The sequence below is a fragment of the Acinetobacter sp. P1(2025) genome, from assembly GCF_051390655.1.
Taxonomy (GTDB): Bacteria; Pseudomonadota; Gammaproteobacteria; order Pseudomonadales; family Moraxellaceae; genus Acinetobacter; species Acinetobacter junii.
This window is the reverse complement of sequence record NZ_JBPKBJ010000001.1, coordinates 1-57671: the sequence shown is the minus strand read 5'-3', so window position 1 is coordinate 57671 and position 57671 is coordinate 1. Positions and strand designations below refer to the sequence as shown.

At 39.1% G+C, this 57671-nt stretch carries 56 protein-coding genes, 6 tRNA genes, 1 other RNA gene, 2 pseudogenes and 1 riboswitch (1 of these 66 running past the window's edge); of the genes and pseudogenes, 33 read left to right on the top strand and 32 right to left on the bottom strand.

Features of this window, described 5'->3' with window-relative positions; genetic code table 11:
• Window positions 1–545, bottom strand: partial view of an SDR family oxidoreductase gene (locus ACSC97_RS00325; RefSeq protein ID WP_129261994.1) — the 5' portion only. Its footprint begins 511 nt before the window's first position; 545 of the gene's 1056 nt are visible here — the first part of the coding sequence; the start codon lies at window positions 543–545; the stop codon falls past the left edge of the window.
• Between the two features lie 349 nt (window positions 546–894).
• On the opposite strand from ACSC97_RS00325, the gene ftn reads away from it, so the two are divergent.
• A complete protein-coding gene (ftn, locus tag ACSC97_RS00320; RefSeq protein WP_004952576.1) occupies window positions 895–1359 on the top strand; it encodes a heteropolymeric bacterioferritin subunit Ftn in 465 nt (154 codons plus the stop codon).
• A gap of 51 nt (window positions 1360–1410) precedes the next feature.
• On the opposite strand, the gene ACSC97_RS00315 is transcribed toward ftn, so the two are convergent.
• Window positions 1411–1986: a peroxiredoxin gene (locus tag ACSC97_RS00315; protein WP_004952578.1), complete on the bottom strand. Its 576-nt coding sequence runs from the start codon at window positions 1984–1986 to the stop codon at window positions 1411–1413.
• Between the two features lie 90 nt (window positions 1987–2076).
• On the opposite strand from ACSC97_RS00315, the gene ACSC97_RS00310 reads away from it, so the two are divergent.
• From ACSC97_RS00310 to ACSC97_RS00285, 6 genes are all read left to right on the top strand, one after another.
• Window positions 2077–2835, top strand: a complete 759-nt coding sequence (locus ACSC97_RS00310; protein WP_436658588.1) for a hydrolase — start codon at window positions 2077–2079, stop codon at window positions 2833–2835.
• Between the two features lie 319 nt (window positions 2836–3154).
• Window positions 3155–4450 carry an adenosylmethionine--8-amino-7-oxononanoate transaminase gene (bioA, locus tag ACSC97_RS00305; RefSeq protein WP_436658585.1) on the top strand — a complete coding sequence of 432 codons (1296 nt, stop codon included), beginning with the start codon at window positions 3155–3157 and terminating at the stop codon, window positions 4448–4450.
• On the top strand, window positions 4437–5591 hold the full coding sequence (locus ACSC97_RS00300) for an 8-amino-7-oxononanoate synthase (RefSeq protein ID WP_436658583.1): 1155 nt from the start codon (window positions 4437–4439) through the stop codon (window positions 5589–5591). The genes bioA and ACSC97_RS00300 overlap by 14 nt, the downstream gene beginning before the upstream one ends.
• Entirely contained in the window at window positions 5582–6340 is a 759-nt protein-coding gene (gene bioC / locus ACSC97_RS00295; protein WP_436658581.1) for a malonyl-ACP O-methyltransferase BioC, read from the top strand. Before ACSC97_RS00300 ends, bioC begins: the two co-directional genes overlap by 10 nt.
• Window positions 6337–6981: a dethiobiotin synthase gene (gene bioD / locus ACSC97_RS00290; protein ID WP_436658579.1), complete on the top strand. Its 645-nt coding sequence runs from the start codon at window positions 6337–6339 to the stop codon at window positions 6979–6981. The genes bioC and bioD overlap by 4 nt, the downstream gene beginning before the upstream one ends.
• 269 nt (window positions 6982–7250) lie before the next feature.
• Window positions 7251–7922, top strand: coding sequence for a hypothetical protein (locus ACSC97_RS00285; RefSeq protein WP_201898112.1), 672 nt, complete (start codon window positions 7251–7253; stop codon window positions 7920–7922).
• Between the two features lie 75 nt (window positions 7923–7997).
• On the opposite strand, the gene ACSC97_RS00280 is transcribed toward ACSC97_RS00285, so the two are convergent.
• From ACSC97_RS00280 to ACSC97_RS00260, 5 genes are all read right to left on the bottom strand, one after another.
• Window positions 7998–8417 carry an ExbD/TolR family protein gene (locus tag ACSC97_RS00280; RefSeq protein WP_436658577.1) on the bottom strand — a complete coding sequence of 140 codons (420 nt, stop codon included), beginning with the start codon at window positions 8415–8417 and terminating at the stop codon, window positions 7998–8000.
• Window positions 8418–8438: 21 nt separating this feature from the next.
• On the bottom strand, window positions 8439–8864 hold the full coding sequence (locus ACSC97_RS00275) for an ExbD/TolR family protein (RefSeq protein ID WP_004914066.1): 426 nt from the start codon (window positions 8862–8864) through the stop codon (window positions 8439–8441).
• A gap of 11 nt (window positions 8865–8875) precedes the next feature.
• A complete protein-coding gene (locus tag ACSC97_RS00270; RefSeq protein ID WP_039047449.1) occupies window positions 8876–9751 on the bottom strand; it encodes a MotA/TolQ/ExbB proton channel family protein in 876 nt (291 codons plus the stop codon).
• A gap of 41 nt (window positions 9752–9792) precedes the next feature.
• Complete coding sequence (locus ACSC97_RS00265) at window positions 9793–10497, bottom strand: energy transducer TonB (protein ID WP_436658573.1); 705 nt, start codon at window positions 10495–10497, stop codon at window positions 9793–9795.
• A 149-nt stretch (window positions 10498–10646) separates the two neighbouring features.
• Window positions 10647–13331: a TonB-dependent receptor gene (locus tag ACSC97_RS00260; RefSeq protein ID WP_436658571.1), complete on the bottom strand. Its 2685-nt coding sequence runs from the start codon at window positions 13329–13331 to the stop codon at window positions 10647–10649.
• 657 nt (window positions 13332–13988) lie between these two features.
• Here ACSC97_RS00260 and ACSC97_RS00255 point away from each other — a divergent pair.
• Genes ACSC97_RS00255 through ACSC97_RS00230 form a run of 6 tightly spaced genes read left to right on the top strand, consistent with a single transcriptional unit; the run spans window position 13989 to window position 23474 of the window.
• Window positions 13989–15773, top strand: coding sequence for an ABC transporter substrate-binding protein (locus ACSC97_RS00255; RefSeq protein ID WP_436658569.1), 1785 nt, complete (start codon window positions 13989–13991; stop codon window positions 15771–15773).
• Between the two features lie 14 nt (window positions 15774–15787).
• Entirely contained in the window at window positions 15788–17599 is a 1812-nt protein-coding gene (locus tag ACSC97_RS00250; protein ID WP_436658567.1) for an ABC transporter substrate-binding protein, read from the top strand.
• A 22-nt stretch (window positions 17600–17621) separates the two neighbouring features.
• The gene (locus ACSC97_RS00245) at window positions 17622–19637 is read left to right on the top strand and encodes a M3 family metallopeptidase (RefSeq protein ID WP_436658565.1); all 2016 of its coding nucleotides are present in this window, start codon (window positions 17622–17624) and stop codon (window positions 19635–19637) included.
• A 12-nt stretch (window positions 19638–19649) separates the two neighbouring features.
• Window positions 19650–20588 carry an ABC transporter permease gene (locus tag ACSC97_RS00240; RefSeq protein WP_004914054.1) on the top strand — a complete coding sequence of 313 codons (939 nt, stop codon included), beginning with the start codon at window positions 19650–19652 and terminating at the stop codon, window positions 20586–20588.
• 7 nt (window positions 20589–20595) lie between these two features.
• A complete protein-coding gene (locus tag ACSC97_RS00235) occupies window positions 20596–21738 on the top strand; it encodes an ABC transporter permease (RefSeq protein ID WP_436658563.1) in 1143 nt (380 codons plus the stop codon).
• Window positions 21739–21752: 14 nt separating this feature from the next.
• Window positions 21753–23474, top strand: a complete 1722-nt coding sequence (locus tag ACSC97_RS00230; protein WP_099948203.1) for an ABC transporter ATP-binding protein — start codon at window positions 21753–21755, stop codon at window positions 23472–23474.
• Between the two features lie 79 nt (window positions 23475–23553).
• Here ACSC97_RS00230 and rluB read toward each other — a convergent pair whose 3' ends face one another.
• The 3 genes from rluB to ACSC97_RS00215 are packed head-to-tail and all read right to left on the bottom strand — an operon-like array spanning window position 23554 to window position 25927.
• The gene (gene rluB / locus ACSC97_RS00225; protein WP_436658560.1) at window positions 23554–24495 is read right to left on the bottom strand and encodes a 23S rRNA pseudouridine(2605) synthase RluB; all 942 of its coding nucleotides are present in this window, start codon (window positions 24493–24495) and stop codon (window positions 23554–23556) included.
• Window positions 24496–24536: 41 nt separating this feature from the next.
• The gene (scpB, locus tag ACSC97_RS00220) at window positions 24537–25136 is read right to left on the bottom strand and encodes an SMC-Scp complex subunit ScpB (protein ID WP_004952612.1); all 600 of its coding nucleotides are present in this window, start codon (window positions 25134–25136) and stop codon (window positions 24537–24539) included.
• The gene (locus tag ACSC97_RS00215) at window positions 25133–25927 is read right to left on the bottom strand and encodes a segregation and condensation protein A (protein ID WP_004960148.1); all 795 of its coding nucleotides are present in this window, start codon (window positions 25925–25927) and stop codon (window positions 25133–25135) included. The genes scpB and ACSC97_RS00215 overlap by 4 nt, the downstream gene beginning before the upstream one ends.
• A 238-nt stretch (window positions 25928–26165) precedes the next feature.
• Here ACSC97_RS00215 and ACSC97_RS00210 point away from each other — a divergent pair.
• Window positions 26166–26879, top strand: a pseudogene (locus tag ACSC97_RS00210) (GNAT family N-acetyltransferase).
• Between the two features lie 301 nt (window positions 26880–27180).
• Here the strand turns inward: ACSC97_RS00210 and ACSC97_RS00205 are convergent.
• On the bottom strand, window positions 27181–27798 hold the full coding sequence (locus ACSC97_RS00205) for an L-threonylcarbamoyladenylate synthase (protein WP_004914027.1): 618 nt from the start codon (window positions 27796–27798) through the stop codon (window positions 27181–27183).
• An 88-nt stretch (window positions 27799–27886) separates the two neighbouring features.
• Entirely contained in the window at window positions 27887–28549 is a 663-nt protein-coding gene (locus tag ACSC97_RS00200) for an elongation factor P hydroxylase (RefSeq protein WP_004676481.1), read from the bottom strand.
• 96 nt (window positions 28550–28645) lie between these two features.
• On the opposite strand from ACSC97_RS00200, the gene ACSC97_RS00195 reads away from it, so the two are divergent.
• From ACSC97_RS00195 to lysM, 7 genes are all read left to right on the top strand, one after another.
• Window positions 28646–29206: a YceD family protein gene (locus tag ACSC97_RS00195; RefSeq protein ID WP_004952618.1), complete on the top strand. Its 561-nt coding sequence runs from the start codon at window positions 28646–28648 to the stop codon at window positions 29204–29206.
• A gap of 74 nt (window positions 29207–29280) precedes the next feature.
• Window positions 29281–29466 carry a 50S ribosomal protein L32 gene (gene rpmF, locus ACSC97_RS00190; protein ID WP_004638135.1) on the top strand — a complete coding sequence of 62 codons (186 nt, stop codon included), beginning with the start codon at window positions 29281–29283 and terminating at the stop codon, window positions 29464–29466.
• A 197-nt stretch (window positions 29467–29663) separates the two neighbouring features.
• The gene (gene fabD, locus ACSC97_RS00185) at window positions 29664–30650 is read left to right on the top strand and encodes an ACP S-malonyltransferase (RefSeq protein WP_039047459.1); all 987 of its coding nucleotides are present in this window, start codon (window positions 29664–29666) and stop codon (window positions 30648–30650) included.
• On the top strand, window positions 30647–31381 hold the full coding sequence (gene fabG / locus ACSC97_RS00180; protein WP_004682865.1) for a 3-oxoacyl-ACP reductase FabG: 735 nt from the start codon (window positions 30647–30649) through the stop codon (window positions 31379–31381). The genes fabD and fabG overlap by 4 nt, the downstream gene beginning before the upstream one ends.
• An 86-nt stretch (window positions 31382–31467) precedes the next feature.
• Window positions 31468–31704, top strand: a complete 237-nt coding sequence (acpP, locus tag ACSC97_RS00175) for an acyl carrier protein (RefSeq protein ID WP_004655272.1) — start codon at window positions 31468–31470, stop codon at window positions 31702–31704.
• A gap of 186 nt (window positions 31705–31890) precedes the next feature.
• Window positions 31891–32133 (top strand): acyl carrier protein, encoded by a 243-nt coding sequence (gene acpP, locus ACSC97_RS00170; protein ID WP_004682864.1) that lies wholly within the window; start codon window positions 31891–31893, stop codon window positions 32131–32133.
• 215 nt (window positions 32134–32348) lie between these two features.
• Complete coding sequence (gene lysM / locus ACSC97_RS00165; RefSeq protein ID WP_436658554.1) at window positions 32349–32822, top strand: peptidoglycan-binding protein LysM; 474 nt, start codon at window positions 32349–32351, stop codon at window positions 32820–32822.
• A gap of 76 nt (window positions 32823–32898) precedes the next feature.
• On the opposite strand, the gene ACSC97_RS00160 is transcribed toward lysM, so the two are convergent.
• Window positions 32899–33666 carry a hydroxymethylpyrimidine/phosphomethylpyrimidine kinase gene (locus ACSC97_RS00160; RefSeq protein ID WP_436658552.1) on the bottom strand — a complete coding sequence of 256 codons (768 nt, stop codon included), beginning with the start codon at window positions 33664–33666 and terminating at the stop codon, window positions 32899–32901.
• Window positions 33667–33759: 93 nt separating this feature from the next.
• Between ACSC97_RS00160 and ACSC97_RS00155 the strand changes: the two genes are divergently transcribed.
• Window positions 33760–34434 (top strand): HAD-IA family hydrolase, encoded by a 675-nt coding sequence (locus tag ACSC97_RS00155; protein WP_243484239.1) that lies wholly within the window; start codon window positions 33760–33762, stop codon window positions 34432–34434.
• A 34-nt stretch (window positions 34435–34468) separates the two neighbouring features.
• On the opposite strand, the gene ribB is transcribed toward ACSC97_RS00155, so the two are convergent.
• Entirely contained in the window at window positions 34469–35128 is a 660-nt protein-coding gene (ribB, locus tag ACSC97_RS00150; RefSeq protein ID WP_004914014.1) for a 3,4-dihydroxy-2-butanone-4-phosphate synthase, read from the bottom strand.
• Between the two features lie 93 nt (window positions 35129–35221).
• A riboswitch (FMN riboswitch) is annotated at window positions 35222–35377 on the bottom strand.
• 182 nt (window positions 35378–35559) lie between these two features.
• Here ribB and ACSC97_RS00145 point away from each other — a divergent pair.
• Window positions 35560–35777, top strand: a pseudogene (locus ACSC97_RS00145) (hypothetical protein).
• A gap of 9 nt (window positions 35778–35786) precedes the next feature.
• A complete protein-coding gene (locus ACSC97_RS00140; protein WP_436658549.1) occupies window positions 35787–36974 on the top strand; it encodes a hypothetical protein in 1188 nt (395 codons plus the stop codon).
• A 3-nt stretch (window positions 36975–36977) separates the two neighbouring features.
• Here ACSC97_RS00140 and ACSC97_RS00135 read toward each other — a convergent pair whose 3' ends face one another.
• The 12 genes from ACSC97_RS00135 to ACSC97_RS00080 all read right to left on the bottom strand — a co-directional run bounded on the left by ACSC97_RS00135 (window position 36978) and on the right by ACSC97_RS00080 (window position 45050).
• Window positions 36978–38768 (bottom strand): patatin-like phospholipase family protein, encoded by a 1791-nt coding sequence (locus ACSC97_RS00135; RefSeq protein ID WP_436658547.1) that lies wholly within the window; start codon window positions 38766–38768, stop codon window positions 36978–36980.
• A 190-nt stretch (window positions 38769–38958) separates the two neighbouring features.
• Complete coding sequence (panD, locus tag ACSC97_RS00130; protein WP_004914001.1) at window positions 38959–39339, bottom strand: aspartate 1-decarboxylase; 381 nt, start codon at window positions 39337–39339, stop codon at window positions 38959–38961.
• A 144-nt stretch (window positions 39340–39483) separates the two neighbouring features.
• Entirely contained in the window at window positions 39484–40065 is a 582-nt protein-coding gene (gene pth, locus ACSC97_RS00125) for an aminoacyl-tRNA hydrolase (RefSeq protein ID WP_004913999.1), read from the bottom strand.
• A 19-nt stretch (window positions 40066–40084) separates the two neighbouring features.
• A complete protein-coding gene (rplY, locus tag ACSC97_RS00120) occupies window positions 40085–40381 on the bottom strand; it encodes a 50S ribosomal protein L25 (RefSeq protein ID WP_126132506.1) in 297 nt (98 codons plus the stop codon).
• Between the two features lie 97 nt (window positions 40382–40478).
• Entirely contained in the window at window positions 40479–41432 is a 954-nt protein-coding gene (locus ACSC97_RS00115; RefSeq protein ID WP_004913997.1) for a ribose-phosphate pyrophosphokinase, read from the bottom strand.
• 37 nt (window positions 41433–41469) lie between these two features.
• Window positions 41470–41544 (bottom strand) — tRNA-Gln (locus ACSC97_RS00110).
• An 85-nt stretch (window positions 41545–41629) separates the two neighbouring features.
• Window positions 41630–41704 (bottom strand) — tRNA-Gln (locus ACSC97_RS00105).
• Between the two features lie 18 nt (window positions 41705–41722).
• Window positions 41723–41797 (bottom strand) — tRNA-Gln (locus ACSC97_RS00100).
• A gap of 25 nt (window positions 41798–41822) precedes the next feature.
• Window positions 41823–41897 (bottom strand) — tRNA-Gln (locus ACSC97_RS00095).
• Window positions 41896–42729, bottom strand: a complete 834-nt coding sequence (gene ispE, locus ACSC97_RS00090; RefSeq protein WP_436658543.1) for a 4-(cytidine 5'-diphospho)-2-C-methyl-D-erythritol kinase — start codon at window positions 42727–42729, stop codon at window positions 41896–41898. Before ispE ends, ACSC97_RS00095 begins: the two co-directional genes overlap by 2 nt.
• Window positions 42730–42745: 16 nt before the next feature.
• A complete protein-coding gene (lolB, locus tag ACSC97_RS00085) occupies window positions 42746–43327 on the bottom strand; it encodes a lipoprotein insertase outer membrane protein LolB (protein WP_004952638.1) in 582 nt (193 codons plus the stop codon).
• A gap of 4 nt (window positions 43328–43331) precedes the next feature.
• Window positions 43332–45050 (bottom strand): tetratricopeptide repeat protein, encoded by a 1719-nt coding sequence (locus ACSC97_RS00080; RefSeq protein WP_436658540.1) that lies wholly within the window; start codon window positions 45048–45050, stop codon window positions 43332–43334.
• Between the two features lie 79 nt (window positions 45051–45129).
• Here ACSC97_RS00080 and hemA point away from each other — a divergent pair, with 79 nt between their 5' ends.
• Window positions 45130–46413, top strand: a complete 1284-nt coding sequence (hemA, locus tag ACSC97_RS00075) for a glutamyl-tRNA reductase (protein WP_436658537.1) — start codon at window positions 45130–45132, stop codon at window positions 46411–46413.
• Between the two features lie 4 nt (window positions 46414–46417).
• Here hemA and ACSC97_RS00070 read toward each other — a convergent pair whose 3' ends face one another.
• Window positions 46418–48301, bottom strand: coding sequence for a DNA primase (locus ACSC97_RS00070; protein ID WP_436658535.1), 1884 nt, complete (start codon window positions 48299–48301; stop codon window positions 46418–46420).
• 126 nt (window positions 48302–48427) lie between these two features.
• Window positions 48428–49525, bottom strand: a complete 1098-nt coding sequence (locus ACSC97_RS00065; RefSeq protein WP_436658533.1) for an outer membrane protein assembly factor BamD — start codon at window positions 49523–49525, stop codon at window positions 48428–48430.
• Between the two features lie 71 nt (window positions 49526–49596).
• On the opposite strand from ACSC97_RS00065, the gene rluD reads away from it, so the two are divergent.
• The 3 genes from rluD (at window position 49597) to ACSC97_RS00050 (ending at window position 52062) form a co-directional block, all read left to right on the top strand.
• Complete coding sequence (gene rluD, locus ACSC97_RS00060) at window positions 49597–50646, top strand: 23S rRNA pseudouridine(1911/1915/1917) synthase RluD (RefSeq protein ID WP_026057388.1); 1050 nt, start codon at window positions 49597–49599, stop codon at window positions 50644–50646.
• Window positions 50647–50665: 19 nt separating this feature from the next.
• The gene (pgeF, locus tag ACSC97_RS00055; RefSeq protein WP_087540694.1) at window positions 50666–51406 is read left to right on the top strand and encodes a peptidoglycan editing factor PgeF; all 741 of its coding nucleotides are present in this window, start codon (window positions 50666–50668) and stop codon (window positions 51404–51406) included.
• An 83-nt stretch (window positions 51407–51489) separates the two neighbouring features.
• Window positions 51490–52062: a flavodoxin family protein gene (locus ACSC97_RS00050; RefSeq protein ID WP_004913972.1), complete on the top strand. Its 573-nt coding sequence runs from the start codon at window positions 51490–51492 to the stop codon at window positions 52060–52062.
• 40 nt (window positions 52063–52102) lie between these two features.
• Here ACSC97_RS00050 and smpB read toward each other — a convergent pair whose 3' ends face one another.
• Complete coding sequence (gene smpB / locus ACSC97_RS00045; protein WP_004663490.1) at window positions 52103–52579, bottom strand: SsrA-binding protein SmpB; 477 nt, start codon at window positions 52577–52579, stop codon at window positions 52103–52105.
• A gap of 130 nt (window positions 52580–52709) precedes the next feature.
• Between smpB and coaD the strand changes: the two genes are divergently transcribed.
• From coaD to ACSC97_RS00020, 5 genes are all read left to right on the top strand, one after another.
• On the top strand, window positions 52710–53201 hold the full coding sequence (coaD, locus tag ACSC97_RS00040) for a pantetheine-phosphate adenylyltransferase (protein WP_004913971.1): 492 nt from the start codon (window positions 52710–52712) through the stop codon (window positions 53199–53201).
• 1 nt (window position 53202) lies between these two features.
• Window positions 53203–53466 (top strand): YfhL family 4Fe-4S dicluster ferredoxin, encoded by a 264-nt coding sequence (locus ACSC97_RS00035; RefSeq protein WP_004913970.1) that lies wholly within the window; start codon window positions 53203–53205, stop codon window positions 53464–53466.
• Between the two features lie 26 nt (window positions 53467–53492).
• An RNA gene (gene rnpB / locus ACSC97_RS00030) (RNase P RNA component class A) lies at window positions 53493–53848 on the top strand.
• A gap of 62 nt (window positions 53849–53910) precedes the next feature.
• Window positions 53911–53987 (top strand) — tRNA-Met (locus ACSC97_RS00025).
• 235 nt (window positions 53988–54222) lie between these two features.
• A tRNA-Met gene (locus ACSC97_RS00020) sits at window positions 54223–54299 on the top strand.
• 74 nt (window positions 54300–54373) lie between these two features.
• Here the strand turns inward: ACSC97_RS00020 and ACSC97_RS00015 are convergent.
• The 3 genes from ACSC97_RS00015 to ACSC97_RS00005 all read right to left on the bottom strand — a co-directional run.
• Window positions 54374–55405 (bottom strand): hypothetical protein, encoded by a 1032-nt coding sequence (locus ACSC97_RS00015; RefSeq protein WP_336949644.1) that lies wholly within the window; start codon window positions 55403–55405, stop codon window positions 54374–54376.
• On the bottom strand, window positions 55398–57023 hold the full coding sequence (locus ACSC97_RS00010; protein ID WP_199955916.1) for an NAD+ synthase: 1626 nt from the start codon (window positions 57021–57023) through the stop codon (window positions 55398–55400). Before ACSC97_RS00010 ends, ACSC97_RS00015 begins: the two co-directional genes overlap by 8 nt.
• 370 nt (window positions 57024–57393) lie before the next feature.
• Window positions 57394–57671: transposase (locus ACSC97_RS00005; RefSeq protein WP_436658527.1), on the bottom strand; the 278-nt coding region annotated here is incomplete at its 5' end.

Here is a 57671-nt window from a genome sequence, read left to right as displayed (position 1 = left end):
TGTTGTTCAGCCATTTCCCATGCTTTACGTTCGGCAGCCACTTTTGAATATGGATATGGTTGGTGAGTTTCACTGCTGCTATTATTCCAGTGGCTCTCATCAAATTCATTATGAGCAGTATTTTGAATCTCAATTGCATCACCGTAGGTTGATGCAATACTTGAGGTCACAACAACTCGTTTTACTGAATCAGTGCGGTTCACACTGTCTAGTACATTCTCTGTTCCTTTCACAGCAGGTTCAATAATGTCTTTTACGGCATCTTTGTAATTGGTCACTACGAAAGGGGACGCAGTGTGAATGACAACCTCACAGCCTTTCATAGCTTCATCAAATGAATGTGCTTCAAGTAAGTCTGCTTTAAAAAAATGAATTTCACCTGATGATTTTTCAGCGAGGTCATAGAGATGTTGAATTTTATCTTTTTTTGAGGGGTCTCGAACGGTTGCGTGAACTTTATAACCTTGATTGAGTAAGCGTTCTATAATCCAGCCTGCAATATAACCCGTGGCACCCGTGACTAGAATTGCTTTACTTTTATCCATTTTTTTTCCTAATCATTTTCGTGATTGAAGTTATTTAGCGAATTTTGCTCAAACAAACAACAGCTGACCAGTCATTTTTAATGTTTTTTTGATCAATTCCGCTTTCAAATAAGAAGTATTGTTAATCGTTACAAAAATCAAATAATACAAAATGATGTAACTTTATCGCTTCGAATGGGGTAATAAATCCGCAAGAGCTTATTTTATCTAAACAAATTATGCGAATTAGAACTGTAAATGCGTATGTTTCTCATTTTAATTTTATAAAAATCATAAACTTACACAATTAATTTTTTGCAAATGTCTTATAAGTTGCTCATAATACTTGTATTCGAAAGGAGTAAATATTATGCGTGGCAATCCAGAAGTCATCGACTATTTAAATATGCTCATTGGCGGTGAGTTGGCTGCTCGTGATCAATATTTAATTCATTCAAGAATGTATGAAGATTGGGGCTTGAGCAAAATTTATGAACGCATTGATCATGAAATGCAAGAAGAAGCCTCACATGCAGATGCCATTATTCGCCGTGTTCTGTTTTTAGGTGCACAACCAAACATGAACCGTGAAGACATTAATGTGGGTACTGATGTCGTAAGTTGTTTAAAAGCCGATTTAGCACTTGAATATCATGTACGTGAAAAACTGGCGACAGGAATTAAACTCTGCGAAGAAAAAGGCGATTTTATTAGCCGTGATATGTTGCGTCAGCAGCTTTCGGACACAGAAGAAGATCATACTTATTGGTTAGAAAAGCAACTGCGTTTGATCGAATTGATTGGTTTACAGAATTATATTCAATCGCAAATCTAAGATTTGTGAATTAAAAAAACTCAGCATATGCTGAGTTTTTTATTTGATATTCTATTTTTTCTGTAAGTTTTTTAAATCTTTCAATACTTGATCGGCATGTGTCTGTGTATTCACACTCGTATAATGATACATGACGGCACCTTGTGGATTAATTAAAAAACTCTCTCGCTTGGCAATTTTGGTAATACCTAGGTTTCGAACAATGCCAAATTTTCCAGCAAGGTCGCCTTTATCATCAGCCAAAATTGGGAAAGGAAGTCCTAGTTTTTTTGAGAATTTCTGATGTGACGCGACATCGTCTAAGCTCACACCGAGTACCACAGCATTAGATTTTAAAAACTGAGGATAGAGCGATTTAAATTGATTAGCTTCTTGGGTACAACCAGCTGTATCGTCTTTTGGATAGAAATAAAGCACAATCCATTTGCCTTTGTATTGGCTTAACGTATGCCATTTTCCACTTTGATCTTGCAGTTTGAAATCTGGTGCAGACTGTCCAACCCATTCTTTTTGAGCGGTATTTTGTTTAGAGAAAATAGAGGTTTGAGCAAAGCTTGAACTCGCTGATCCGAGCAACATAAGTGTGCTACAAACGATAAGAACTTTGGACTTTATCGTATTCATCATTTTGATCTCAAAGTGTGATAGGTCATATTTTAGCAAATCGAATCGACCTCGCTAGGAAAAATAACCAATTTATGCGATGTTTTATACAAAATGATTATGCAATCGACAGGTATCTCATTGTCTAAAAAAATTTTACTCATCACTGGCTGGGGTGGTGGTGCCGAATTATTAAAACCTTTACATGATGCTTTAGAACAAAAGGGGTATCTCGTTCAGCGGATGAATATTTTTAATGCTCTCGATAATGAAGTTTTGCAGCAGCATGTCGAACTTGCAGTGAAATTTGATGTCATTGTGGGATGGTCGTTGGGGGGGCAACTGGCAACACTATTAGTCAACCAAATTCAACTGCAATATGATGAACAGAAGCTGTTAATCACTCTAGCATCGAACCCATGTTTTGTTGCTCAAACTAATTGGACGACAGCCATGCCAGTTGAAACTTTTATTCAGTTTAAACAGTCATTCGAACAGGATGCGATTACCACATTAAAACGTTTTGGCTTATTGGTCTGTCAAGGTACAAGTTCGGCTAAAAAAGATTTCTTAGCTATGCAAAAATTGATACGGCCACAAGCAATTGCATTGCTTAGGGATGGGTTGCAGTTGTTGGAGCAATTAAATTTGGTTGGTTTGTATGAAAATTATCAAGGTAGACAGTTGCATGTATTTGCTGAGCATGATGCTTTGGTTCCTTACCAAGTTGTTCAAAATATCCAGAATTTAGCTGCAAAAAATCTAACGGTTGTTTCTATTGATGATGCTTCTCATGGTTTTCCATGTTTTATGGTGGAGCAGACTGTGCAAGTAATTGAAGATTTTATTTACTCAACGTTTAATCTTGCTTGAAATGAAAGTTCTCGCAATATATTTTAGATTTTGACAAGTTTAAGATAAAACCTATTTTATAGATCTAACGGAATCGTGCCGAGTACTCATCCATTTTCAGGATATGCCTTCGGCGACCTACTTTTCTTTCGGAAAAAGTAGGCAAAACCATTTGTCATCTGCAAAACCTGTTCACTTCTTTCATTTTTTTCTTTTGATCTAGTGTACGAAGCCTTGTATTTTATTTATACCACGCAGGTTGCAGATGACATTTACGAGTATCGAAAAAGTGTGATCAGGCAAATGGAAAATTTTGAAATAGCAGCAAATGAGGTAGAGGATGACCGATTTATTTGATTTAGAACATATATGGCATCCCTATACCTCGATGTTAAATCCACTGCCAACTTTTAAAGTGAAACGTGCTTATGGTGCAACCATCGAACTAGAGGATGGTCGAACTCTGGTTGATGGCATGTCGTCATGGTGGTGTGCGATTCATGGTTATAACCATCCTGAACTGAACAAGGCGGTTACAGACCAATTGCAAAATATGGCGCATATTATGTTTGGTGGTTTGACGCATGAACCTGCAATTGAATTGGGTAAATTCTTATTAAAAATTACGCCTCCGAGTTTAGATAAAATTTTCTATGCTGACTCAGGTTCAGTTTCAGTTGAAGTGGCTTTAAAAATGGCAGTGCAATATTGGGCTGCGTTGAATCAACCTGAGAAAACCAATTTTATTACTACACGTTCTGGCTATCATGGTGATACTTGGAATGCGATGTCTGTGTGTGATCCTGTTACGGGAATGCATCAGATTTTTGGCTCAAGTTTACCGAATCGAATCTTTGTACCCGCGCCTCAAAGTCGCTTTGATGGTGAGTGGAATCCACAAGATATTCAAGAACTCAAACAACAGATCGAACAGCATCATCACAGTATTGCTGCACTGATTATTGAGCCAATTGTGCAAGGTGCGGGAGGGATGCGTTTTTATCATCCTAAGTATTTGTGCCAAGCCAAAGAATTATGTCAGCAATACAATTTGTTGTTGATCTTTGATGAGATCGCAACAGGTTTTGGGCGTACAGGCAAAATGTTTGCTTGGGAGCATGCACAAGTTGAACCCGATATCATGTGTATCGGTAAAGGTTTGACTGGAGGCTATATGACATTATCTGCAACATTAACGACTAAACAAGTGGCTGAAACCATTAGTCGTGGCGAAGCGGGCGTGTTCATGCATGGTCCAACCTTTATGGCGAATCCTCTGGCTTGTGCTGTTGCTCTAAGAAGTACTCAATTATTAGTTGAACAAGATTGGCAGAGCAATATTCAACGTATTGAAAAGATCCTTGTTCAGCAATTAAGTGATTTAGCAGAACTTGATCATGTTGCAGATGTACGTGTATTAGGTGCGATTGGAGTGGTTGAATTAACCTCTAGTGTTGACATGAAAAGCTTACAGCAGCAGTTTGTTGAACGTGGTATTTGGGTGCGACCATTTGGAAAATTGGTCTACGTGATGCCGCCGTATGTGATCACCGATGATGAGCTAAATTACTTATTAGTGCAGATGAGTGAAGTGGTCAAAAATATGCAAGGAGTACAAGCTAATGTCCTTGCTTGATCATTATGCTGAGCAGCTTGACCAGCTCAAACAGCAAGGTAATTTCCGCCAATTTACTGCAAATCAACAGCAGGGACGTTGGATTACTATTCAAGATCGAACCATGTTGAATTTGGCATCCAATGATTATCTAGGTCTGGCGGCTGATTTAAGTTTAAGAGAAGAATTTCTTGATACTTTGCAAATCGACCGTGCACTGTTTAGCTCATCTTCTTCACGTTTACTGACTGGAAATTTTGCAGAGTACGAGCAATTTGAAAATAGCCTAAGCAAAGCTTTTGGTCGTGCTGCCTTGCTTTTCAATAGTGGCTATCACATGAATATCGGTATTTTGCCTGCATTAGCTGATAGTAAAACCGTGATTTTGGCAGATAAACTGGTTCATGCCAGTATGATTGATGGTATTCGTCTATCGAATGCTCAATATGTGCGTTATCGTCATAATGATTTGCAGCATTTGGAACAGTTATTGCAAAAGTATCAACAAGATGAGCAAGTTGAACGTATTATTGTGGTGACTGAAAGTATTTTTAGTATGGATGGTGATGAAACGGATTTAGCGGCACTGACGCAGTTAAAGCAACGTTTTGTCAAAACCATGTTGTATGTTGATGAAGCTCATGCCATAGGTGTGAGAGGTGAGCAAGGACTAGGTTGTGCTGAGCAATATGGTGTATTGCACCAGATTGATTTCCTTGTTGGGACTTTTGGCAAAGCGATTGCTTCGATTGGCGGTTATATTATTTGTGATCCTATCATCCGTGATTATCTTATTAATAAAATGCGTCCTTTGATTTTCAGCACAGCGTTACCACCAATCTCAATGGCATGGTCTGACTTTATCTTTAATAAAGTTTTAAATATGCAGCAGCAGCGTCAGCACTTGGCTGAGATCAGTCATTTTTTACAGCAGGCGGTGATTGCAAAAGGTTTTTCAAGTCCATCGAGTAGCCATATTATTCCAATTATTGTCGGCGAAAGTAACGCAGCGATTGAAAAAGCACGTTATGTTCAGCAACAAGGTTTTTATGCCATGCCTGTGCGACCGCCAACAGTACCGCAAAATAGTTCACGTTTACGTATCTCATTAACGTCTATGGTTCAAAAAGCTGAATTAGAAAAATTGGTGGAATGTTTGTGAGTGTCGATAAAGCTTTAGTCGCTCAACGTTTTGCCAAAGCAGGGCAAAGTTACATTGAGCATGCTGTAGTGCAAAAGCAGATCAGTGCACAGTTATTTGAATATCTGAAAGCGTATTGTCCAAAGACTTTTGATTCTGTACTTGAGATCGGTTGTGGGTCGGGTAATTTAACGCATTTATTTCAGACTCATTTTCAGTTTGATCAATTATTTTTAAATGATCTTTATGAGGATGTAGATCAGCATTTTTCAACGATTCAAAATATAGCTTGGTTGATCGGAGATATTGAGCAGCTTGAATTACCATCAGAATTGGATGCGGTGATTTCGAGTTCAGCTTTGCAATGGATGACTGATCTACCTGCGTTATTACAACGAATTCATGATGCTTTAAAAACGAAAGGCTATTTGGGTTTCTCAACATTTGGTGAAAATAATTTAATCGAAATCAAAAAGCTGACTGGGCAAGGTTTAAATTATTATTCTAGTGACGTATTGAAACAGAAACTTGAAGAAAATGGCTTTGAGATTGTGTTTATACAAGAAGAACAAAAACATCTATATTTTGATGATCCTAAATTAGTGCTGCATCATCTAAAAGCGACGGGGGTGACTGCAACAGCAAAGTCACATCGTTGGACCAAGCAATCTTTACAGCAGTTTTATTCTGATTATCAATATTTTCATGATGAGCATGGTTTTCGCCTAACTTATCATCCGATTTACGTGATTGCGCGGAGAAAAGTATGAGTGCAGCAATTTATTTTGTCAGTGGCATTGATACTGAAATTGGTAAAACTTATGCCACAGGTTATCTCGCCAAGCTTTGGACCGAACAAGGACAGCGTGTCATTACCCAGAAGTTGGTGCAAACAGGGAATATTGATGTGTCTGAAGACATCGAAAAACACCGTGAAATTATGGGGAGTGGCTGGTTTCAGGAAGATCATGAAAAGCTCACCATGCCTGAAATTTTCACTTATCCAGCTTCACCACATTTGGCGACGCGTTTAGATGGGCGTGAGTTAGATTTTGCCAAGATCGAAGCTGCAACTAAAGAGCTTGCTCAGCGTTTTGAGGTGGTGCTGTTAGAGGGTGCGGGCGGTTTAATGGTGCCTTTAACCACAGAGTTATTGACCATTGATTATATTGCTCAACATCAATTTCCTGTGATTTTGGTGACTTCTGGACGTTTGGGCAGTATTAACCACACATTGTTGAGTTTAGAAGCTTTAAAACATCGTGGTTTGAGTTTGCATGCTTTGGTGTATAACTTAAAAGATGAATCGAAAGATCCACTCATTTCTAAAGATACAGCGGATTATTTAAAGGCTTATTTGGCAAAGCATTTTCCTGATGCTCAATGGATTGATTTGGAAAAGTTTAATTAACTTAAATTTTAATGAGAATCAAAATAGTTGCTCTTAACGGAGTCTCGCCGAGTTCAATCTAAAGTTAGGGATAAACTTGCAGTTCGCCCTACTTTGGTTTCGCCCAAAGTAGGCAAAGCCATTGTCATCCACAAAACCTGTTCTCTTTCTGTTCTTGTTTTTATTATTTCGCAGAAACAATATATTGCAAAATTCACGCAGGTTGTGGATGACATTTCCGAGTATCATATTTCATGTGAGATTTTTGATTGTAAAAAGTAAGGTTTAAAATGAACAAGAAAAATAAATTAGTTCTATCCATTTTATTTGGATTTTTGATTCCAGTCTCAGCATCCTATGCTGCTGTACCAACAGATAAAACCATCATTAATTGGATTACTAATTTACAAGATTCAAATGCGAATCCTCAGCAAGCCATTCAGATTGATCATACGGAAAAATTAAAATTAATTTCAGGCGAAGAAGCTTATTTGTCTGCTGTTAGTTTTGAAAATGCTGGGCGTAACTTTTGGGCGGGTTATGTATTGACTCGACCAAAGCTCAAACAAGCAAAAATTTTAAAAGAGTTTGGTGGTCAATCGAATACATTTAAAGTTCATCCAACGATGTATAAAGGTAAATCGATCGAACTGGTTGAAATCGAAAGTGCTGGTTCGGGGCAAGGAACTGTTGAAGCTACTAAAAGTTTAGTTTATTTGAGCCAATGGAATGCCAAGTTGATTACTGAAGTGCAAGAGTCTTCTAATGCTGGTCGCTATGACGAAAAACTTGATGCAGAAGATTGTCGTACTGGATCAGATAATACGGGTTATTTAAACGTGATGCCGTATTCGCCTTATGTTGTGAAAACTACGGTGACAGGAAATGCCTGCAATGACAAACCGAAAGGATATAAAGTAAATAGTTTGGTTCTCCCAATAGTCATTAGTGAAATTAAATAAAAAAAGCTAACAAGCGGACTTGTTAGCACAGGAGGAACTTAGAATTGTGAAGCTTAATAGTTAGTGTTTATTTTTCTAGTTATTACTCACGATTCCTATTTTAGTGACTTTGCTTTGCTGAGCTAATGCCATCACCATAGCAATATTTTTATATTCAGCTTGAGGATCAGGTTTAAACTTGATCTGATCCTGATCAGCTTTTTGCGCAACAGATTCAAACAAAACCTTCAATGCTTGGCGATCAGCAACAGCTTGATCGTTCCAGAAAATACGACCTTGTGCATCGACTCTTAAGTTGATTGTTTCAGGTGGTTTCTGATCGGTTGGTGGCGGTGGTGTGCCATTAGGTAAATTGATATTAATGGCATTGTTTGGGATTGGAATTGTGATGATGAACATAATCAATAACACCAGCATGACATCAATTAAAGGTGTCATGTTGACATCGAGCATCACATCATCTTCGCCACTTTTTGGTCCGACATTCATACCCATGACTAACTCCTTATCGTCTGATTAAGGTGAACTAGGCGGGGTAGTGACAAATGCGATTTTGCCAATACCCGCTTGTTGGGTGGTGCTAATTACCTGATCAATTGCAGCGTAGTGCGTCAACTGATCGCCACGAATATGAACTTCAGGTTGCGGGCGCTTTTGCGCCTCAACTTGTAAACGAGCAAGTAAAGTTTCTTTATTTGCAACGTATTGTTCATTCCAAAAAATATCGCCAGTTTTGTTGACTGAAAGTTGAATATTTTGAGGGGTGGTGGCGTAAGGCGTATTCTTTTCTTCAGGTAACTTTACAGGAACCGTATGTGTGACCACTGGAACAGTGATTAAAAAGATAATCAAAAGCACCAGCATGATGTCCACAAGCGGAGTGGTGTTGATGGTGCCGATCACATCATCATCACTTTGATCTGAATTTATCATCATGCCCATAATCGTATTCCTTATTTAGAATCACGATTGACAGGATTGTTGCGTAATTCGCCACTGAGTAAAACTGCATGTAAGTCAGAGCCAAATGAACGGACATTGTCCATGACAGCTTTATTGCGACGAGTCAGCCAGTTATAACCAAGTACTGCAGGTACAGCGACAGCTAAGCCAATTGCGGTCATGATTAATGCTTCACCCACAGGCCCAGCAACTTTATCAATAGATGCTTGTCCTGAAATGCCGATCGCAGTCAATGCGTGATAAATTCCCCAAACTGTTCCAAATAAGCCAACGAAAGGTGCAGTTGAACCCACTGTTGCAAGGAATGCCAAGCCGTTACCTAAATGGCTTTGTACTTTATCAATCGCACGTTGAATCGAAATCGTTACCCATGTGTTGAAATCAATGCGTTCTAATAAGGTGCCATCATGATGTTTGGTTGAGTGAATACCTTTTTCAGCGATGTAGCGATACGTGCTGCTAGGGTCTAAGCTTTCTTTTGCGCTATTTAACGTATCTGCTTCCCAAAAGTTACGTTCAGCTTCAGTACCATGGCGTTTGATTTTGCTTTGTTGAAATAGTTTTGAAAGGATGATGTACCACGTACCAATTGACATTAAAACAAGGATGAATAAGGTTGTTTTAGCAACGAGATCACCCTCACGCCATAAAGCTTCTAAGCCATAAGGGTTATGCACTTTTTCTTCAGTCGCAGGAAGAGGTGGTGGTGTTGGTGATGATTGTGTTGTTGCATCAGTCGCGACCGTAGTTATAGCTGTGGGTTGCGTGGTTTCTTCAGCCCAAACAGAACTAATTGGAAGCAGGGTGCTGGTTGAGATAAGACCAATCGCAGCAAATCGAGAGATTTTTTTTACAGTTTTATTCATTTTAAATTCTCCAAAAATTGTTTAATTCACTTCTATATTCATTAAGAAATCTTGAATGTGTATTCGATTTCATACCAATCTTGTTGAGGTACACCATCTTTCATCGCTGGTGTGAAGCTACATAAGCTATAGGCTTTGGTTGCGGCTTTATCTAACTCGCGGACACCACTCGATTTTTTGACCTTTGCATCGATTACTTTGCCCGAGCTATCCACAAGTAAGCGCATACGCACAGTACCTTCTTCACCAGCCATTTCCTGTTCACGTGGATAACCAGGTTCTTTACAACCAGCTTCACCTTCTGAAACTCCTCGTGAAATACCTGTAGGTTTTGCAGGTGCTGGAGCAGCAGCTGCAACTGGAGCAGCAACAGGGCTAGGACTTGGAGAAGCCGCTGTGACAGGTGCAGGTGTTGCCACTGAAGTTTTGGTTGGTTGTGTAGGTGTTGGTTTTGCAATAGGCGTTACTTTCTCCACCTGCTTAGGCGGATCAGGCATTTTTGCCACTTTCTCAACCATTTTGGGTAGTTCAGGTGGTTTTTCCTCCGGTTTGGGTGGAGGAGGTGGTGGTGGTTCAATATCTTGAATAATCTGAAGTTCTACAGGCTTCTCGACTGGTTTAGTAAAATCAGTGGTTAAACTTGTTACTAAAATATAGGCGATCACAAGATGTAAAAATAAAACTAGACCAAGTCCGACGAGACGTTTGGCAGATTGATTTTCACTTTCAGCAAAGGGTATGCCCATAATTGCTCCTGAAATTGTAATCATCAATTCACGTTTAACTTAGAAGGAAAAGGTTCGTAATGGGGGAATACAGACCATTTTTTCTTGTGTGAATTGATGATTACGGTGGATCACTACAGCATTAAAATCATGTTGTAGTGATGAACATATTAAAATTTGAAAGTGCTACGAACGAAGTAAGTACGACCGAGTACATCTGCATAACGTGGGTCATAACCCATTTGGAAGTTATCCAATACATTTGATGCTGGTGGTTCTGCATCAAACATATTTTTAATACCTAAGGTGAGTTCTACATTTTTGAAGCCTTTGTAGGTTCCTGAGAGGTTGTAGGTTGTGTAGTCACTAACTTTATGGTTTTGACCTGCAGAGTTTTGGTCTTTATAACCTTTAGAGAAGTTTTGTTGGAGGTTGAGTGCCCAGTTTTCATAGCGCCAATCTAGATTTGCAGTATGTTTCCAACGTAGAACAATGGCTTGATAGTCTAGACCTGCATAGCTACCAGCAACACCAATCCACGGCATACCTTCATCTTCTTGATATTTGTAATCAGTAACATAAGTTCCATCAATGCTGAAGCCTACCTGACCAGTACTTGTCATTGGAGAACGCCAAGCCATGCTTGCATCAAAACCTGAGGTTTTAATACCACCTAAGTTTTGTTGTACTGTATTGATATAATTGAGTGAACCGTCTGCATTTCGAACAAATTTATCTGCATATTTTTCAGGATCACCGAAAATAGCCGTCTCAGAGATAGTTGTAATTTGATTCTTAACTTTGATATCAAAGTAATCTAGGGTGAAAACAAGATTTTTGGTTGGTTGGAACACTACACCTGCGGTGAATGAATCAGACTTTTCAGGTTCTAAGTCTTTGTTGCCGCCATTTTGACGATCAAACTGCATTCCACAGTCACGTGCAGGTAATGCACCAGTAGCAGGAACACCGCCCGGACAAAGAACAGGATCATTATAAGTTGCAGCGGTATTGGTAATCGAAGTTGGTGAGTACATTTCGCTAAGCGTTGGTGCTCTAAAACCTTTGGTGTAGCTTGTTCTGAACATCAACTGCTTGATTGGTTCCCAACGAAGAGAGAATTTGGGGTTGAATGTATCACCAAAATCACTGTAATCATCGTATCGCGCAGCAAGTTGAGCTTCTAATGTTTTATGAAGTGGGATATGGAGCTCTGTGAATACTGCCTTGATGTTTCGAGAACCTTCATTAATTGGTTCATTTGGATCTACACCAGTACTCGGTGCAACACTGGCAATTTCAGAGATGGTTTTTGATTGCCAATCGTCTTTGCGGTAACTTGCTCCAACTGCAAAACCCACATCGCCTGCTGGAAGAGTATATATAGGGCGACTAGCAGTGAAATCAACGATTGTTGAATCTAATTTAGCATCTAAATATTTACCTTTAACGCCTAATGTACTCCAAACATCACCATCTTCTGCGGCTTGAGGGCCAAATGGGTTAAGCGTGCCATTGAGTAATGCTTCTGCTGTTTTATCGTAGTTAAGATAACCACTTAAAATATTATCAGCAGCATTACTTCGTGCATATGTTACCCCCGTATTAATATCCCAACCGTATGCTTCACCTTCGATACCAGCAAAAATACGATGTGAATCATTGACACTGTTACTGATACGATTGCCAGCTTGCGAACGTAAATATAGTTCTAAAGGACCGCTGACATTATCCATTGCTGGAGTGATGCCATTACCTGGATAATATTTACTGGTTGGGTTCATTGGTAAATCAAAAAATACATCAGGAGCAACTGAGGTAGTCACCTCACTGCGTGCATATAAATATTCCCCAATCGCATTGAAGTTATCATTGATTTTTGCTGTGACTCGTCCCATGACAGAAACATCTTCAGTTTTAGGAACGATACCGATCACGGCTTGGCTGTTATAACGGCAAGTTACGCCATCATTACTAAAGAATAATGGGTTATCCCCACAGCCTGAACTCGCATAGGGATTACCAAAAGTTCCTGTTTTTGTATCGTATAGGTTTGCAGGAAACGAGCCGCTACTGGTTCTATTCACACCTAATTCAGGAATAACACCCCCACGACGACTGACCTTACGGTCTTGTGCCATAACATCTTCGCCACGACGATAATCAACTACACCAAATGCATTGAAACCATCTTCATCTAAGTCACCGAAACCACCAAAAATAGAATAATTTTGTTGTTCACCACCTTTTTGTTCAGGCTTTTGATAACCAGCACTGAAATTTAGGCCATTGAATTGTTTTTTGGTAATGAAGTTCACAACACCACCAATCGCATCTGTTCCATAAACGGCGGAAGCGCCATCTTTCAGAACTTCAATACGATCAAGCATTGCAAGAGGGATGATATTGAGATTGGCAACGCCACTGTCATAAGCATTTGCAGCAAGGCGTCTACCATTTAAGAGTACTAAGGTTTTATTTGAACCTAATCCGCGTAAGTTAGCAGATGAGCCAACAGTTCTACTCGCACCAACGTTTGATGCGGTAACAAAGTTTGATTGGTTGGCTGTAATTTTTGCTAAAGCCTCCTCTGTTGTCGTGATCCCTTGTTTTAAAATTTCATCGACTTTTACGATGGTTATTGGTGATGCACTTTGTGCAGCAACGCCCTTGATCGATGAACCTGTAACTGCAACTTTTACGACTTTCGTCGGTTTCTCATCGGTAGATGATTCTGTTTCAGCAGCATGGGTCATAGTTAAACACAACATACTTAGGCTCAGGGTACTGAGTTTTAGTATGCATTTGCTCGCTTTTGGCATAGCACTTGATTGAACGAAATTGGTATTTTTCATTGAATTTATAACCCCTAAATAGATGGTCACTCTAAAAGAATGAACAAAAGCGTTTTAGCAAGACATGTGCCAAATACGATTTTTAAGGGGGATTTAAACTCGATTTTAAAGTGTAAAAGTGTTCTACTTTTAAAAATAAGTTTTTCATATTTTTACTAATTATTAAAAAAATATGAAATTAAAAAATTTTTTTAAATTGTCATTTTTTTACAAAAACCATAATTTTTTTATGAGCATTAAAATGAATCATGCTATTTTTATGATGCGTTAAATTGGTGCGAATTAATTTTATTTTAGTTATTTTAGTTGCTTAGCTTTAGATATTTATTTGGCTAAAAAAATATATAAGAAAATATGATTTGGCATAAAGTTACTTTTAATTAGGATGAATAAATATTGATTAGAGGGGTGAATAGACTGGAGTCTAATTTTTCTATTTTAAATTTGTTTGAAAAGTGGCATGAAATTAGCACTGTAATTTTGGGTCTTGATGTCGGTTTTACATCTGAATTATTTTTATGATTGGTAAAAATATCACAAACCATTCATTTTTGTGAACAAGATCATTGGATTAAGTCAGGCAGGTGAGATCGATGTGTGGTTGAATGCTATTCGAAAGTCTAGTATTTATTAAAAAACGATAATGTGAGCATTGAATTGAAGTCTAAATTTTTTACGGTCGCTTTGTTCTCAAGCGTTATTGTATTTGCTCCTTTGGGAAACGCTAAAACTCCAGCGCAAGCGGATAAGGTGCTTCGAATCGCATTTGAAGCGCCTGACGATGGTTTTGATATGGTCAAAACTTTTAATTTTTATAGCGGTAATGTAGCCGATGTTATTTTTGAGAGATTGCTGCAATACGATTATCTAGCTAATCCTGTCAAGTTGGTTCCAGCTACGGCACAAAGCATGCCCGTGATCAAAGAAAATGGGAAAGTTTATATATTTAAAATAAAACCAGGTATTTATTTTACTGCTGATCCAGCATTTAAAGGTCAGCGTAGAGAGTTAATTGCAGAAGACTATGTGTATTCGGTCAAACGTATTTTAGATCCTAAAAATCATTCTTCTTCATATGCATTTATCGACCAGAAAATTGTGGGTGCAAATGCTTTAGTTGAGCAAGCGAAACAAACAGGTCGCTTCAATTATGATGCCAAGATTGAGGGGGTAAAAGCCTTAGATCGATATACACTTCAATTTACCTTGACTCAACCTGATTATAACTTTCCCTATATTCTAGCTTATAGTACGTTTGGTGCTACTGCTCGCGAAGTAGTTGATTATTATAAAGATCGATTGGGAATGCACCCCGTAGGTACAGGACCTTACATGCTGAGTAAGTATGTGCCCCGTAGTAAAATAGAACTAGTAGCTAACCCAGATTATCGAGGTTTTGTTTGGAATTTTAAATCGACAGGAACTGCTTGGGATAACCAGTTAGTTAAAGAAATGACAGGCAAAAAAATGCCTCAAATTGGTAAAGTAAATATCAGTATTATTGAAGAAGAGCAGTCACGTTGGCTGGCATTTCAATCAAAACAACTCGATTTCGATAAACTCACCTCGAGTTCCATTCCTAAAGTTTTAGACCAAAATAATCAACTTAAGCCTGCCATGCGACAAAAGGGGATTCGACTTTATCCGAACAAGGAGGCTGAGATCACCTATACCATGCTGAATATGCGTGATCCAATCATAGGTGGGAACAGTTTGGACAAAATTGCATTAAGACGCGCAATTGCGATGTCATTTAATGTTGATGAATATATTCGGATACTGAGAAAAGGACAGGCTGTTAAAGCTGAAATGTTGGTACCCGCGGGGGTAAATGGGCACAATCCAAAATATCGAAGTAGTATTGGCTATAACCCGACTTTGGCTAATAAACTGTTAGATCATTTTGGTTATAAAAAAGGTGCTGATGGTTATCGAAATCTGCCAAATGGCAAAGCACTTGTTCTAAAAATAAATACTGAAAGTGGCTCATCCTCAGTGATGTATTCGGAGTTGTGGAAAAAGAATTTAGATGCGATCGGCATTCGCGCAGATTTCAGAGTAAGTAACTTCGCAGATAACTTAAAAGCAGCGACGCAATGTCAATATATGATTTGGGGTGGAGCTTGGCATGCAGACTATCCTGAAGGAGAAAATTTCACGCAACTATTATATGGACCGAATGTAGGCAGAGGTAATCAGTCTTGCTATAGCTCATCCGCTTATGATGGTTTGTATAAACAAGCGATGCAACAGCCTCCAGAAAAGCGCATGCCATATTACGAAAAAATGAGTCGTCAAATTGAAGCTGACAATCCTCTAATTTTACAAGATACCCGTATTCGAAATTGGGTGATCCAATCCCACGTTCAAGGTTTTAAAGCCCATCCAATTATGAACAGTAACTGGCAATATTTAGATATTGCTTCACCACGACAAAAATAAGTGTTGAGTTCAAGATGAAGCAAAATTATAAACTTTCATTGAAATCCTACAGTTTGGCGCTTTGTGTTGGGCTTATAGCGAGTTCTACAACCACTTTGACATTTGCTAAAAGTCCAGCTGATCCAAATAAAGTATTGCGTTATGTCTTTCCAGTCGCTGAAACTGGTTTTGATCCTGCAGGTGTGCATGATTTGTATTCTGCACATGTGAATGGTTCGATTTTCGAGACTTTATATACATATGATTATTTAGCATCGCCAGCAAAGTTAGTCCCTCGCACGGCAGTCGCATTACCTGAGATTAGTGCAGATGGTTTGACGTATACCATCCGTTTGCAAAAAGGGATTTATTTTGCAAATGATCCTGCTTTTAAAGGAAAAAAACGTGAACTCACATCTTTTGACTATGCGTATACCTTTAAACGACTCTTGGATCCGAATCTACATTCACCGAACAGTTGGTTACTGGATGGACGTATTGTTGGAATGGATGCGTTACAGAAGCAAGCGCAAAAGAATGGCAAATTCAATTACGACCAACCGATTGTGGGATTACAAACGCCAGACCGATACACATTGGTTATCCGTCTAACTCGACCAGACCAAAACTTTCCAATGTTACTTGCTCATCAACCAGCAGGTGCTGTAGCAAGAGAAGTGATCGAAAAATATCGAAACAAAGCTGGGTTTGCGATGGGTCATCCTGTGGGTACAGGACCTTATATGCTGTCTCGCTGGACACCAGGTTCAAGAATTATTTTAAAAGCCAATCCTGATTTTCGTAGTTTTGTATGGAACTTTAAAGCGAGTTCCCCTGAAGACCAAAAAATTGTAAAAGCGATGCAAGGCAAAAAAATGCCTCAGATTGGTGTGATTGACATACAAGTGATGGAAGAAGGGCAATCCCGCTGGTTGTCATTCAGTAAAGATGAGGTTGATTTATTTCAACTTGATGGTGAATTGACTGTACAGGCTTTACAAAATGGTAAGTTAAAACCTGAATTGGTGAAAAAGGGGGTGCAATTATCTCGCATCGTTGATCCATCACTTGACTATCATTATTGGAACATGCAAAACCCTGTTGTTGGGGGGTTAAGCAAAGAAAAAATAGCCTTACGCCGTGCGATTGCGATGGCATTTTCTGCAGATAACTACATCAATATCTTGCAAAAAGGTGATGCTAAAAAATTACAAGCACCAATCCCAGAAGGTGTTGTTGGTTATGACCCAAATTACAGATCAAGTATTTCTTATTCAGTCAAAGCAGCCAATCTATTATTAGATCGTTATCAGTACAAAGTTGGTACAAATGGTTGGAGAACCTTGCCAAATGGTAAGCCTTTGGTCATAGAGATGACTGTTAGTGGTAGTAGTTTACGTAGTCAACAACAAGCTGAATTCTGGAAGAAAATCCTTGATGGTCTCAAGATACAGATGACCACACAATCTCTCCCATTTTCAGAAGCCTTGAAGTTGGAAAAGCAATGTAAAACCATGTTCAAAGCTTCAGCTTGGATCGCAGATTATCCTGATGCCGATAATTTTATGCAGTTGTTTTATGGCAAAAATATCAATGTAACGAACAATGGCTGTATCAAAATTCCTGAATTTGATCGTCTTTATGAACAAACTCAAAACATGGTGCCAGGTCCAGAGCGCGATGCCATATACAGAAAAATGTCACGTATTTTAGAGGTTTATATGCCTGTACAAGTGATCGGTGCTCGTTACCGAAATATTCTGGCGCAGCCTCGAGTGATTGGTTTTAAAAAGCATCCAATACTTCCTGCGGAGTGGATGTACATCGATATTGATATGAAGAAATAAAATTTAAAGAACTGGAGTAACAATGAAACATTACAATTTAAAACTCACCACCTTTTGCCTACTCACGATGGGAGTTAATCAATTTTCATCGGCAGATAACTTGACTCGACAAACCTTACCGTTATTTCAGTCAAAAGATATTCCAGCATTATGTGACGCCAAAATTAGCGATGTTAAAAAACAGCTTACGTCCTTAGAAACACTTCAACTCGCTCAAGATACGCCAGCCGCTCCAATATTGGCAAAATGGGATGCGATTCTTGCTTCTTTTGAGGATTTTTACGGTCCAATCGGGTTGTATAGCAACGTAGATCCTGATGAAGCGGTTCGCAAAGCTGCAGAAGATTGTGAGGTTAAAATTAGTCAGTTTCAAACTGAAATTTTGCAAAATTCAAAAATTTATCAACAACTTAAAAAAATTAAATCTACTGATCCTATTGATCAAAAGTTTCAAGCCGATATCTTGAAAGATTTTGAAGAAAAAGGGATACAACTCCCTGTTGATAAACAGCAGCGTTTAAAAGAAATATTGGATCAACTCACTAAAATAGAGCAGGAATATAGTCGGAACGTTCGTGATAATAAGCAGAAGCTAGAATTTACTGCTGCTGAGGTAAAAGGTTTACCACAAAGCTATATTGATGCTTTAAAGAAAAATGAAAAAGGAAATTATTTACTAGGATTTGAATATCCAGAATATCGTCCATTTATGGAGCTTGCAGAAAATGACGAGGCACGAAAGCGTTATCAAGTCGCATTTACACGCCGTGGTGGTGAAAAGAATCTGAATTTATTAAAACAAGCTGTCGATTTGAGATATGAACTTGCAAAACTGTTTGGAAAATCAAGTTATGCTGAATGGGTTTTACAAAAACGCATGGCAAAAACACCTGAGGCAGTGAATACATTTCTGGCAGATATTCATGCAACAGTTTCGCCTTTAGAACAAAAAGAAGTACAAACCTTACAAGCATTTAAAGCTCAAACATTAAATATTCCACTTGAGCAAGCCAAAATCGAACGATGGAGTGAAGCGTACTGGAGTGAAAAGTTACGCAAAGCTAAATATCAAGTAGATCAAGAAAAACTGCGTGAATATTTTCCAACTCAAGCAGCACAAGATTGGTTATTTGCGATTTCATCTAACTTATATGGTATCGAGTTTAAACCTGTAAAAGTGCCTGCGTGGCAAGATGAAGTTGAATATTACGATGTAACGGATACCAAAACTGGAAAATTGCTGGGCGGACTATACATGGACAAATTCCCACGTGAAGGGAAATATGGTCATGCTGCTGTGTGGAGTGTTTATGGGCGGAGTACATTAACTGATCGTAAACCTATTTCAGCTTTAGTGACTAACTTTAACCGTCAAGGATTGACCAGTGATGAGCTAGAAACTTTTGTACATGAGTTTGGACATGCTTTACATGGCATCCTTTCCAACACTCGATATTCATCACAAACGGGCACTACCGTTGAGCGAGATTTTGTAGAAGCACCTTCTCAGATGTATGAAGAATGGGCAAGACGAAAAGAGACACTTTCTAAACTTGCAGATTATTGCCAACCTGCCTGCCCAAGAGTTGATGAAGCATTAATTAAAAAGTTAGCCGCTGTACATAGTTACGGTCGTGGTTTGCATTATGCACGTCAAACTTTATACGCCCAGTATGATATGGCATTGCATGGAACGGATGCATTGAAGGTACAGCCATTGGATGTGTGGAAGAAAATGGAAAATGCTACAGCACTTGGATACGTACCAACAACTGAGTTCCCTGGACAGTTCAATCACATCATGAATGGTTATCAAGTAGGTTATTACGGATATATGTGGTCTGAGGTTATGGCTTTGGATATGTTGTCGGCATTTGCCGATAACTTAAATAATCCAAAAGTTGGTCAGCATTATCGACAAACTATTTTATCTCAAGGTAGCCAAAAACCAGCAGAAAAATTGGTAGAAGATTTCCTCGGACGTAAACCGAACAACAAAGCATTTTTTGATGAAATTACAGGTCAACGAGTGAAATAAGGGAGCATCTTTATGCTGGCATATATCATACGCCGTATATGGCAGATGATCCCAACGATGCTCGGGGTCGTGCTGCTGATTTTTTTCTTATTCAATTGGGTGGGGGGAGATCCTGCATATATCTTGGCAGGAAAAATGTCGAATCCTGAGCAAATAGAAAATATCCGACAACAGTTAGGCGTCGATCAGCCTTATTACGTTCAACTTTGGATCTTTATCAAGCAAATTCTAAGCTTCGATTATGGTGTGAGTTGGAGTACAGGTGAATCGGTCTCGCAAATTATAAGCACACGTTTAGGGCCATCATTGACGATTTTGATTCCATTGACGATTTTACAAACCGTTATTTCGATCATTTTGGCGTTGGCTGTTGCCTCAGTGCGAGGAAGTTTGACTGATCGTATGGTAATGATGCTTTGCACGATTGGAATGTCGATTAGTATTTTGGTTTATATCATTATTTTTCAATACTTCTTTGCTTATCAGCTTGGTTGGTTTCCAGTTCAAGGCTGGAGCGATAGCTTCAGTGAAAATCTATTCAAATATGCATTATTACCTGTTCTTATCATGTTGGTGGTAAGTATCGCCCCAACGTTAAGACTGTATCGTAGCTTTATTTTAGATGAGGTGAATCAGGACTATGTGCGCACGGCACGCGCTAAAGGGGTGAGTGAACGACGTGTCTATGGCGTGCATGTTTTACGTAATGCTTCGATTCCGATTGTGACGGATGTGATGGCAACTTTACCTGCTTTGTTAATTGGTGCCTTTTTGATCGAACGCTTTTTTGGTATTCCAGGGATCGGTCGAGAAGTCATTATTGCCGTTGAGCGAAGCGATTTCCCTGTGATTAAAGCGATTACGGTATACGTTGCCGCTGCAACCATGTTTTTTAACTTAATTGCTGATCTGATTTATAAATTAATCGATCCGCGTGTAGAGTTGAAGTAGGTGAACTATGCTGAGTGTATTATCAAAACGAAAAGCGCAAGTTCAGACCAACACCGCATCTTCAGGATTATGGCGTTTGGCAGTACAACGATTAAAAGCAGATCGTATTGCTATGGCATCCTTATTCATCGTATTCGCCTATTTCATTGTGTTGCTATTATCTGTTACAGGCGTAATCGCTTCGGATTGGAACAAAGAGGTCGCAGTCAGTTATGCACCGCCAGCCTTTATGGGTGCTGATACTGAAGACACGCCTCTGAGCCCAATCGCTAAACAAGCAGAAGTTTTACCTGAAAATCCAGTCGATCCTTTAAAAGATATTTTACGGGAATTGAATACTCAGACTACACAACAAACCTCAGGCAATGTAGCTATTGATTACTACGGTGTAATCGATCCATTGGCGGAAGATATGCATGCAATCAATCAGCAACTTGGTGGCGAGTTACTTGATCAAAAGCAAGAACTAAAAACAACCTTAGCATTCGGTGCAGATAAATGGGGGCAAGATGTTCTCCTTAAAACGATTAAAGGCGCTGAAACTTCGATTCTTGTAGGATTACTGTCAGCACTTTTAGCTGTTGTAATTGGGACTTTTCTTGGTGCAATCGCGGGATATTTTGGTGGTTGGGTAGATGATGTGCTCAATTGGTTCTATAACATCTTTACTTCAATACCTTATCTATTATTGGTTTTGGCTGTTGCAGCGGTTTTGCAGCAGAAAGGTATTCTTTCGATTGTATTAATTCTAGGTTTAACAGGCTGGACAGGAGTGTTCCGTTTGATTCGTGCTGAATATATGAAGCATAAATCTCGTGAATATGTACTTGCTGCCAAAGCAATTGGGGTCAGCCATTTCCGCCGTATGTTTGTGCATATTTTCCCCAACGTGAGTCATATCGCGTTGGTTCAGATTTCAATTCTAGTGGTAGCGTTTATCAAGTCAGAAGTAATCTTAAGCTTCCTCGGTTTTGGTGTTCCTGTCGGTGTTGTGTCATGGGGCAGTATGTTAAATGAGGCGCAAACCGAATTGATTTTAGGGAAATGGTGGCAATTGGCTGCTGCATCGATTGCGATGGCGGTGTTAGTGACAGCATTTTCTATGTTTACTGATGCATTACGTGATGCATTGGATCCAAAACTGAAATAGCGGAGTGAGATACGATGACAACAATAAATGAATCACCGTTATTAAAAGTTGAAAATCTTGAGGTGAGTTTTAAATCCGAGAGTAATCAATGGATTAAAACTGTTAAAGGGATTTCGTTTAATATTCCAAAGAATAAAACAGTTGCCTTAGTTGGAGAGTCGGGAAGTGGTAAATCAGTCACTTCATTGGCAGTTATGGGATTATTACCGAAAGGACAAAGTCAAATTTCAGAACAGAGTCAAATCCGTTTTGAAGATAAAGACTTACTTAATCTATCTGTTGCAGAGCTACGTAATATTTGTGGAAAAGATATTGCGATGATTTTCCAAGAGCCAATGTCATCATTAAATCCAGTATTTACCGTTGGTGATCAAATTGCAGAGGTTTTGCGTATTCACTTGGGTATGGGACGTAAACAAGCTCGTGCACGTGTTTTAGAATTATTGAAAGAAGTCGGTATTCCATCTCCCGACACCAAGATCGATGCTTATCCAAGTCAATTATCTGGTGGTCAACAACAACGTGTGATGATTGCGATGGCGATCGCTTGTGAACCGAAACTATTGATTGCGGATGAGCCGACTACTGCACTAGATGTCACTATTCAAAAACAAATTATTGATTTGTTGGAGTCTTTGCGTCAGCGTCGTGAAATGTCAATGTTGTTTATTACCCATGATTTGGCATTGGTCGGTGAAATTGCCGATGAAGTGATTGTAATGCGTCATGGTGAAATTCGTGAAAGTGGTGATGCTCAACAAGTTTTAGAACAACCGAATGATGTCTATACGAGAGCACTGTTGCATTGTCGCCCACAACTTTCTTCTCGACCATATCGTTTACCTGTGACCAGTGACTTTATGAAACAAGAAAATGGTCAGCTTATCGAAGCTATTAATCTGTCAACGGTTCATCTGCAAGAACGTAGTCGTGGCTTAACAGGTGACGAGCCGATTATCTTGGATGTACAAAATCTCAAAAAATCATTTTATAGTCGTAAAGGTTTATGGGGACGTGATGAGTTTCAGGCGGTGAAAGGTGTTTCCTTTAAACTGGCTAAGGGCAAAACATTGGGTTTGGTGGGTGAGTCTGGATCTGGGAAAACGACAATTGGTTTGTTACTTATGCGATTGCATGAAGCAACTGGTGGTCAGGCCTTTATAGATGGTAAAGATATTCTTGCGATGTCAGAGAAGGAATTTGCCCTCTATCAACGTAAAATTCAGATCATTTTCCAAAATCCTTACGCATCATTAAATCCTCGTTTTACCATTGGGCAGATTTTACTTGAACCGATGCGTATTCATGGGATCGGTCAAAATGATCAAGAGCGTAAAAAAATTGCACTAGAGCTTCTGGAGCGTGTTAGCCTACCTGTTGAAGCATATGATCGTTATCCACATGAGTTTTCGGGAGGACAGCGTCAACGGATTGCGATTGCACGTTGCTTAACTTTAAAACCTGAGATTTTGATCTGTGATGAGTCAGTTTCAGCGCTTGATGTGTCTGTACAGGCTCAGGTATTAAACTTGCTTCAGGATTTACAGGATGAGTTTGGTTTGAGTTATATTTTTATTTCTCATGATTTATCTGTGGTGAAATATATTTCAGATCAAGTAATGGTCATGAATCATGGGGAAGTGGTTGAAATTGCAAATTCAGATGAGCTCTATTTGAATCCTCAACATGAATATACCCAAAAATTATTAAAAGCAATTCCACAAGGTATTGCCTAGCTAGTTTTTGATTTTCATATCTAAGTCCAATAAAAAAACGCTCAAATTTGAGCGTTTTTTTATTTCCATTGCTGAGCAATTAGAACCTTTTAAAACCTTTATTCAGGCCAATGGTTTTACGTCCACTGTTGCCGTTATTATTGGTATTTGGGCGTTGTTGTTCTGGTTGTTCATCATCACGACGTTGTTGACGTAAATAACCTCCACGACGCGCCGCCATTGGTTTTTCACTCATACGTTCAGTACGACGTTTTGCCATACCGAATAAGCCTGTACCTTGACGAGGTTTTAATTCAACTGATTTCGCTAAGTTATCGATATCAGCTTTATCGAGTTCCATCCAGCGACCTGTGCGTAATTCACGTGGCAAAATCACTGTACCGTAACGAGTACGGAGTAGACGACTTACTTTTAAACCTTGTGATTCAAAGATACGACGTACTTCACGATTACGACCTTCTTTCACAACGACTTGATACCAACGGTTAATCCCATCGCCACCAATTTCAGAGAAAGATTCAAACTTAGCAGGACCATCTTCAAGTTCGACGCCCTTGAGCATATTGTTACGGATTTGCGGAGTGACTTCACCCATAACACGAACGGCATATTCACGTTCTACTTCATTTGAAGGGTGCATTAAGCGGTTAGCAAGCTCACCATCATTTGTAAAAATCAATAAACCAGTACTGTTGATATCAAGACGACCCACCATTACCCAACGATCATTGGCGATTTGGGGTAAGTGATCAAATACAGTAGGGCGTTTCTCAGGATCATTGCGTGAGCAAATCTCACCTTCAGGCTTGTAGTAGATCAATACACGACGACGTATTTCGTCTTCAATCTGGAATTGTACTTTACGACCATCGATACGGAGTTCATCAGTCGGTTCAATACGTTCACCAACTTGGGCGATTTTACCATTGATGCTGACACGACCAGCAGCAATAACCTCTTCCATATAACGACGTGAGCCTAACCCCACTCTCGCCAGTACCTTTTGTAATTTTTCACTCATGACAGCACAACCTTAGACATAATGATCAACAGTTCACCTTCTCAAGACTTCGGCGCATGTGCATCGAGAGCCATGAATGCTTCCTTGGCGTTCTGTAGGGGAGGCAATTGACCTAGCGAAGCTAGACCAAAAGCATTTAAAAATTGAGGCGTTGTAACTAACAACGCGGGTCTTCCAGGTAAATCTCTAAAACCAGATTCTTTAATCCAGTTCCAGTCAAAAAGCGTTCTCAAGTTTTGGCTATTGTTTGAAACACCACGAATTTGTTCGATATCAGCACGTGTTACAGGTTGATGATAAGCAATCACTGCAACCGTTTCGAGTAAAGAAGGAGAAAGTTTCGTCGGACGTTCAGGCCAAACTTGCGCGATAATATTTCGATATTTTGCACGGACTTGAAAACGAAAGCCCTGTGCAGTTTCAATTAATTCAATAGATCGACCATGCTGCAACATTGCAAGCTGTTGCAGAAAAGTACGTAATTGTTGCTTATTATATTGGTTTTGAAATGCTTCTTTTAGTCGTGCTAGTGAAACTGGGGAGTCACTGGCAAATAAAATAGCCTCAATTTGCAACAAAACATCATGATGGATATCTTCAAGAGACATGCCTTCATGCGAATCGAATTGTTCTAAACTCATGCTGATACTCCTTGAATAGTTAATGGAGCCTCGATACCAGAATGAATAATTTGAATTTTTTGTTGTCTCGTGAGTTCAAGAACAGCCATAAATGTTACAACCATTCCCATACGACCTTGTTTTGGATTTAGCAGCTCAATAAAACTCAAGCTCAAACCAGTTGCAAGTTGACTTTCGATGAAGGCGATTCGCTCTTCTAACAGTACAGGTTCTTGTGCAACAACATGTTTAACGGGTTCAGGACGATTGAATACGCAAAACAAAGCATCACGTAATGCATCTACATCATAACCTTCATAAATCGGGGCAATATGACCTATGCTTACATTAGTGCTAAAAGTATCTCGCTCAAAAATTGGCATTTGCCCTAATTTTTCAGCCACTTGTTTGATTCTTAAATACGTTTCAAGTCGATCAATAAGTTCTTGTTTTGGATCTTTTTCAAATTGATCTACAGCAACAGGTTTTGGAAGTAACAAACGAGATTTCAAATCGGCGAGTAATGCAGCCATCACCATATAGTCTGCGGTGAGTTCGATATTGAGCGATTTCATGCTATCCATATAAGACAGATATTGGGTAGCGATTGGGGAAATATCCAATTGTAAAAGATCAAATCCATTTTTCTGGATTAAATAGATGAGAAAATCTAGAGGACCTTCAAATTGCTCAAGTAAAATTTCAAATGCAGCAGGGGGAATATACAAATCTTCAGGTATAGCTTCTTGCCATTCGTCAAGCACACGAATGGAAGGAGAAGTCTCCAATGTAGAAGAAAGGATTTGATTCATTACCGTTATAAGCCACGCGAATTTTCAAAAGCATGAAAGAGAAAGTGCGGACACATGCAAATTCACATGTCACAACAAGTTCAGCTATTCTAATCGAATTACCTAATTTAATAAATTGCTCACTTACAAAAACCTTAAGTTTCTCAGGGTATTTTCTATGCTTATGGCATCGTATGCAGTCCATACATGAATTTTATGGTTAAATTGTCTTCGCATTATAAAAAATTGGCATTTTTTTATGTACAGATATCAAGAAACACAAGAAAACAAATTTGGACAGCTCACCAGTTTTTCAGTTGAGCACTTTAAGCCTTGTGAACTAGTGCGTGGAAATATTGAGGGGAATTATGTCAATTTAATTGATATCAATTCTGAAGTTTCAAATCGAGCTTTTTCCCAAATTTGGAATTGTGTCGCAACAGAGCCAGATGAAAGTTGTTGGACCTATTTGCCGTATGCCGCACCATTGAATTTAACTGTACTTACGGAATCACTAAAAAATTCATTTAATTTTAAAGGCTCAACACATTTTCTAATTGAAATTGAGGGTGAAATTTGTGGATGGATTGCTCTGCTTAATTCTAGACTCGACAACGGTGCCATAGAAATCGGTAATGTTTATTTTTCCCATAGAATGAAAAAATCGAGGGCTGCTACATAAGCTATTTTTCTATTATTACAACAATGTTTTAAGCAAAGATTTCGACGCATTGAGTGGAAGTGTGATGATTGTAATCAACCTTCTAAAGCAGCTGCATTGCGTTTCGGGTTTCAATATGAAGGTTTATTTAGACAAGATCGAATTGAGAAAGGAAGAAATCGTAATACGGCGTGGTTTTCAATTATTGATGAAGAGTGGTCATATTTAGAGCCAGCTTATCAACAATGGTTAAGTCCAGAAAATTTTGATGCAAAAGGTATTCAGAAAAAGCGGTTATCAGATTTTATATGATTCAATTTAGACATTAAGCATCATAAAATTGCGTATTCGATAATTGATTGACATTGAGATCGAATACACAAGTTTAGATTCTCTAAATCTTCAAATATGTCTTTTATAATCTTAACTTCTAAAAAATATTCAAAACCTTATTGTCATGTTTAATTTATATAAGCCCTTCTTTGGGTTCTTTGACTTCAAGGGTGATAGATAGGTTCTAAAAGCCAAGGTTCAATGACATAGATTGTCTGGTCATCAGCATAATCATAAATGTTCACTAACATTTGAAATAGATGCATGTGCTATATCTTTATTATTCAAACGCGCTCACATCTCCAACACCACGACGTACGATCTCAGGGTTTTCTCCAGATAAATCCACGATACTAGTGGTGGATAATGTACCGAAACCACCATCAATAAATACATCTATGCGTTTGCCGAGTTGATTTTCAATATCATAAGGATCATCTAGTGGTTCTGTTTGATCAGGAAGAATCAGGGTGCTTGTGAGTAGTGGTTCGCCGAGCTCTTTTAGCAACGCTTGTGCGATAGGATTGCTAGGAATACGCAAACCAATGGTTTTTTTCTTAGGATGCATCAAACGTTTTGGAACTTCGCTGGTTGCAGGCAAAATAAAGGTGGTTACAGCAGGCGTGTTATTTTTAAGCAGTCGATACATTGCATTATCAACTTTTGCATAGGTTGCAATATCAGATAGATCACAACACATAATCGCATATTGATGTTTGGGACCTAGACCGCGAATCTGTGCAATTCGCTCCATGGCATTTTTATTTCCAATTTGGCAACCAATTGCATAAGCAGCATCAGTTGGATAAACAACCACATCACCTGCACGTATACGATCTACAGCTTGAGTGATTAAACGTGCCTGTGGATTTTCAGGATGAATATGTAAGTGCAACATTATTATAACTCCCTGATCTTTATGGCTGAATTAAGTATGAAACGTGTTAAGGGGCGGATGCAAGTCTCAGATGTGATAATTTTGTCAATCAATCAAGCGATTCACGTTTAAATTCATCAAGTTGTAATGCTCGTCCATTACGCGTACACAAGCAGATGTAATAAATGAAGTGTGCAGCATCACGAGGTAATTTAGACTCACCTGAAAAAAAACGTTTTACTTGATTAAAAACATTGTCTTTAAACAAAGCACCATCACCACCTTCACCAGTTAAGTTATCTAAAGAGACACGAAACTTTCGACCAAATGCAGTTGCAAATAACCATTCAATCGCTTGGGGTTTGATTTCTACTTGTTCAAAAAGCGCTTGCTGTTCCGCAGTTCGACCATCAGGTGCATACCAATAACCTAGATCAGGTAGCTTTCTACGTTGTTCCCCTGAAATCGTCCAATGACTAATTTCATGTAAGGCACTATTAAAAAAACCATGAGCAAATTGGATTCGTGCAGGTAGCTGATCTGTCGCTGGGAAATATTCTGGTTCAAAATCACCTTTAACTAATGTGACATTATGGTGGGAAAACCAGTGATTAAAGTGTAAAATGAGCCAATCAACATGTTCTACTTCAGTTGTTAACTTTTGCCAAGATGAGCGTTGCACTTGATCTGGTATCAATCGAGGTAGATCAGTTGAATGGGTGCTAACAAGTGATGAAGTTGTTACTTCAGGTTGCGGCTGCAACAGGTGCATTGCTTAATTTACCCCGAGTTCTGTCTAAAGAAGTGCAAAATTGTATCTTAATCTTTGACAGAGTACCGATGAATTTGTAGAATTGCCGCCTTAATTATGTCAGCAAATACCTTTCCGGCACAGATTGAGCCGTTTAAATGGGCTGAACAAGGCTTTACATGGTCAGGTACACTGCCATTGTCTCGCTTTGCTCGTATCGCTCGTGAAGCTGTTGGATCAATTAATGATCAATTGATCAACATAGACTGTAAGCTATCAATGGATGCATATCATCGCATTGTATGGTTAGATGGACATATTGATACGAAAGTTCCGATGGAATGCCAGCGTTGCTTGGATACCGTTGAAACTGAACTTGTATCAGATTTTCATTTAGCTTTAATCGATGATGAGTCACTGATAGAGCGCTTGGATGAGGATGCTGATTTCATCGTTTTAGGTGAAAGTGAGTCAACGAAAAAAGGTGATATTGATACACCTGCTTCGATCGATTTGCTCGCATTACTAGAAGATGAACTGTTATTGTTGATGCCTTTATCTCCTAAGCATGATGCTTGTGAGTTAAAACATCGACCTACCATTCAGGACGTTGTCGAAGAGAAGCGGGATAACCCGTTTGATGTTTTGGCAAGTTTGAAGGGTAAACTTAACTCATAATTTGTGTTATAATGTTGAGTTAAGACAACTGAATTTGTTCTGATCCATTTTTTCGATCTTTGTAAGGAGCCATCATGGCCGTTCAGCAAAACCGTAAAAGTCGCTCTCGCCGTGACATGCGCCGTTCACATGACGCTTTAACCGAGAATGCATTATCTGTAGACCAAACTACTGGTGAAACTCATCGTCGTCACCACGTGACTAAAGACGGTATTTACCGTGGTCGTCAATTATTCGCTAAAGCAGCTGATGCTGAATAATTGAATCATATGCATTAAGCGTTAGCTTAAAGTATAGAAAAAATGGGAGCGAAAGCTCCCTTTTTTGTTGTTTTTCGCAATTATAAAACGATTTAATCAATGTTAAATTTCCGCATCGAGAAAAAGTCTGCTGCTATTCTCATGTAGAATCATGAGAAATGATGAAACTGGCAATAGACCATTTTAAGGATTTTTATATGTCGACTAAACGACTTGAGCAGGCAGCTCAAGCAACAAAAACCGCATTTGTATTCCCGGGTCAAGGCTCGCAAAAAGTAGGTATGCTGGCTGAACTTGCTGAGCAGTTTGGTGTGATCAAAGAAACCTTTGATGAAGCATCAAATGCACTAGGTTTTGATTTATGGCATATCGCGCAAAGCGGAGAAGGTTTAGATCAAACTGAAAATACACAACCTGTTTTATTAACCGCTAGTATCGCGTTATGGCGCGTATGGTTGGAGTTAGGTGGTGTAGTACCAAAATACTTGGCAGGACACTCTCTAGGTGAATACAGTGCTTTAGTTGCTGCGGAAGCGATGACATTGGGAGATGCTGTAAAACTAGTGAATTTGCGTGGGAAACTCATGCAAAATGCAGTTCCTCAAGGTGCAGGTGCTATGGCTGCAATTCTAGGTCTTGATGATCAGAAAGTGGTTGAGCTTTGCCAAGCTGCGACAGCAAATGGCGAGGGTTCGGTTGAAGCTGCCAATTACAATGCGCAAGGTCAAGTTGTGATTGCAGGAACTGCGACTTTAGTCCAACAGGTTATCGCTGCTGCAAAGGAGCAATCAGGCAAAGCCATTGCGCTACCAGTATCTGTGCCTTCACATTGCTCATTAATGAAGCCAGCAGCAGAACAGTTTGCTGAAGCTTTGGAACAAACTGCCATTGAGCTACCACGCCTTCCTGTAATACAAAATGTCAACGCGGAAATTGCGACAGATGTTGCTCAATTGCGTCAGGCATTAACGGCTCAGTTGTATGAGTCAGTGCAATGGACTCGTACCATGCAATATCTGCAAGATCAAGGTATTCAGTATGTGGTCGAATGTGGACCTGGGACTGTACTGAGTAATCTTGCGAAGCGATTACCGAACATAGATAAAGCATTTGCGATTGATAGCAAGGCACGTATGGAAGATGCCCTAAACGCAGTATTAGTGGCAGAAGGAAAAATTGCATGACACAACAACGAAAAGTTGCGTTAGTGACAGGAGCTAGCCGAGGCATTGGCGCAGCAATTGCACAGCAGCTCATTCAAGACGGTTTTTTTGTAGTTGGCACCGCGACTTCTGAATCAGGCGCGCAAAAACTGACAGAAAGCTTTGCTGAGAACGGTGCGGGTGCTGTACTTGACGTTCGAAATGGTGAAGCGATTGATGCACTGGTAACAGATATCGAGCAAAAATACGGTTCTGTCCTAGTTCTAGTGAACAATGCTGGGATTACGAAAGATAATTTGTTACTTCGTATGTCTGAAGATGATTGGGACGATATTCTCAATATTCATCTCAAAGCTGTTTACCGTCTCTCGAAGCGTGTTTTGAAAGGTATGACTAAAGCACGTTTTGGTCGAATTATTAACATTAGTTCAGTGGTTGCACATTTTGCAAATCCAGGCCAAGCCAACTACTCAGCAGCAAAAGCAGGGATTGAAGCATTCAGTCGTAGTTTAGCTAAAGAGATGGGCAGCCGTCAGATTACTGTAAATAGTGTTGCACCTGGATTCATCGCGACTGAAATGACTGATCAGTTAAGCGAAGATGTTCGTAAAAAAATGAGTGATCAAGTAGCTTTAAATCGTCTAGGTGAGCCTCAAGATATTGCGCATGCAGTGAGTTTCCTTGCAAGCGATAAAGCTAGTTACATTACTGGTACAGTTTTACACGTAAATGGTGGTTTATACATGGCCTAAGTGGCGATGTATAAACTTTTAAAAAATTTTATATTCAATTAAACTAGTGGCAAATTAAAACGCCACAAGCAATGAGGAGAATTCCTGTGAGCGATATCGAACAACGCATCAAACAAGCAGTAGCTGAACAATTAGGTATGCGTGCTGAAGAGATCAAGAATGAAGCATCTTTCATGGATGATTTAGGTGCTGACTCTTTGGATCTGGTTGAACTTGTAATGTCTTTCGAAAATGATTTTGATATCACGATTCCAGACGAAGATTCTAATGAAATCACGACTGTTCAATCTGCAATTGATTATGTAACTAAGAAACTTGGTTAATCATATCGCATGATTAAAAGCCACCTTTTTCGGTGGCTTTTTTATATGTTCAACTTTTCATATGAATAGATGTAAAAATATCTTACAAAAAAAATAAACTATAAATATGAAAATAATTTATTTGAGTGTATAAAGTTTATGCTATTTAAAATAATTTATTAAACCATAACAACAAAAGGGAATTTTATGAATATAGCAAACCGTATTAAAGAGATCATTATTGAGCAACTTCGTGTAAATGAAGAAGATGTTTTACCAAATGCATCCTTTACAGATGATTTAGGCGCTGATTCATTGGCTGTAGTTGAGCTCATTATGGCTTTTGAGGGGGAATTTGGTACTCAAATTCCTTATGAAGAGGCTGAGAAAATTATTACCGTTCAATCTGCAATTGATTATATGACCAATATTGTGGGAGAAAATGCTTAAATTGCTTCAAGTTTTGAACGAATTGAAAGCCGCCGTAAGGTGGCTTTTATATTTAAAAAATATATAAATGTGAAAGCTTAAAATCAGTTTTACTGCATATACATATATTTACAAGACCTCGTTAAATTGAAACTCGCATGCTTTATTTTTTCTGTATAACTAATTGTAAGTCTGTTTTGACTATGCTTAATCAATAATTACAGAGGAAATAAAAAATGGGTCTTTTTGATTTTGTTAAAGGAATTGGTAAGAAAAATAATGCTCCAGCAGAGCCACAACCAGCACCAGCAACTCCAGCTGAACCTTCTGCACAAGAAGTTGCCAATAAATTATTAGGTTTGATTAAAAGTTTAGGTCTTGGTGTTGATGGTTTATCAGTAACTTATAATGGAAATACCGATACAGCCATTATTAAAGGGCGAGTCAAAAGCCAAGCAGATAAAGAAAAGATAGTTCTTGCCGTTGGTAATATTGATCATGTCGCTCAGGTGGATGATCAAATGACTGTTGAAGTTCCAGAACCTGAAAGTAAGTTTTATACAGTAAAATCAGGGGATAACTTGTCTAAGATTGCAAAAGAAGTTTATGGTGATGCAAACCAATACCCTAAAATTTTTGAAGCCAATAAACCGATGTTAAAAGATCCTGATGAAATTTTCCCTGGTCAGGTATTGCGTATTCCGCAATAATTTGTGGGTTTTAAAAAGGCGCATTCAGCGCCTTTTTTTATAACTATTCATTGAAATATATTCAATATTTCAAACATCAAAATCGTTTTGGAATCTTTTGCCCATTTGGAACTGGTGTTTCAGCATTTTTTAATACACCAAATAGCCATGTTTCAGCATGCTGAACCGCTATTTTTAGTGAATCACCTAAGGCTAAACGTCCAGCAATGAAGCTTGCCAAAGAGCAGCCTGAACCATGATATTGACCTTGTAAACGCGGGCAACGGCTTTCAGCAATCATTTTCCCATCAGCATAGAGAACATTACGGATATGGTCAGGAGTATCTTCATGTCCACCTTTAACTAAAACTGCTTTAGCACCCATTTCAAATAATTTCAGAGTAGCGAGTTCAATATCATCCACACCAGTTAAAGCTCTCAATTCAACTGTATTGGGTGTAATCACAGTCGCGAGAGGAATTAGCTCAACAAATGCCTTTACTAATGTTGCTTGATCACCTAGAGAGCCACCACTGTTTGCGACTAAAACAGGATCAAGTACATATTGATAATCATCATGTGCTCTTAAAAATTCAGCTAATGCAGCAATATTATCGGTAGTGCCCAACATGCCAGATTTTACACATTTGATCGGTAAGTCTCCAACCACAGCATTTGCTTGAGCTAACAGCAATTCTTTTGAACTTGCTTCAAAACCAAATACTTGTTGTGAGTTCTGTATTGTCAAAGCCGTACAAGCAATTGCCGCATGTGCACCGCTTTGTCCTATGGCTTCTATATCTGCTTGTAGACCAGCACCACCAGAAGGATCTAAACCTGAAAAACATAGTACGGTAGGACGCACAGCAATTTCCTTTTGTTCTCTCAATTACGCTAGTATATGTAAGTTTCGAGAAACTCTCGACTATGTTATGTAAGGCTGTAAGAGATTGAGCGAATGACGATCAGAAATATTTTAATTGATTTAGATGGGACTCTAACTGATCCCAAAGAAGGTATTCATCGTTCAATTCGTTTTGCGCTAGAGAAACTTGGTTATCCAATAGCTGATGAAGTAGATTTGGATTGGACGATTGGACCACCATTAAAAGGTTCTTTGGCGAGATTGTTAAACTCCCAAAGTGATGAGTTGGCTGAGCAAGCACTCGCAGCCTATCGTGAACGTTTTGCAGTGATCGGATTATTTGAAAATCAAGTCTATCCAAATGTTGCTGAGACACTCTACAAACTAAAACAACGAGATTATCAATTATTTTTAGCAACAGCTAAGCCAACAGTCTATGCGAAACAAATTTTGGTGCATTTCGAGTTGGATCAATATTTCACAGAAATACATGGTAGTGAGTTGACTGGTGAACGTACCAACAAAGCAGATTTAATTGCTTATATTCTTGAGCAAGAACAATTGAATGCACAGCACTGTGTAATGGTCGGTGATCGTCAATATGATATTGTTGGTGCACGTGCTCATGGAATTGATACCATTGCTGTCAGTTATGGCTATGGAACACCAGAAGAACTGGCTCAAGCGCAGCCGATCACGCAAATCAATCAGTTTAATGAGCTGATTGAATGTATCGAGCAATTAAATCAACGGCGCAAAGTATCCTAATAAAAAGCCTCGATGAATCGAGGCTTTTTTTGTATTAAAGATTATGCTTTAAACGGTATTGGACGAGTTCTTCTATGCTAATCACTGTCAAGCCATGTGTTTGCGCATACGCTAACACTTGAATACCTGATGCCATAGAACCATCTGGGTTGGTTAGCTCACATAGCACACCTGCAGGTTTTAAGCCTGCCAAACGAGCTAAATCAATTGTCCCCTCGGTATGACCTCGACGGGTTAGTACACCGCCATCACGAGCACGTAAGGGGAATACATGACCTGGACGATGAAGATCACTTGCAACAGCACCATCTTTGGTTGCAGCTAAAACCGTTGTTACACGATCTTTTGCTGATACACCTGTCGTAACGCCTTGTGCTGCCTCAATCGTGACGGTAAACGCAGTTTTGAATTGGCTAGAGTTATCTATGACCATAGGTGGGAGCTCTAAATGGTCAGCTAATTGTTCAGTCAAACATAAACACACAATACCAGAACCATCACGAATCATTTGTGCCATTGTTTCGACGGTTAATGTTTCAGCAGCAATAATAAGATCAGCTTCATTTTCCCGATCAAAATCGTCCATGACCAATACAGGTTTGCCTTGGCGAATATCATCTAAAGCTTGTTGAATACGAAGTTCAGCTGGTGAGAGTGCTGAAAAGAAAAGTTCAGGTTGAATTAAACTAGACATATGAAACGCTCGCGTAATTGGGTTACGGTTGAACATTTCAGGACTGATGCAAAATAAGCGGACACCAAAACAAACCAAAGTAAGTTTCGGTGATTTCGTCTTCTTTCATCCGGACTATACCGTCGGCTTTGGTTTCTCACCAAATCTGCTTGTATATAAAAATATACAGGCTCGTGGGCTGATTAGGTCTTTGATGAGCAAAGCCTAACTTACCACCGGTGGGGAATTTCACCCCGCCCTGAAGCGATGTGATTCGATTATATCGAGTTTCTATATTCTGAAAATAGTTTTTTATAGAATGAACCGTTCTATTTAAATCAGAAAATTAAGTAAGAAATCATTCGCATTTTTCAATAATTCTAAGTGCTAGTATTCTTTTTGAATTACGCATACACTCCAAACATATAACAATAAAAATGGAGATCAACAAAATGGATATTAAGAATAATATCGAGTTGGAAAACTTGGCTCAGCAACTTCACCGACCTATGATGAGCTTAAAAGATTTTAGTTTAGTCTCGCAGCAAAATTTGGCTTGATTGAATCAGCAATTAAAACAAACGATCGAACAAGAGAATAAAAAATTAATCAAAGTCTCTTTAAAGTTCCATTTTTTCTAAGACCTTTATTTAAAAACTATCAACGATAGGGGCTGGTCATGACAAGATTAGCTGTTGAAGCTGAAATTATAAAACTGGCGCATATTTTGGGTGTTTCACAAACACAGCTCAATTTTTTAAAACCTTTGGCTCCAGAGAGCCTACGTCAGTTTCGCTTTGGAATAATAGAACAATTACAAGATCAACAAAAAAACAGATTTCGCTCTCTTGCTGTATGGATAAATTGGTTACCAAGTTGGTTAAACGTATTTATCGTAAAACGCTTTTTATCGCCATTGATTGTTGCTCAAATTGCATCGCATCTTTCTACAGAAAATTTATATCGAATCGCTAAACATTTAACACCCAAAATGCTTGCCGATATTGCAGTTTATCTTGACCCTCGTTTAGCCAGAGAATTATTGATGTTGTTAACGACGCATCAAATAAAAGATATCGCTCGTATTTTACTTGAGCAACGTGATTTTGTGACGATGGGACGTTTTGTTGGCATGTTGGCGGACGATGTTGTTCGAGATATCGCCGAAATGATTGAAAAGGAGAGCGATTTACTCGAAATCGTCTTTTATATTGAATCAAGAGAACGTATTGATCATTTAGTGCATGTCTTGCCGAAAGAGCGGATACAAAAAACATTATTAATTATTTGTGATTCTTCTCAACGCCTCATATGGCCAAAACTCTTGGCACTTATGACGCATATTGGTTATAGTTTGAAGCAAGAGCTAGGTGATTTGGCTGTTCAGCAAGGGGAGGATGTGATTAATGCGATCATTCAAGCTACGCAGGAAGATGAGCTATGGGAAGATATGCTGCCTGTGGTCGCTTGTTTGTCGAATCACGCACAGAATTTTGTAGCCAATTTACCAGCCTTGAGACAGGTTGAAATTATTCAAAGTATCGTAGCCGCAGCAGATCAGTGTAATTTATGGACTGATATGCTTGTAGTTGTTACGTTTATGCAAGATGAAGCGAGAGAAGCTGTGGCTGAGGCAATATCTCAGATTGATGAGGAGGTCTTGCATCATATCGCTTATGCATCTTTATTAAGATCACAATGGGATGTCACTTTTGACATTATTCGCCGTATGCCAATTGCAAAGCAAAAGCTGTGTCAGAGCATTTTGAATGGCTACATGCAGCAGCTCGATGAAGAAACCTATCAATATCTAGATCATTTATTAGATCAATATGGTATTGGATTGAATTCGATCACTGAGCAGTGATAATCAGGCAGAGGGGAGTGTATCTCGGATAGGAACCAAGGTTTCTAATGCATGCTCATACCCACGTTCAACCAATTCATCAAGCCGATGCCAATCAAACATTCCAATCCCATCTATGGGCATGCGTATATGTAAATTAGCGCGTTCTATTGCTGCTGCTTGAATCATTGTGTCACTAGCAAGTGTCGCTGTACGCATTAAGATTTCTGCAAGACGTGGAGCTCTTAATAATTTATCTTTAATAATTTTATTCCAATTCAACAAGGCACTTTGATCAGGTTCATTCAATCCAATGCCTGGAACACGAATGTCATCATGTGAACTTACATTACTGGCAATAATCGCACCACGTTCCAAATTTTGCATAACATCCGTAGGTAAATTATTAATCACACCTCCATCGCATAATAAATTTTCATGCCACGCCACAGGTGGAGCAACGCCAGGAACACTCATGCTGGTTCCTACCCAAGTCGCAAGTTCACCTTGATCATGAATAACTGCTTCACCTGTAGAAAGATTTGTAGAAATACAGTAGAAGGTTTGCTTCAATTCCTCGATCCGACGATGCCCAAAAATAGCCTGCAAACATGCATGAAAGCGTTGCCCACGAATCAATGAAACTTTAGGCATGGTGTAGTCATTGAGGTAATTTCGAGCAACAAATGTTTCATATGCAATATGTTTCATTTCTACACTATCGAAGCCACAAGCGACTAAAGCAGAAATGAAGGCTCCCATGCTGGTTCCGCCAACAATATCAATTGGAATATGCAGTTGCTCTAATGCTCGTATCAACCCAATATGAGCAAAACCACGTGCGCCGCCCCCGCCTAAAACGAGCCCTAAGCCTTGGCTAGTAATTTGTCTCGCGATTGCACGGATATCTGTTTCAGACCACGGGTGAATAAAATAATGTGCTTGAGCACAATATAGTTTCTTCCATTGCAGGGTGTAAGGTGAGGGATCACCTTCAGAGCGTAATAACACCAGTTCAATTGGATTTTGCCAACCATATTGATTTAAGACATCAACTAAGGGGCTGTGAATCGGAGATTGATTTGCTTCCGCTAAAATTAAGATTCGATCTGCTTGGTGCAGACAGCGCTTTGCCCATTCATCATCAGGTCGATCTGCAGCATATAATACATAACAATGCTTTTCTTCAAGAATAGCTAGCCATTGTCTTAACTTTAGATCTTCTGAACTGTAGTCTAATTTTGTTTGACTAAATCCTTCTCCAAATAAGGCATCGACATGTGCTGCAGTCACGACTCTTATATTGGGCCAACGTTTTAAATGTTCAGTCAATTGTTCTGCAAGATGAATTGCTGGAATCTGCATTGAGATCGGGATGATTGAAAGTGTCCTGCTATGGCTCATTGCGTGAATATGCTGCAATTCAGGCTGAGAACGGGCAATGATCATTTGAGATACAGCAAATAAAACTTGAGGGTGTTTTTGTAGAAACGCAGTAAACTGCTGTTGGGGAATCTCAATAAGACAAGTATCTCGAGTTGCGATTACGCGACCATGATGAGGTTGGTTTGAAATAACACCCATTTCACCAACGATTTCATGACGACCTAGATAAGTAGATAAATTGGTTTTTGTTGTTAATTTAACTCGTCCATGAGCAATAATATAAACATGAAGCGGGAGATCATCTAAATCATAGAGTTGATGACCAGTTTGTAAATGCTTTACAGAGCAGAACTGAGCTAGATCTATTAAAGATTCAGGTTCTAATTCATGGAATAATTTTACTTTGCTGAGTGTTTTTATAATATCCATATGCTTCCATTCAATTTATCTTTATTGTCTATTTATTTAATGAATCTGAACAATATTTTGCAAGTGAGGTTCAGTAAAACCCATCAATAGTTTGACGCATTTTTGTATTTATTTGGACATATCAGAAAATATACCCATAAAAAAAGCCAGTACACGATGACTGACTTTTTTGGGAATCTTGTGTTTTGTATTAAGCAATCTGTACAGGAATGCAGTTCGCTGTATGATTTACAGTGTTGTCTGGATTTGCATACACTAAGCGTGGCTTATGAAGATCAGCTTCTACTTCAGTAAAATCACCAAATGTAGCAATAATGACTAAATCACCAACATCAGCTTGATGAGCAGCACCACCGTTCACAGAGATAATGCCTGAATCATCTTCACCGCGAATTGCGTAAGTTGTAAAGCGTTTACCGTTAGTTACGTTCCATACGTGGATTTCTTCGTATTCACGAATCCCTGCTAAGTCCATTAATACACCATCAATTGCACAAGAACCTTCGTAATGAAGTTCTGCATGTGTCACAACTGCACGGTGAATTTTACATTTTAATAAACGAGATAGCATGGCTAGCGTCTCCTGAGTAAGACCTAAGATGAATATCTTATGGTTGACTTGTCACGTTTCCGCAGGGTGTAGGCGGTTTGATGCGCATTTTGCGCTTAAAAACACAATATGGCAAGCGTGATTGTTCAACAATTCAGTTTAAGTTTAAGCGGGTTTGTAAGCATTAATTTGATTCATCGCTTGTGAAACTTGTCCATCAACAAGCATTTTCACTTTTGAAAGCGCATGATCAATTGCTGCATCCATTAAATCTTGTTCACTGCTAGGAGCTTTGCCAAGCACATGACCAGAAACACGTTCTTTGGAGCCAGGATGTCCAATTCCAATACGTAAACGATGGAAGTTAGGACCGATATGCGGAACAATATCACGAAGACCATTATGTCCACCGTGTCCGCCACCTGTTTTTAAACGAATTATGCCAGGATCCATATCCAGTTCATCATGGGCGATTAAGATCGCTTCTGGTGTGACTTGATAAAATTTGGCAAAAGGCACAACACTTTGACCTGAACGGTTCATAAATGTTGTTGGTAAGAGTAAGCGTACGTCATGACCTTCAATTTGACCACGACCAGTGAACCCATGAAACTTTGGTTCTGCTTTTAAAGAGATACCATAACGATCAGCAAGTTGTTCAACGAACCAAAAGCCTGCATTATGGCGGGTTTGGGCATATTCCTTACCAGGATTGCCCAAACCAACAATTAGCGAAATATTTGACACTAATTTACGCCTTTAACACTTATGCGCGTTTGAAGTCAGCGTGCATAGGAGTGTTTTTAGCTGGGTGACGTTGTAACGCTTGGATTTTAACGTTTTCAACTTTATCACCGATCTTGATTTCGATCACTTCTTCGAAGAATTCTTTGCTTTCTAAAGCTTTAACGATTTCACGAAGTTCTAAAGTGATTGTTACAGGCTCAGCGCTACCACCGTAGATGATTGCTGGAATTTGTGAAGCATGACGAAGGCGGCGGCTCGCACCTTTCCCTTGTAGTGCAGCTTCACGTGCTTGAGCGTTTAATACGAAGTTTGCCATGGGCATATCCTCATTGAGATTATGAAACTAAACTTGCGACCAGTTTAGTGATAGAAAAACCCTAGCTAAGCTAGGGTTTAAGAAAAAAGCTGGGCTATTATAGATAACTATCGAACATAGCGCTAATAGATTCTTCGTTGTTAATACGACGAATTGTTTCAGCAACCATGCTAGCTACAGATACTTGGCGAATTTTACCTAAGTTCAAAGCTTCATCAGAAAGAGGAATCGTGTCGGTAACAACAAGTTCATCAATAACAGAATTACGAAGGTTATCAATCGCTTTGCCAGATAAAACAGGGTGAGTTGCATAAGCAATAACACGGCGAGCACCAAATTGTTTAAGTGCATCGGCAGCTTTGCAAAGCGTACCTGCTGTATCTACCATGTCATCAACAATGACACAGTCACGATCTTTTACGTCACCAATCAAATGCATAACTTGTGATTCATTTGCTTTTTGACGACGTTTATCGATGATAGCTAAATCAATATCACCTAATTGTTTTGCAACAGCACGTGCACGAACAACACCACCAACGTCAGGTGAAACCACCATAAGGTTGTCATGTTGTTGTTGACGTAGGTCTGCCAATAACGCTGGCGTTCCGTAGATGTTGTCAACAGGAATATCAAAGAAACCTTGAATTTGGTCTGCGTGTAAGTCGATCATTACCACACGGTCGATCCCAACAGTTGTCAACATATCTGCTACAACTTTAGCCGTAATCGGTACACGTGCTGAACGTGGACGACGATCTTGGCGAGCATAGCCAAAATAAGGAATAACTGCAGTAATACGACCAGCACTTGCACGACGCAAAGCATCTGCCATTACCAAGATTTCCATAAGGTTATCATTGGTTGGTGCGCAAGTAGATTGAACGATAAAAACGTCTTTACCACGAACATTTTCAGTAATTTCAACTGAAATTTCACCATCAGAAAACTTGCTTACAGAAGCAGCACCGAGTGGAATATGTAAATGGCTTACGACTTTTTGGGCGAACTGTGGATGAGCACTTCCACTAAAAACGACAAGATTGGGCATGAAGCACCCTTGGCGGTTGGCTTATAATGAATTTGGATGGCAGGGGCGGCTGGATTCGAACCAACGGATGGCGAGATCAAAACCCGCTGCCTTACCACTTGGCGACGCCCCTAATGCGGCAGAACTTTAATCGTTTTGCATGATAATGTCAATATGATTGAACAGGTATCAATATAAAACAAGTCTGTCTAAAGATATGGCAGGGGCGGCTGGATTCGAACCAACGGATGGCGAGATCAAAACCCGCTGCCTTACCACTTGGCGACGCCCCTAAATTTGATGATATGTAATGGCAGGGGCGGCTGGATTCGAACCAACGGATGGCGAGATCAAAACCCGCTGCCTTACCACTTGGCGACGCCCCTATTACATACATCTACAGGTGAAAATTGGCAGGGGCGGCTGGATTCGAACCAACGGATGGCGAGATCAAAACCCGCTGCCTTACCACTTGGCGACGCCCCTAACGTGTAACTTTGAAATGTCTTAAAGGTGATTCTACTAAACTGTTGACCAAGTAAGCTTTACAAGGTGCGTTTTGCAAAATCTTCTTTGTATCCATTTCACTGGTTACTTCAGTAAAAACACAAGCACCTGTACCTGTAAGCTTTGCTAGACCAAATTGATCTAAATATTGCATCGCTTCTTCAACTTCAGGGTATAACTGTCGAGCCAGAGGTTCGAAGTTATTTCCAAAGCTAGAAGGTTCTAACTGATAGGCGCAAAATTTAGTGATCTTAGAGTCTCTTGTCAATGTTTTTTGTGAAAATAACAATTGAGTGCTGATAAAACAATCAGGTTTTAAAATAATGAATTGTTTTTGATCTAAGTCTATGAATGATAAATGTTCACCTATGCCTTCTGCCCATGCATTTCGACCATAAATGAAGACAGGAACATCTGCACCAAGTTGCACACCATATTCGGCCAACTGTGTTTCATTTAAGCCGCATTCCCAAAGTTGATTGAGCACAATCAGTGTGGTTGCGGCATTGGATGATCCACCACCAAGACCAGCACCCATAGGAATATTTTTCTCTATCAAAATTTTTAGTCCACACGGTTTTTTTGCATGTGGGCGTAATAATTGTGCTGCACGATAGATGAGATTTTGTTCAAGTTGAACTTCAGCAATACCTTCAATCTGTATTATTTCTTCAGACAAATTTTCAAAAGTCATCCAATCATATAGGTCAATCAATTGAAAAATCGTCTGTAATTCATGGTAACCGTTCGCTCGACGACCAGTAATATGCAGAAATAAATTTAATTTTGCAGGTGAAGGTACTCTAATCATAGATTAATTTAATCAATTATCGATTTTGAATCACCATTGTAATACGGTTTTCTTTATCTTCCGCAAGTGGTTGTTTAAGTAATAATTTATTTGGCAGCATTTGTGCGTCGTTATAACTAAAATCAACTGTCCAACCATCTTCAATGAGTTGCTTTAATCTATTATTTTCATCTTTTATGATTTGCGCATTTTGAGTCGCAGGTTTGGCTTGTACCCAATACGTCAAGTGCATAATTGGTGCTTGCCATCCTGTAGCTTTTTCAAGTAATTCTTCAGGTGTGGTCGCTGAAATAAGTCCAGTTTTTGCACTATTTAGTGTGACTTCACCAGGTTTACCTTGAATTTGTGTTTTTCCAACACCTAGGATTCCAGTTAATTCAATATCAAATTCATCTTGTTGCTGTGCCCATGTAAAGAATGCACTGCCAGATTGCTGCGGTGTGCGAACCCCAATTTTGCCTTGTAAGTTAAAATTATTTTCATCTTGAACTTGCGGTGTCACGATTGGTTTTTGGGGTTGAGTTAAGCTTTGACAACCACTAAGTAATAAAACACTTGAACTACAAATCGCAATGCATAGTTTTGACAATGAGCGCATGAATTTAACTCTTTTTTACTGTGACAGGTAAGATTAAGCCATCAAGTTGTTGTAATTGTGGGGCATTTACATGTTTTTGTTTTAATTGATGTAACACATCACTAAATTGAGTGAGAGCACCTTGCATATACAATGCTTTGGCATATCGAATTCCAATATTTACATTCTGACTAATTTCATACGCTTGCCCAAGGACTTTGACTGCGGTATCAAAATCATTTTGTAAAAATGCGATATAACCTAGTGTATCTAAAATTGAAGCTTGTTCTGGTGCAAATTCTAGTGCGAGTTCCGCATACTTTCGTGCTTCTTTTAAGCGACGATTTTGTAAAGCGAGGGTATAGGCGTATGCATTAAGATAGGTTGGGCTGTTTGGCTCAATTGCCAATAATTGTTTCAGAGTCTTATCTAATTTATCTCGATCAGTGAAAGGATCAAGTAATAGTACTTCTGCATAAATGAGTTCAGGATCATCTGGTAAATTCTTTATTGCTTCATCCAGTAATGCTAAAGCCGCTTTTTTATTATTCATTTTCTTTAAAATATCAGCTTGCGCTTGATATAAGAAACTTGCATGTTGAGGATAATTCACGCGCTCTTGGGTTAAGAAGCGTAGTGCATCATTCAATTGTTCTTGTTTTTCAAAAATAGCAATCATATTGCGTCTAGAAACGATATATAAACTGCCGTCTACTAATCGATAATATGCCTTTGCTGTTTCATAGTGCTGTTTGCGTTGAGCATTGATGGCTAAGTAGTAATAGGCTTCATTTTGATATTTGCTTGAATTACGCAAATCGACTAAGTACTGTTCTGCTTTTTCATATTGTTTCAAATCAATACTGGTTAAGCCTGCAATAAACAGTGCTTCTTCAGCATTTGGATGATCTTTTATAACATCTTCAAGTTTTTCTAATGCTGTTTGTTGATCATTAATCTGAATGTAATAACGTGCTTCCGCTAAACGAATATCGAGATTTTCTTTATTCTTGCGGCTTGCTTTAACAAACCATTTTTGGGTTGCTTCATCATCTTGTAAAGCCATTAGCAGGTTGGCTTTCATTAAAATAAAACTAGTCGACTTAGACCGTTTACGCAATGCACGGTTAATATTCTTAAGTGCTTGCTCATACAAACCATCTTGCGCTTCTAGACCTGCGATCAAAGCCAATATCGAAGGATTGTCTTTTTCTGTGCTGGCACGTAAAGCATTCAATAAGATTTCGCGATCTTGAGCATTCTCAGGTGCAATTCCAGCCAAAATTTGTTCTAGATCAGAAGTGGGATCAATATTAAGGATTTTATCTAAGGTTTTTGCCGCAAGCTCATATTCATGCGTTTTCAATGCAATATGTGATAAGTAAAATAATGCTGGAACATCTTTAGGCTCTTGTTCAACCCAGTGCGTTGCAATATTTAATGCAGCTTGCAGATCATTGTATTCAAGAGCAACATCTAATGCGCGTTGCTTAATGGTTGTAGAGTTACTACGAATGGCAAGAACGGTGTAATTGTGTAATGCGGTTGCAATATCATCATAAGCAAGGGAAAATTCAGCAATCATGCTCTGTTGTAGTGCATTCTCAAAACTTTTGTCAGCATACATATCGTGTATTGCTTGTGCAGAGACATAAGAGCTCATGCTACCTAACAACAAGATTGTGGTAGAATACCGTCGAATCGTCTTGCCGCTAAAGTTATTACGGCGATATAGCTGACACAATTTTTATTGATCCAAAGTAATGCTTTTTATGACACCGATGTTGCACAATAACATAAATTTAGCGAAATGATGATCTGATATGTCTTTCTTTGCATTGGGTGTCAACCATCAAACAGCTTCTGTTGAATTACGTGAGCAAATCGCTTTCAATGCAGAGCGGTTAGCTGCGCTATTGCAGGAGCAACGTCAACATCCTTCATTGAAAGATATGGTGGTTGTGTCTACATGCAACCGCACAGAAGTTTATGCCATGACAGAAGACGCGGATAGCGTCTTAAACTGGCTCGCCCAAGTGAATAATATTGATGTAAAACAATTAACTCATCATGTTTATCGTTACGAAAACGCTCAAGCTGTTACACATTTAATGCGTGTTGCCAGTGGTTTAGATTCGCTGATGTTAGGCGAACCACAAATTTTGGGACAGGTAAAAAGTGCTCTTGCCCTATCAAAAAATGCTGAAACAGTATCACCAGAATTGAATAGTGTTTTTGAATATGCTTTCTACGCAGCAAAGCGTGTACGCTCAGAAACGTCAGTCGGTAGCCATGCCGTATCAATGGGTTATGCTGTTGCGCAACTAGCATCACAAGTATTTAGCCACCCAGAGAAAATAACAGTAATGATTGTTGCTGCGGGTGAAATGAATACTTTGGTTGCCAAGCACCTTGCTGAAATGGGCGTGGCTAAAATGTTAATTTGTAATCGCAGTCGTGAACGAGCAGATCTTCTTGCTCAAGAAATTGCTCATCAAGTAGATGTTGAAATTATTCCTTTCAATGAGTTAGCACAAAATTTATATCGAGCAGATGTTGTTTCAAGTTGTACAGGAAGTTTGCATCAAGTGATCGGATATGCAGATGTTAAATCAGCATTGAAGAAACGGCGTTATCAACAAATGTTGATGGTGGATTTAGCTGTTCCACGTGATATTGATCCAAAGGTTGAGTCACTAGATAACGTTTATTTATATGGCGTAGATGATTTACAAAGTGTGATAGATGAAAATCTAGCACAGCGTCGTCAAGCTGCTGTTGAAGCTGAAGTGATGGTAAATCAATTAGCGACACAATTGATTACTCAGCAAAAAGTTAAAGAGGCGGGCGGAACGATACAAGCCTACCGCCAACATAGCGAAGAAATGAGTCAAATTGAGTTAGAACATGCCATGGATGCATTACAACATGGACATCCGCCTGAGCAAGTTCTACAAGAGTTTGCTCATCGTTTGACGCAAAAATTGATGCATCCGACCTCCATTTTATTGCGTGAGGCGGCTAAAGCTGAGAGCCCTGATTATTTTGAATGGCTACAGCAGCATCTTCATGAAGTATTTGAGCATGAGCGCAAGCCAAAACAATAAAAAATTAGGATAGTAAGCGTAAGCTAATTTGCTTAGTTAATTCATTCAATTGCTGACGTAAGTTGCGTGATTCAATCAGTGTAATCGGCGATTTAAGTTTTAATCTTAAATACTTTTCTTGTAAGCCTAGAGCATATTCTTTTGCTAATTTATCTGCAATTTCAGGTGCTTGAGTTAATGATTGAATATTGGTGCGTTGCATAATATCAGCAATCTCATGGCTAAAATTGCTACATGCACCGAGTACATAATAAGTTGCTAACTCTTGATCATCTGGTAGATCATCAAACACGATATTTAGTACGGCTAAAATCTTGGCCAACAATTCTGTTTGATCAATCACCGCACGTAATTCTTCAAAATGAATATAAAGAAAGGGATGATGCATTAAAATAGCGATCGCAAAATCTTCATCTTTGGTTTGGATGTTAAAAGAAAGCGAAGCATCATGACTAATTTGTGGGGTAAAGCGTTTACCCAAGCCAAGTTTTTCACGGAAAGATTGGGTGAGCAAATAACGAAAAGAACCATGTTTGGGTAATAACTCCGTTAATTCTCGTAGTTCTCCCATGACTAAACTTTTACCTTCAGGTGTGCTGACATCATGTTGCCCTGTTAAATGGGCAAATACAAAGTCAGACAACAGTGGTGATTGTTGAAGTAGCCTTTGGAAGTTTTCTAAACCTTCTCGACGAATCAAAGAGTCAGGATCATGCTCATTGGGTAATACAAAAAACTTTAATTCACGCCCATCATTAAGAAGTGGTAATGCGATTTCTAATGTACGACGTGCTGCTTTTTGACCCGCAGCATCACCATCGAAAGCGATGGTGATTCGCGAATTTTGCTTAAATAATGTGGTTAAGTGATCTGCATTACTTGCTGTTCCAAGTGTGGCAACAGCACCATTAATGCCGTATTGCTGCAAGGCGATGACATCCATATAGCCTTCAACCATCAACCAATCATTGGCTTTAAGTTTACGGCCCTCATATAAACCATAAAGTAATTGGTTCTTGTGAAAAACTTCAGAATCAGGTGAGTTAATGTATTTGGGTTTAATTTCATCATTTAATGCACGACCACCAAAACCGACCACACGTCCTTTGTGATCACGAATGGGGAAGATTACACGCTCTCGTAACAAATCAAAATCACGCCCACTATCACTAGAGCGAATTAAGCCAAGTTGCTTTAAGCCTTCAATATCTTGAGGGAAAGCTTTTTCTAAATGCTGCCAGTCTTCAGGCGCGTAACCTAAACGCCAAAATTGAATTGTTTGTGGTGACAAGCCACGCTGCCTAAAATAATTCTGAGCTTTTTGACTATTAGGTAGCTGACGCTCATAAAATTGAGCTACATTTTCAAGAAGATCATATAAATTGCCTTCTTGTACATTTTCTTCAAATGCGAAAGACGGATCAAACTGCGCAAAGGGATCATCTATGAAACGATCCATATCTACAAAGTGCCCATCGGTATAGTCATCAACAGCAGGAGGCGGAGTTGTATGACTCTCTTGTGCTACAGTTGGTGCTGCTTTTGTAATAGTCTGAGAACTACGTTTGTAGGATAGTTTTTTATTATCTTGGTTATCCTTGGGTAAATCGATACCTGTTTTATTAGATAGTTCCTTCATTACATCAACAAAGTTACGACCATCAATATCCATTAAAAAGCGAATAGCATTCCCATTTGCCTGGCAACCGAAGCAGTGATAGTACTGTTTATCACGGTAAACGTGGAATGAGGGGGACTTTTCTTGATGGAAGGGACAACAGCCAGAATAGGTACGCCCAGTCTTTTTTAACTTCACACGTTGACCAATCAAATCGACAATGTCGGTTCGATCTAAAATCTGATCAATCGTATGTTGTGGAATCGCCATGTGCATTTAACCATTCAGGTAGAAAGTGAAATATTTTGCCGAGCAAAATGTCAGAAATTATTGTTGCATAAAATAAAAAACAGGCAAGGAGAGTCTTGCCTGTTTGATGTATCAGATGATTGCAAATTAGTTTGCAGCATCGTCCTCTGATGAGTTTGTTGCTTCTGGTTTATCTAAAAGCCCAAAGCTAAGACGATTTGTCCAACTCGGCTTATTATTTTCAGCTGGTACTACTGGTGTGACAACGGCTTCAGGTTGAGAGGTTGACTCTGTTTCAGATTTATCAAGTAAACCAAAACTTAGGCGGTTGGTTAGGCTGCGCTGTTGAGCTTCAGATATAACTTCTTCTTTCACTTCAACTGTTTTAGATTCACGACCTAACAAGCCCAAAGTAGCACGATTTACCCAACTACCTTCTTTGCGAGCAGCGCGTAGATTGACTTCACCGTTTGATTTCACAAGGTTTGGATAATTGAGTTTTAGAATTTCGATATATTGCTGAGCAGTCGAATTGTCGCCAAGCTTTTGATAGCTGTAGGCAAGTGTTGCTAAAGCTTCAGGTGTTTGAGGTGTTTGAGGATAATGCTCAATCACCCATTGTGCGCGCTCAGCTGCAGCCAACCATGCTTTACGTTGGATATTAAAACGTGCCGCATTCATTTCACTTTCAGCCAATTCTTGACCAATAAATTTCATGCGTTGCGCCGCATCAACAGAATATTTACTGCTTGGGAAACGGCGAATTAAATCCACAAAATTCTGGTATGCAACTTTTACATAGCTCACATCACGATGTGACTGTTGTAAAGAAGTGTAACGAATTAAGCTATCGTAGTTCATTTCCATGTTCGCTACGCCACGAACATAATAAGCATAATCAACATTTGGATGCTGTGGATTTAGACGGATAAAACGCTCTGCAAGCGCAATCGTGCCTTCATAATCTTTCTGTTTGAATTTTGCATAGAGAAGTTCAAGTTGAGCTTGTTGCGTGTAGCGTCCTGTTGGATAGTAGGTATCTAACGCTTCAAGAGATTTAACCGCATCAGTGTATTGATTGCGATCAAGAGACTTTTGTGCTTTTTCGAAATAAACTTGCTCACTTGATTGTGGTCCTTTATCAACCACTTCTTTTTTACTTGGATTGCTGCTACAGCCCACAAATGCAGACGCTACACCTAAAGAAAGTGCAAGCATCGTAATTTTATAACGTGGTAGCGACATAAAAACTCCTCTGTTATTCTGGGCAATGAGCTACAATGGTTCTATTAAACCATTTTTGTACCGATCATCAAATGACTTCAGCACAATCTTCCAATTCAAACTTCTCTGAAACAGATTTCTTACTCGAAGATTCTGTGGATGCAGATAATCATAATTCTGACTCAACTGCAACACGTTTATCGTTGCAAATACAACTCGATGAAGAGTATCTCGGTCAGCGTATCGACCAAGTCGCGGCTATGGTATGGAGCGAATTTTCGCGAGAAAAACTTAAACAGTGGATGAAAGATGGTCATCTGTTGGTAAATGGTAACATCGTAAAACCGAAGTATCGTTGTGAAGGTAATGAGCTTCTAACCTTAGAAGTTGAGTTAGAAGCGCAAACGACAAGCCAGCCTGAAAATATACCACTCAATGTCGTCTATGAAGATGATGATATTATCGTGATCAATAAAGAAGTAGGGATGGTCGTTCATCCAGGTGCTGGTAATCCATCGGGAACATTGGTCAATGCATTACTTTATCATGCGCCAAAACTTGCAGAACTTTCCCGAGCTGGTTTGGTTCATCGTATTGATAAAGATACCAGTGGTTTATTGGTTGTTGCCAAAAATCTAGAAGCTCAATTTTCGCTAAGTAAACAACTCGCTAAAAAAACAGTCTATCGTGTATATGATCTAGTGGTTTATGGAAACATTATCGCTGGTGGAACGATTGATGAGCCGATTAAAAGACATCCAGTCGATCGCGTGAAAATGGCGATCCTACCAGGTGGTCGAGAAGCGGTAACTCACTATAACGTGAAAGAACGATTTAGAGATTTTACTCGCGTTCAAGCTCAACTAGAAACGGGACGTACTCATCAGATTCGTGTGCATTTTAGCTATCTAGGATATGGTTTAGTCGGTGATCCAGTTTATGTAAATCGTGTGCGTTTACCTGCTGGCGCTTCTGAAACATTGATTGATATGTTGCGTAGCTTTAAACGTCAAGCATTGCATGCAGCAAAACTTGGTCTCGTTCATCCTCGCACTGGTGAAGAAATGATGTTTGAAGCACCGTGGCCTGAAGACTTTAAGCAATTAGTTGAAGTATTGCGCACTGAAAATAAGGCTTATTAAACGATCTTTGGAATAAAATATGGAATTTGTACAAGGTTTGCCTAAAGGTGTTTACGTCGGTCAAACGTGTATTGAGCATCCTCAAGCGATTGCAACGCCAAATCAAAATCTAAAAGGTTTTAATTTAGCATTGCATGTTAATGATGAAGCACAGCGAGTTCAGCAACATCGCATGATTTTGCTTAATCAACTATCAAACTATGGTGTTGATAAGATTACATGGATGACACAAACGCACAGCACGATTTGTCTAACTATCAATGAACAAATTCCATTTAATGCCCCTGAAGGCGATGGCTTAGTCACACAGCGTGCAGGACATGCACTCATGATGATGACAGCGGATTGTTTACCAGTTGTTTTAGGAAATGCTGAGGGTACAGAGGTTGCTAATCTACATGCAGGCTGGAGAGGTTTGGCGAATGGTATCATTGAAAATACCGTCGCTCAGATGCAATCACAGCCAGAATGGGCGTGGTTAGGAGCTGCGATTAGTCAACCTTGCTTTGAGGTCGGCGCAGAGGTGAAAGCTGCATTCTGTGAAAAATATACTGAACTGGAATTTGCATTTATCTCAGGACAGACTGAGGGTAAATATTTAGCTGATTTATATGCAATCGCTCGGTTTATTTTAAATCGCTTAGGTGTGCAGAATGTTTTGGGTGGCAATCAATGTTCATTTCAACAAACGACAGATTATTTTTCTTATCGTCGAGATTCTAAAACAGGACGTATGGCAACATTTGTGTTTATGCAATAATTTTAATTCAATAAGCAGTTGATTCGCTTAGTTGTGATGAAAAATGTTAAACTTGATTCAATTCATTGGTTTTTAAATTTTCCATGTCTTTCATTGATCAAGAAACTCCTAAAGTTCAAGTTTGTGTAATTTTTCATAGTCCTTATGGACATACTGCAAAAGTTGCTCAACATATTGCTCAAGGTGCGGAACAGGGAGGGGCAGAAGTGCATCTAATTTCTGTTGCTGCTCCACAGTGGGATTTAATCGATCAAGCTGATGTGATCGTAATGGGTTGCCCAACTTATATGGGTAGTCTGACTTCTGCGCTCAAGCAATTCATGGAAGACTCGTCTAAGCGATGGCTTGCGCGAACTTGGCAAGGCAAAATAGCTGCGGGCTTTACCAATGGTGGTGGATTAAGCGGTGATAAATTGGCGGTGTTGCAACAGATCAATCTGTTTGCGATGCAGCATGGCATGTTATGGGCGGGTTTACCGTTTATGCCAACAGGACGAAGTCCATCAGATATTAACCGTATGTCCAGTTTTTTAGGTTTAATGACTCAGTCAGATAATGCAAGCGTCGAAGTAACGCCACCAGAAGGTGATTTAGAAACCGCACGTAAATTTGGCAAATATTTAGCAGAATTACGATTAAAACAGATCAATATTTGATACCTATAAAAAAACCTCCAATATCCTTGGAGGTTTTTTATTATTTATGCAACATACGTGCTTTATCACGCTGCCAATCACGGTCTTTTTCCGTAGCACGTTTGTCATGTAATTGCTTACCTTTGACCAACGCAATTTCGAGCTTAACCAAGTGACCTTTCCAATAGCAGGCTAAAGGAACACATGAATAACCTTTTTGGTTCACTGCGCCTAGTAACTTTTCTAGTTCACGACGAGATAATAATAACTTTCGTGTACGTGTCGATTCAGGTACGACATGGGTTGATGCAGACAATAAAGGCTGAATCTGTGAACCAAATAAAAAGGCTTCACCATTTTTAAAAATGACATAACTTTCAGACAATGTCATACGTCCAGCACGTAAGGATTTTACTTCCCAACCCTGAAGTGACATGCCTGCTTCAAATTTTTCTTCGATAAAGTAATCGTGACGCGCTCTTTTATTCTGAGCAATCGTGCCACCATTATGTTTTTTTACAACTGTTGCTTGCGCCATAATTCAAACTTCCACAATTGCATCTATTGTGCCGTAAAACGTAACCTTTTTCCATTGTTTAGGAATTTCGCGTTTATTGCGAACTTTTGTTAAAATACATGCCTTATCTCATTCACTTAGAGTACAACGCATGTCTAAAACACGTGTGATTTATCCAGGGACCTTTGATCCGATTACCAATGGACATGTTGATTTAGTTGCAAGAGCATCAAAAATGTTTGATGAAGTTGTTGTTGCAATTGCAATTGGTCATCATAAAAATCCTGTGTTTAGTTTAGAAGAGCGTGTTGAGTTAGCCAAAGCATCATTAAGTCATTTAACCAATGTTGAGTTTGTAGGATTTGATGGCTTGTTGGTTAATTTTTTCCGTGAACAACGTGCCACAGCTGTACTTCGTGGTCTAAGAGCGATTTCTGACTTTGAATATGAATTCCAATTAGCCAATATGAATCGTCAGCTTGATCCTCATTTTGAGTCTGTATTTCTAACGCCTTCAGAGCAATACTCATTTATTTCATCGACATTAGTTCGTGAAATCGCTCGTTTAAAGGGTGATGTAACCAAGTTCGTGCCTGCTGTCGTCGTTCAGGCATTTGAGCGTAAACATCAACAAGGTTGGTAGCGTGTCTTTATATATAACAGATGAATGCATCAATTGTGATGTCTGTGAGCCTGTATGTCCCAATGAAGCAATTTATATGGGGGAATCAATCTATGAGATTGATCCTGCGCTTTGTACAGAGTGTGTGGGCCATCATGACAAACCGCAGTGCCAACTATTTTGTCCAGTTGATTGTATTCCTCTTGATCCCAATCATGTTGAGTCACAAGACCAACTGATGGAAAAATATAAAAAATTGACAGCGCAAAAAAATACAAGCAATTAACTTTGAACTTTGATAATATGCGCCTCGAAGTGGGCTGGACGGTCGCTGCTGTGGAGGTCTCCGTGACTGAAGCAGGGGAGGAAAGTCCGGGCTTCATAGGGCAGGGTGCCAGGTAACGCCTGGGCGGCGAAAGCCGACGGCAAGTGCAGCAGAGAGTAGACCGCCTCATTCGTGAGGTAAGGGTGAAAGGGTGCGGTAAGAGCGCACCGCGTGTCTGGTAACAGTTCACGGCAAGGTAAACCCCACCAGAAGCAAGACCAAATAGGAATCCTGAGGTACGGCCCGTACTGGATTCGGGTAGGTCGCTTGAGCGTATGAGTGATTGTACGCCTAGAGGAATGATCGTCCTCGACAGAACCCGGCTTATAGGCCCACTTCTAAGTTTTTTTGAAAATTGTGCTTGACGTGTGTAGCGAAAGTTAAGATAATGCGCCCACAGTTTTCGGCTATGTAGCTCAGTTGGTTAGAGCACCGCACTCATAATGCGGGGGTCACAAGTTCAAGTCTCGTCATAGCCACCATTTTATAGACCACGCTCCTGCGTGGTCTCTTTTTGTCTATTGTTTTTATAATTTTTTAAATACCTTTTTAACAAACTAATTTTACAGTTTAGTTAAGTGTTTAAATTTTTATGAAATTGCCGAAAAATGATCAAATGTGATTTAAAAGAATAAAAACTGTTCATATGTTCCATATTTTCAACGTCATAGGCTTGACCGTTTAAGCAGAACACTAGATAATGCGCACACAGTTTACGGCTATGTAGCTCAGTTGGTTAGAGCACCGCACTCATAATGCGGGGGTCACAAGTTCAAGTCTCGTCATAGCCACCATTTTAAAAACCACGCTCCTGCGTGGTTTCTTTTTATCTATAGTTTTTTTCTACTCAGCGCTGACTTGAGCTAGATTAGAGATGTGTTTCGATAACTTGTAGGGTCTGAGGGTTGCCGTAGAAAGGTTTTAAAACCATGTGAATAATGGGTTCTAACACATTATGTTCATCTAAGGCTTTAACAACTTTTGGATAAAAACGAACTGCCTCATTGCGTAGATCGCTTTCTTCCAAGCCAATAGCTGTGAAAACATCTTGTAGGCTTTCATCTTTATAAAAATCATAGAAAACTTTAACGCCATAGAGAATCAGATCTTGCAAAAATGAAGACTGGCGTAATTCTTTCCAATACTCATAGATCATCACAAAGAACTCTTCTACATCTAGAGGAGTGACTTGCTTAGTGTATTCAGAGAGTGGTTTAGATTTATTGTCGTCCCAAATATTGCGTGCCAAACTTTCTAGATCATCATTTGATAATAGACTCAAATCAACAAGTTGTTCTTGAATAAAGCGTGCAATACTTTCTTCTATTTTTTGCTCAATACGTTGTTGTTGGCGATAGGAAAAAGTTTTTAATTTCTGCTGCCATTCATATTTACTATCTTGAGCTTTTTCTTCATCAGCTGTAGCAAATAGTTTGGGTAATTTATTCTGTAGTGTAGAGGTTGCTATATATAAGCAGAGTTGCTCAATGGATGGGCTTTCTTTTAGAAATTTATTCAAATATTGTCGAATATTATCTAATTCTAAGATTTTAGATAGCCACATTTCAAATTGATGATCTGAGAATACATCTTGGAGTTGTGCTGAGGATTGCAAGGAAAAAACATGAAGACGCTGGGCAATTTCTCCAATGAATTCTAATAGTCCAGCACCTAATTGCATTTCAAAAGCATAGCGTTTAACTACAGCTTGAATTTGATCAAGCTCTACAACTTCTTTCAGTTTTATATTCGGAGCATGTTGTAAAAAAAGCTGAATAAACTGTTGGAAAAACTCGGGTGAGAGTTGAGTAGTGAGTTGGTTTTTATAAAACGCCACTTGCTCAAGCATAAGTGCTTGAGCAAGTAATTGTGACTTTTCAGAAACAATTTTTTCAGTCATTCGTTGTCCATCCGTTGACGATAGGGTAACGTCGTTCACGGCTAAAAGCACGTGAGCTGATGCGTGGTCCGATTGCACCTTGACGACGTTTGTATTCGTTGCGATCAACCAATCGAATCACTTTTTCTACCACTTCAGCATCAAATCCTCTCGCAATAATATCTGCTTGGCTTTGATCTTCTTCGATGTATGCATAAAGTATCGCATCAAGTACATCGTAAGCTGGTAAAGAGTCTTGGTCAGTTTGATCAGGGCGTAACTCGGCAGAAGGGGGGCGGCTGATCACACGCTCTGGAATTACAGGGGTTTCACTTAAAGTATTACGATATTTTGCTAATTCAAATACGATGGTTTTGTAGACATCTTTCAATACAGAAAAACCACCAACCATATCGCCATAAAGGGTGCAGTAACCAACTGATATTTCAGATTTGTTACCAGTCGATAATACGAGATTACCAAACTTATTAGATAAGCCCATCAATAGCGTACCGCGAGTACGTGCTTGTAAGTTTTCTTCGGTTGCATCAGCTGGTGTGTTTCCAAAGAATGGATAAAGTGTTTGCATAAAGCTATTTACAATAGGGTGGATCTCAGCAATACCAAAAGTTACGCCCATACGACGAGCTTGCTCGGTCGCATCTTCCACACTCATTTGTGACGTGTATGTATATGGCATCATCACTGCTTGAACTTTATCTGCCCCGATCGCATCCACTGCGATCGCAAGTGTTAATGCAGAATCAATACCACCAGATAAACCTAAAATGACACCTGGGAAGCCTGAACGTTGAACGTAATCACGAGTTGCCATTACGAGTGCTTGATAAATTTCAGCAAAGGTTTCAAGTGCAGGAGCTGATTCAGTTTTTTTGAATTCTTTTTGCTCTGCATCATATTCAACAAAATAAATTGATTCTTGGAAACTTGGAGCTTGTAGTGCGATGTCTCCATTTTTGTTGGTTACAAAACTTGAACCATCAAAAATTAGATCATCTTGACCACCTACTTGGTTAACATAAACTAGATTGAGATTTAACTGTTTAGCTAACTCATTTAAAGTTTGGATACGATGTTGCGGTTTACCTACTTCGTAAGGTGAAGCATTAAGAACTAATGCTGTTTCTACATTGAGCTGGCTTAATTGCTTAACAGTATTCAGTGACCAAACATCTTCACAAATAAGTACACCAAATTTATGACCTAAATATTCAAAAATTAGATGCTGATGACCTTCTTGGAAGTAGCGTTTTTCATCAAAAACACCATAATTTGGCAAGTTATGCTTATTATAAATCCCTAAAACTTGTCCATCTTTCATCACGGCTGCTGAGTTATAGCGGTAGCCATCTTCGGTTTGATGAACAAAACCAAATACCATGACGATATCTTTGACTTCACTTAATTGTGCAAATGCTTTCTGAGTGCGTTTGCTTAAATTAGGTCGAATCAATAAATCTTCAGCTGGATATCCGATTGTTGATAATTCTGGAAAGATGATTAAATCGGCTTGCTGCTGTTTTGCTAAATTTGCTTGCTCAACCATCTTTTGAGTATTTGCGTCAATATTGCCAATATGCGGAGAGAACTGGGCAAGAGCAATTTTAAAATTTTTCATTCAAACTTAATCCTGAGTCTTAACATGTGTTGATATACAAGTTCTTGATTTGTGTAAGTATAATTTTAAAGAACGTTGTATATCATAGCGCCAAACATTCTATATCTTAAAGAAAAATGACAAGGTGTCTAATATATACTAATTGCACATTTTTCTGCGTAAAAATAACAAGTTTTTCTGTTTTAAAGAGCAACATTTTTAAATGGTTGCGTAGTGATGGTGCATGACTATGAATAAACTTAGCATTGTCATTTATTCTTTTTTTTCGTGTCACTTTCGCATACCGAAATGACAGTTCAATGACATGAATAGAAATACTCTTTTTCGATTATTTCGGTAATGGGATAAAAAAATTAGGACTTACGCACTATCATTTATAGATTCTCTGTGGTAGCAGATGATTTTTATCGAGAATAAAGTCATCAATGAAGTCTTTGATGATTGGTCTAAATAAGTTCTTTTGCCAACGATATACATTTTCAAAGGTCCGCTCAAACTGTTTCTTTTGTATCTCGACGTAGGCCATCAAGGCTGAAAAAATATGATTCAAAATCAGTTTAGATCGTCTTACCTGAAACTTTTCAATATGACAAACCTGTTTAATCACTCGGTGATATTGCTCTATTTTCCAATGACTTGAATGTAATT

Bases quoted from the DNA above. Each gene is read 5' to 3' on its own strand.
- ftn (WP_004952576.1), top strand. From the start codon at position 895: ATGCGTGGCAATCCAGAAGTCATCGACTATTTAAATATGCTCATTGGC.
- ACSC97_RS00315 (WP_004952578.1), bottom strand. From the start codon at position 1,986: ATGATGAATACGATAAAGTCCAAAGTTCTTATCGTTTGTAGCACACTT.
- ACSC97_RS00310 (WP_436658588.1), top strand. From the start codon at position 2,077: ATGATTATGCAATCGACAGGTATCTCATTGTCTAAAAAAATTTTACTC.
- bioA (WP_436658585.1), top strand. From the start codon at position 3,155: ATGACCGATTTATTTGATTTAGAACATATATGGCATCCCTATACCTCG.
- ACSC97_RS00300 (WP_436658583.1), top strand. From the start codon at position 4,437: ATGTCCTTGCTTGATCATTATGCTGAGCAGCTTGACCAGCTCAAACAG.
- bioC (WP_436658581.1), top strand. From the start codon at position 5,582: ATGTTTGTGAGTGTCGATAAAGCTTTAGTCGCTCAACGTTTTGCCAAA.
- bioD (WP_436658579.1), top strand. From the start codon at position 6,337: ATGAGTGCAGCAATTTATTTTGTCAGTGGCATTGATACTGAAATTGGT.
- ACSC97_RS00285 (WP_201898112.1), top strand. From the start codon at position 7,251: ATGAACAAGAAAAATAAATTAGTTCTATCCATTTTATTTGGATTTTTG.
- ACSC97_RS00280 (WP_436658577.1), bottom strand. From the start codon at position 8,417: ATGGGTATGAATGTCGGACCAAAAAGTGGCGAAGATGATGTGATGCTC.
- ACSC97_RS00275 (WP_004914066.1), bottom strand. From the start codon at position 8,864: ATGGGCATGATGATAAATTCAGATCAAAGTGATGATGATGTGATCGGC.
- ACSC97_RS00270 (WP_039047449.1), bottom strand. From the start codon at position 9,751: ATGAATAAAACTGTAAAAAAAATCTCTCGATTTGCTGCGATTGGTCTT.
- ACSC97_RS00265 (WP_436658573.1), bottom strand. From the start codon at position 10,497: ATGGGCATACCCTTTGCTGAAAGTGAAAATCAATCTGCCAAACGTCTC.
- ACSC97_RS00260 (WP_436658571.1), bottom strand. From the start codon at position 13,331: ATGAAAAATACCAATTTCGTTCAATCAAGTGCTATGCCAAAAGCGAGC.
- ACSC97_RS00250 (WP_436658567.1), top strand. From the start codon at position 15,788: ATGAAGCAAAATTATAAACTTTCATTGAAATCCTACAGTTTGGCGCTT.
- ACSC97_RS00245 (WP_436658565.1), top strand. From the start codon at position 17,622: ATGAAACATTACAATTTAAAACTCACCACCTTTTGCCTACTCACGATG.
- ACSC97_RS00240 (WP_004914054.1), top strand. From the start codon at position 19,650: ATGCTGGCATATATCATACGCCGTATATGGCAGATGATCCCAACGATG.
- ACSC97_RS00235 (WP_436658563.1), top strand. From the start codon at position 20,596: ATGCTGAGTGTATTATCAAAACGAAAAGCGCAAGTTCAGACCAACACC.
- ACSC97_RS00230 (WP_099948203.1), top strand. From the start codon at position 21,753: ATGACAACAATAAATGAATCACCGTTATTAAAAGTTGAAAATCTTGAG.
- rluB (WP_436658560.1), bottom strand. From the start codon at position 24,495: ATGAGTGAAAAATTACAAAAGGTACTGGCGAGAGTGGGGTTAGGCTCA.
- scpB (WP_004952612.1), bottom strand. From the start codon at position 25,136: ATGAGTTTAGAACAATTCGATTCGCATGAAGGCATGTCTCTTGAAGAT.
- ACSC97_RS00215 (WP_004960148.1), bottom strand. From the start codon at position 25,927: ATGAATCAAATCCTTTCTTCTACATTGGAGACTTCTCCTTCCATTCGT.
- ACSC97_RS00205 (WP_004914027.1), bottom strand. From the start codon at position 27,798: ATGTTGCACTTACATATTCATCCTGAAAATCCACAGGCACGTTTAATC.
- ACSC97_RS00200 (WP_004676481.1), bottom strand. From the start codon at position 28,549: ATGCACCTGTTGCAGCCGCAACCTGAAGTAACAACTTCATCACTTGTT.
- ACSC97_RS00195 (WP_004952618.1), top strand. From the start codon at position 28,646: ATGTCAGCAAATACCTTTCCGGCACAGATTGAGCCGTTTAAATGGGCT.
- rpmF (WP_004638135.1), top strand. From the start codon at position 29,281: ATGGCCGTTCAGCAAAACCGTAAAAGTCGCTCTCGCCGTGACATGCGC.
- fabD (WP_039047459.1), top strand. From the start codon at position 29,664: ATGTCGACTAAACGACTTGAGCAGGCAGCTCAAGCAACAAAAACCGCA.
- fabG (WP_004682865.1), top strand. From the start codon at position 30,647: ATGACACAACAACGAAAAGTTGCGTTAGTGACAGGAGCTAGCCGAGGC.
- acpP (WP_004682864.1), top strand. From the start codon at position 31,891: ATGAATATAGCAAACCGTATTAAAGAGATCATTATTGAGCAACTTCGT.
- lysM (WP_436658554.1), top strand. From the start codon at position 32,349: ATGGGTCTTTTTGATTTTGTTAAAGGAATTGGTAAGAAAAATAATGCT.
- ACSC97_RS00155 (WP_243484239.1), top strand. From the start codon at position 33,760: ATGACGATCAGAAATATTTTAATTGATTTAGATGGGACTCTAACTGAT.
- ribB (WP_004914014.1), bottom strand. From the start codon at position 35,128: ATGTCTAGTTTAATTCAACCTGAACTTTTCTTTTCAGCACTCTCACCA.
- ACSC97_RS00140 (WP_436658549.1), top strand. From the start codon at position 35,787: ATGACAAGATTAGCTGTTGAAGCTGAAATTATAAAACTGGCGCATATT.
- ACSC97_RS00135 (WP_436658547.1), bottom strand. From the start codon at position 38,768: ATGGATATTATAAAAACACTCAGCAAAGTAAAATTATTCCATGAATTA.
- panD (WP_004914001.1), bottom strand. From the start codon at position 39,339: ATGCTATCTCGTTTATTAAAATGTAAAATTCACCGTGCAGTTGTGACA.
- rplY (WP_126132506.1), bottom strand. From the start codon at position 40,381: ATGGCAAACTTCGTATTAAACGCTCAAGCACGTGAAGCTGCACTACAA.
- ACSC97_RS00115 (WP_004913997.1), bottom strand. From the start codon at position 41,432: ATGCCCAATCTTGTCGTTTTTAGTGGAAGTGCTCATCCACAGTTCGCC.
- ispE (WP_436658543.1), bottom strand. From the start codon at position 42,729: ATGATTAGAGTACCTTCACCTGCAAAATTAAATTTATTTCTGCATATT.
- lolB (WP_004952638.1), bottom strand. From the start codon at position 43,327: ATGCGCTCATTGTCAAAACTATGCATTGCGATTTGTAGTTCAAGTGTT.
- hemA (WP_436658537.1), top strand. From the start codon at position 45,130: ATGTCTTTCTTTGCATTGGGTGTCAACCATCAAACAGCTTCTGTTGAA.
- ACSC97_RS00070 (WP_436658535.1), bottom strand. From the start codon at position 48,301: ATGGCGATTCCACAACATACGATTGATCAGATTTTAGATCGAACCGAC.
- ACSC97_RS00065 (WP_436658533.1), bottom strand. From the start codon at position 49,525: ATGTCGCTACCACGTTATAAAATTACGATGCTTGCACTTTCTTTAGGT.
- rluD (WP_026057388.1), top strand. From the start codon at position 49,597: ATGACTTCAGCACAATCTTCCAATTCAAACTTCTCTGAAACAGATTTC.
- pgeF (WP_087540694.1), top strand. From the start codon at position 50,666: ATGGAATTTGTACAAGGTTTGCCTAAAGGTGTTTACGTCGGTCAAACG.
- ACSC97_RS00050 (WP_004913972.1), top strand. From the start codon at position 51,490: ATGTCTTTCATTGATCAAGAAACTCCTAAAGTTCAAGTTTGTGTAATT.
- smpB (WP_004663490.1), bottom strand. From the start codon at position 52,579: ATGGCGCAAGCAACAGTTGTAAAAAAACATAATGGTGGCACGATTGCT.
- coaD (WP_004913971.1), top strand. From the start codon at position 52,710: ATGTCTAAAACACGTGTGATTTATCCAGGGACCTTTGATCCGATTACC.
- ACSC97_RS00015 (WP_336949644.1), bottom strand. From the start codon at position 55,405: ATGACTGAAAAAATTGTTTCTGAAAAGTCACAATTACTTGCTCAAGCA.
- ACSC97_RS00010 (WP_199955916.1), bottom strand. From the start codon at position 57,023: ATGAAAAATTTTAAAATTGCTCTTGCCCAGTTCTCTCCGCATATTGGC.